We start from the raw sequence: 48,559 nt of genomic DNA on the forward strand, positions 1-48,559 counted from the left end.
GTATTACAGGGTAATGCACAGTCAAAAAAATATTCCCAAACAACTCCTAAAGCGAAAAAAGAAACGAATACGGACAAACTCGCTGCCGATAGTTTATTTAAAGCCGATACACTGATTACTGCCACAGCCGATTTTAGGAAATTAAACGGAAATGAATGGAACCGAGTGCTCAACAGCGCATTTGGGAGACTGGTCGGAAGCGCTGGAAATCCTACAACTATTGGTAACTATGCTTCTTTCGAGCCAGTGAATGGTTCTTTTACATTTAAAGGAACCGCAGCATTGGGTAACAAGGACAGTTTAAATATGAGTTATTTAGGAATATCTGCTTCAGGGGATTTGATTTCCAATAGCTACGCAGCTTTATTTAGTAATACCAAATTAAACTCCAATGCAGGGATCACCCTTGAATATAATTTCCGTTTTGGACACAATAAATTTGAAACCTGGACATCCCAGGAGTCTCTCTATCATTTTGATTTATGGGCGGCGAGGGATTCCATAACAAAAGCTAAAAATGCCTTTAAAGACGAGATGAATTTAATTACAGAGAAATTGAAACTGGTAAAACTTCAGATTGAAATGGCCATTAAAGAGATTAGTCGTCAAAAAGATATGATTACGGCAGCACAAAAGATGGTAGATGACTGCAAGCTGGATGAAGCAACAACATTTGATGAAAACAAAGCTGTACTTGATATCTTGGTAAAACGAAATACCGAGCTGCCACCATTGCAAAAAAATCTGATCAAATTAAATTATAAAGTGGATTCCATGCAAAATGCATATACTTTGAAAAGCGATTTGATCACGTTTTATAAAATCAAACAAGATTCCTTACTGGAAAAGAAAAAGGATAAATTTCTGGAAAAATTCGAATTAGCGGGAATGAGTTTTTCTTATTTGACAGTAGTTCTCGGTGGCGGAAATAATAGTTACTATACATTTAGTAAAGATTTACCATTTAATACCCAATTGACCAAAAAAGATTATGGTACCTATAGGCTTGGTTTGGTCTGGAACCAATATATTCAGAATAGCTCTAAGAAAACAGCTTGGTTTTTTAATCTTGCTGCTGTTTGGGAAAGGACAAATAACACCGCATTACTCAGCACAACCGAAATATCGCAAGAAGTAACTATCAAAAATACTGGTGGTGATACGGTTAGGAAAGTCACTAAAAAGTATAATGCCTATACAGAACAAATTGACAATTATAKGCAATGGTCAATTTATGGTAATGCTTATTATTTATTTGGCTCCCGCACAAACGGTTTGCATGTTTTTCCATCTTATTACATGCCTGATCAAAAGAAAGGTTATATGAATGCAGGGTTAGGCTACTTGGTTTCCTTTATTAATACAAAAAAAGACCAGCCAGTGATCAATTTTGAAGGATACATTCAGTTTAATGATGTATTTAACTCCACTCAATTACCTGCCAAATTCTTTGATCGAAATGAAATAGGCATTCGGTTTACTGTACCATTTACATCTTTATTAAAGTAAAAAACCATGAATAATAAAAAATTGAAAAAAGGGAAAGGTCATCTCGCTAAAGGTTTACGGGTTAGGATGATCTTAAGCAGTTTGGATAAAACAAAAAAGTCAGTAGTGCCTCAAAAACAATTATCAGATGCGGAAAAGAGGTCGAAGGCGACCGCGACTTTTGAAATACGTGCTTTTAACGCTCTGCGTTTTGATATGGATCTTTATATAGCCGTGTGCCGTGATGAACATTTTAGAGAACTTAATTCAACATGGGTATCAAAAAATATTGCGGAAGCCACAAGGGACCAACATGAAATCCAAACGGGTCATACGGTTGATCTAAAACACCTTCATTAATCATCGCAATTTATAGCACGGGGCCTGCTACAACCGGTATGTAAGCGCAGATTTCAAAAGTATTATGTAATTGGGTACCCGCCGGAATAGTTAGGATGTTCCGGACTTACATAAATAGTTAGCTTATGGTCACCGCACCATTTGTGGATGATCTTTTTTTCCAAAAAGGCCTCAATAGGAGGAGGATATCAAAATTGAAGACAGTGAATCAAATCAATTGTGGCCGCATCGCATACTTTACTACGACAAGTATTATAATATGGCCATAGTCAATCTCAACAACTACGAATCAGTCAGTAAAGCCGATAAGCTAACACCTGTAAAGATCAATTTCACCCAACTTTTGCGCGATACAAGCCTAATCAGTAAATAATAACATATGGAATTTAGCGACGCCAAAGCATATGCTGACTATATCAAAGCAGAACTTTATGAGTATGGTGCGGAACCGGATGACCTGGAGATCAGGCAGGCTGCTCTCAGGGAACATTACGCGGCACAGATCGCAGCGACCGGGTTTGACGTTAACCGGGAATTTACGTCGCTGAAAACAGCGTATCATGATGCCGTGGAGCAGTTGGTAGCAGAATTTTATGCAACGCTGCCGGAGAATGTCCGCAGGGATTTCGAGGCGCGGTTTTATTTTACTACCATCGACAACCGGGTGTTGAATGCCAGTATAAAACGCTCCCCGGACGGGCGATTTTATGGGGTATTCATATACTCAGCGCTGATCACGGTGTTGCACAGGCTCGGAAAACTTGAACTGGCATTCCTTTTTCCTGACCAGGTGGCTTTCTCTTCACGGTTTCCCGGTCAAAAGGTTACCAGACGTCAAATGATTGAGGTCTATGCGGAAGTCTACACTTATTTTACGATGACCAAGTTGCCGCACGGCCCGCAGGTGCTGCTGAAGGAGCCCTTAAACAGTCAGCACCTATTGAAACTGAACATTCAGGAATTTTTGATCATGTTTCATGAACTGGCGCATTTTTTAAACGAGGATCTTAGCCCCGATTTTAAGGACCGCAAGGTCATCACTCCGTTCCCCAACCAAAGCTACCAGCGAGAACATCTGGCCGATATTGTGGGCTTTGGTTTATTGTTGCGCCAGTTTAGCTTTGCCGGGCCTGTAACCAGGGAACTCCGATATTTATTTTTGATATGCCTGATTGACCTCTCTAAGGTACAGCATCAGGTACAGGGCATTGAAACAGCCGCGTACCCGCACCCGTTGGATCGGATGTCGGTTGTCATTTCCAAATTTTATGGCGCAAAGACCGATGATTGGGTAGCAGATGCCATCCTGAATAATAAATCTAAGGACCTAACCCTGGCTAACTTCCCCGAGATTGAAAGTGATGAACAAATTATCCTCGGTTATATAGAACAACAATTGGTTGCTGCATTCCAGGATTGAACAGCAAAGAAGCAGGATATTATTGACGTCGTAAACGCAGAAATAAACAACTAACTGTACATTGCAGGGAAAACCTGATTCACATGCAAAAACTTTATAAATACAGACCCTGTTCCGAATTTCTGTTCAAAGAATTAAAATACCAGGAACTATACTTTGCCAATTACCAGGAGCTTAATGACCCTTTTGACTTAAATGTAAGGATTGATTTCTCGGTAGAGGACCCGGAATATGTAGGTGAACTGGTGAGGTATTTATTCAAAACCACGCTTTTACTCAAAGATGACGGATATACCCAGAAGGAAAACAATAATAACGCCAGGCTGATACAATTTATCAATGATGATGACCTTTGTGATCAATTCGAAAAGCTGATATTTAAAAATATACAGGAGTTCAAGGGCGAAGATCAGTATCTGTTTTTTGACATGCTGGAAGCTGCCATATCCAAATCGATAGCTGGACTCAAATTGAAGTTCAAGTTTGACCTGCTAAAGTTCAAGGACGAGATTTTACGGATCACCAACAAATTCCTGAACAATAGCTATACGACCTGTTTTTCTGAAGACCCTGCAAATTTTTTGATGTGGTCACATTACGCCAGCAAGCACACCGGGATCTGTTTGGAATTTTCATTTGATGGGCGTATTGGCTTTCGCTATGAAAATTTCGGGCCAAAAAAATATGAACATGGCAAACCTGGTGACCGCTTTGCTACCGGACATGTCCCGTTCAGGGAGTTCGAAGGAAAGGTCAGCCGTGTTAACTATCAGGATCAGCAACCCTGCATTAATTTTTTTGATTTTGCTGAAGTTTTTGCCAATGAAGGTGATGTCGATCTGGTAAATTTAAGTAAAAGCAAATGGCACGGATATGCGAGGCATCTAGAATCGCTGTTTGCCGCAAAAACAGTGGCCTGGTCCTACGAACGGGAATGGCGGGCCATTGATATTAACTTTGGCGGCCCCATACAACCCGATGAACGGATCAAACACTACACCATCGAATCATTAAGTGCGATATATTTCGGTACCCGGACGCCGAAAGAAGTAAAAATGCGGATATATCAATTGTACAAAAAGAAACACCATCAACTTAAATTCATCGACTGTAAACTGTCTGAAGGCAGGGAACTGGTTTTTGAGGAATGGGAAGCACCCGAGGATGATTACGTTTAGCTCGATGTATGACGCTTTTGTATTAAAGTAAATTCCCTTCAAAAAACTATCGGCCACCCTGAACTTGTGGGAGGGGCGAGCGGAGGGGCCTTTGCCCGCTATGGTTCGACAGGCTCACCATGACAGCCCTTTTTCAAAACGTGATTTCCCCTTCAGCGTTTCGCGAAATTTTATTCACGCTGTTCGAAGTCCTCGCTGTTCGAAGTCTCTGACTTCGAACTATTATGCCTGTAGTTTGCAACTACAGTAGCCCAGTTGGCAGGTAAGAGACACATCCACATCGGCTTTTGCAAACATTGCTAATTCTGCATTGTTGTTTCCATATGAAAAAGAGAACGATGCCCATAGAGCCGGATGAAATGCCGGTTACGCCCGAAAGACCGGAAATACGGCAACCTACTGATCCGGGTGAGCCACAGGTACCCGAAGAAGGGGCCGAAAATATACCGCAGGAGGTGCCGCCGGCAGAAAAGCCCGAAATCAGTACGCCTGATACTACACCTCCGCCAGAAAAGTAAATAGTTAGCCTGGCTTTTAGCCCCGCATGATTTATAAAACATTGGCTTGAACGCGGGCTACGACTCACCCCGGCTACGCTGTGCTGGCCGACCCTCTCTCCGGCTGCGCCGCAAAGAGGGTGAAGCTCAATTTTTGTTTTATTGCCCCTCTATGCGACGCAGTCGGAGAGAGGGCAGACGGGCGTAGCCTCGTCGGGGTGAGTCGACTATCCGCCATGCAAAAACGTCATTTCCGCTTCAGAGTCCCCGGATTTTAGATCTTATAATGACGATAATGTTTATAAACCTTACTGCCCCGCCTTTTTCAAACTATCTGCTTTTGCCTTCTTCGCCTTATCCTTAAAAAAACCTTTCAGGAAAAAGTTGTGTTGTACTGCTTCCAGGTCGTCGTTGAGTTTGATGGAGCTTTGTTGCAGGTAGTTCAGGGTGGTTTGTACCTGTACAGCGCCTTTGGGGTCGTTAAGTAATACGCCAATGGCGTTATCCGTTCTGTTCAGCTTGTCGCTGGCTTTGTTGAGGTTATTGGTTAGGGTTGATGCATTGTTAGCGGCGCTTTGCAGTTGGTTTACCGCCTGCCTTATTTTGTTGAATGTAGCGGTATCGGTAAGCAGGTTATCGGCAAGACCGCCTTTGGTATTCATTTTATTGCTGAAATGATTAAGCTGTACGGCCATTTGGGCCGCGCTTTGGGTGGCTGCCTGTAAGTTAAGCATCGAGGCGCGTAACTGGTTGGCCATGGTATTATCGGCCATTAAAGCGCCAACGGTACCTTTACCGGCCAGTATCTGGCGGCTCAGGACTTTAAAATCGGTGGTTATGGCAAGCAGGTTCTGGTTATTTTCCTGCAATGTTTTGAGCAGGTCATCGGTCGAGAGCATTTTTTCGGCTTGTAATACATCACCATCCTGCACCTCGGGCGCCTGCGGACTGCCGCCATCTATCACAATGATCTTGTTACCTATTAAACCATCCGAGCTGATTTTAGCCTGGGCATTGCGGTGGATGTATTGCTGGGAGGCCTCGTCGATATTCATAAAAACCTGTACTTCGGCGGGGCCTACAAATTTAACCGCGCTGATGGTGCCTACCTTAACGCCCGAGAACCACACGTTGTTGCCCTTTTTTAGCCCGGCAACATCGCTAAAAACCGAGCTGAGCTTTATGTTTTTTACAAAAGATTTTTGCTGGCCGCCAAGGGTGAATACGCCAAGTATAAACAGGATTAAGCCTAAGGCTAAAAATATGCCTACTATAATTGCTTTTTTATTTTCTGATGAATCCATGATAATGGTATAATGTCTTTTTTTTACTGTATAAAGTTGTAATCAAAAAAAGGTTTAACGCGGCTGTCGTCGGTATTAAATACTTCTTTGAAGGTACCGGTACGCTGAAAGCGCCCGTCTAAAAGCATAGCTATGCGGTCGCCGGTTTGTTTGGCACAGGTTAAATCGTGTGTTATGATGATGGATGATGTGTTGAAGCGTTCCTGCACCTCGTTAATCAGGTCGTTGATCTCGATGCAGGTAATAGGGTCGAGGCCGGCTGTGGGCTCATCATACAGCATAATCTCGGGGTTAAGGATCAGCGTGCGCGCTATGCCTATCCGTTTACGCTGCCCGCCCGAAAGCTCGGATGGCATCTGGTTAATGGTTTGCGACAGGCCCACAGCATCAAGCACTGTTTCAACCGCGGTATTGATTTCCTGGCGGGTAATGCCCTTGCGGTTTCGTACCAGCGGAAACTCCAGGTTTTTGCGTACCGTCATACTATCATACAAGGCGCTGTTTTGAAAAGAGAAGCCTATCCTGATGCGCAGCGCCTGCAGTTCTTCTTCGCTGATGTGGGCCAGGTTATGCCCCAGCACGTTAACCTCGCCTTTATCGGGACTTAGCAAACCGGATATGATCTTGATCAAAACAGATTTTCCCGAACCCGAGCGGCCCAGCACCACCAGGTTTTCTCCCTGGTACAGGTCAAGGTCGATACCACGCAAAACGGCATAATCCTCAAAGGCTTTTTCGAGTCCCCTTACGCTGATAACCGGGTTGTTGTGGTCTGCTTTTACTATTTTCTTCTCCATATCTCCCTGTAATTAACGGAACCAGCTGGTTATCTGTACTATAATGATCTCCTCAATAAATACCAGGAACATGGCTGTTACCACGGCTCCGTTGGCGGCCTTGCCCACACCCTCGGTTCCCTTGCTGGAGTTAAAGCCCTGGTAGCAGCCCACTATGCCAATGGTAAACCCAAATACAATGGATTTTACAAGCGATGCCACAAAATCGGTATAGGTTAAGGGATCAAATACTTCCTGGATAAATGTGCTCCAGGTAGTGCCCTCGTTTTGGTTTACATTTAAAAACCCGCCAACTATAGCAATAAAGCCGGTATAGGTTGATAAAATTGGAATGGTAAGCGTAGTAGCCAGTACCCGGGTACACACCAAAAATTTAAAAGGTTTGGTGCCCGATACTTCCATGGCGTCTATTTGCTCGGTTACGCGCATGGAGCCCAGCTCGGCGCCAATGCTTGAGCCAACTTTACCCGATGCTATTAATGCAGTTACCAAAGGAGCCAGTGCCCGCATAATGGCTATAGAAACCAATGACGGCAGCCACGACTGAGCCCCAAATTGCGAAAGCGACGGCCTTGATTGCTTGGTAAATATAACCCCGACAATAAAGCCGGTTACGGTTATTAATGTAAATGAGCGTACACCTACTTCAAAACATTGTTTCATTACTTCTTTAAGCTCAAAAGGGGGCATAAACGCCTCCCTGAAAAAGCGGAGAATGAACTGGTTAATCCGGTACAGGCTGATAAAAAAATCGGTAACACTTTGCCTGAGTTTCGACCTTTTTTTTATTACCGCCGGTGTGCTTTCTGCTGTATCCATTAAATATGGGGTAGTAGTTTTTGATTCGTTTTTGTTATGGTTAATCTACAACAATTATTCACTATTTGTTTGCCTGTGAATATATTATAGGACGTAATGTTAAATTGTTATGACCAATGCTTTATGCGCCGCCTCAATACCATCAATTAAGTGCCTGCCCTTACCCCGCATAAACATGTACTTTAAGTACTGACCATTTGGGTTAAAAGTTAAAATTCTATTTGGATGCAAACCTAAATGTTACAATTTATATGAGCGTTAATTAAGTGTAAAAATTTATTGCATAAATGACTGCTTTTTATAGTTTTTTCTCGATTTTTCTATGATTTTTCTCATTTTTTTGATGTTTTATATACACATAAATTGCCTGGAAAATAGCTGCTTTTTATGGTGATTTGGCAGATAAGGTGATGAGATACACTGAGGAAAATTATTCAAAACTTATAAAAATGATGAATAGTTGATATTTGTTTGTTAAATTCGTATCAATATTTTCTTCTATTTAAACCTGTACAATTTATGCCTGCAAGTAATGTGATGCGCGAAATAACGCCGCTCACCCCCAGCGATTGCTTTACCATTTTTTCGAGAGCTAAAAAAAAGTTCGATTTCCCGCTGCATTACCATGATGAGTATGAGCTTAACCTGGTTATTAATGCCAAAGGCGCCAGACGTGTGGTAGGCGGTCATATTGAGGTGATTGATGATGTGGAGCTGGCCCTGGTGGGCCCAAATTTGTACCATGCCTGGTTTACGCACCAATGCCAGAGCGAGCAGATTACCGAGGTAACCATCCAGTTTCACAAAGATTTGTTTGATGAAAAATTCCTGAAACGTAACCAGATGAGCTTTGTAAAAAGCATGCTGGAACGCTCGCTGCGCGGGATAGTTTTTTCGCCCGAAACCATATTGGCGTTGAAAGACAGGATCATAAACCTGGATAAAAAGAGTGGCTTTGATTCGGTACTCGAGCTGATGTCTATTCTGCATGATCTGTCTATATCGCGCAATATGAGGATGTTATCAGATCCAAGTTTTACCAACGATAAGTTTTATTACAACAGCCGCCGTATCGAAAAGGTATTTGAGCACATGAACGTAAACTACAACAAACAGGTAACCCTTGCCGAAGTATCAAAAATTGCAAACATGCCCGAGGCTTCCTTCAGCCGGTTTATCAAAAAACGTACAGGTAAAACCTTTATCGATAGTTTAAACGAGATCCGCCTTGGCCATGCCTCCCGCATGCTGATAGACTCCACCGCCACCGTTGCCGAAATAGCTTATAAATGCGGGTTTAACAACATCTCTAATTTCAACAGGATCTTTAAACGCAAAAAGCTGTGTATCCCCAAGGAGTTCAGGGAAACCTACACAGGTAACCGGGTGTTTATTTAAGCAATTTGAAAATGTGGTAATTTGAAAATGCACGGATATCGCCAATAATTAAAATATTAGGTTAAAAAAGTATTATAAAATTGACGGTAATAAGCTCACTTTTGAATTGGCCGGTTTTGAGAAAAAACATACACTTTTATCGAGTTTTTGATAAGAAAAATCAAGAAAAATCGAGAAAAGGTTAAAAAAAATAACAATTTATTTAAAATAAATGAAGCTTCACTTAATTGATGTTACCATCATAGTGTTGTACCTGCTAAGCACCATTTTTATTGGTTTGTGGTACCGTAAAAAGGCCCGCGAAAATAAGGAGAGTTATATGCTTGGTGGTAAATCGCTGCCCTGGTATAAGCTGGGATTGAGTGATGCATCGGATATGTTTGACATCAGCGGCACTATGTGGATGGTGAGCCTGTGCTTTGTATACGGCATGAAGAGTATCTGGATTCCCTGGCTGTGGCCGGTATTTAACCAGGTGTTTTTAATGATGTACCTCTCGCGCTGGCTGCGCCGCTCAAACGCTGTCACAGGTGCCGAATGGCTGGCTACCCGTTTTGGCAAAATCGGCCCGGGGGTAGGCAGCTCACACAAAATAGTGATCGCATTTGCTTTATTAAGCTGCCTGGGCTTTTTGGCTTATGGGTTTATTGGCCTGGGCAAGTTCATCGAGATCTTTATCCCATGGCACCTGGTGAAGGCCTATGTTCCCTTCAATGTTGCTTCGCAGTATGTGCCTCATATTTACGGTATTATATTTACGCTGTTTGCTATGTTCTATTCCATTTTGGGCGGCATGCATAGTATTGTTTTGGGCGACATGATTAAGTACGGCATTATGTCTGTTGCCTGCATCTGGATAGGTTTTATAGCTGCCAACAAGTTAACCGGGCATAACCTCAACGTGCCCGACGGTTGGTACAGCCCATTTTTTGGTAAGCACCTGGATATGAACTGGTCGGGCATTATTGCCGAGGTTAACCAAAAAATACAGGAAGACGGTTATTCGCTGTTCGGCTTGTTTTTTATGATGATGACATTCAAAGGGTTCTTCGCGGCGCTGGCCGGACCGGCGCCGAATTATGATATGCAAAAGATCCTCTCAACCCGTTCGCCTGAGGAAGCCAGTAAAATGAGCGGATTTGTAAGCATTATTCTGCTGCCTATCCGCTACTCGCTTATTGTAAGTTTAACCATATTGGGTTTGCTGTATTACCATGGAATGAACCTGAAAGATGCTGCCGGAGGTATCGATTTTGAAAGGATTTTGCCGGCGGTTATCAATAACTTTTTACCTGTAGGGTTGGTGGGTTTGTTGCTTGCCGGTTTATTAGGGGCCTTCATGAGTACATTCAGCGGTACCATGAATGCGGCGCAGGCTTATATTGTTAACGATATTTATCTTAAATACTATAACCCTGCAGCATCTACCAAAAAAATCATTACCATGAATTACCTGGTTGGGGTAGTTGTAGTGGCCGTAGGGGTGTTCCTGGGCTTTTTTGTAAAGGATGTAAACAGTGTACTGCAATGGATCGTATCGGCGCTTTATGGCGGCTACATCGCATCTAACGTGCTCAAATGGCATTGGTGGCGCTTTAATGCCAATGGTTTCTTTTACGGGATGCTGGCCGGCATTTTATCGTCGATGATATTCTCCGGGTTATCCTTCCTGTTTCCGCAGCTATTTCCTACCGGCGCGCTGCTGTACTGGTTCCCGGTGTTGTTTTTAATCTCGATGGCAGGTTCGGTTATAGGCTCCTATGCAAGCGCACCTACCGATATGGAGGTTTTAAAAGCTTTTTACAGCAATGTACGTCCCTGGGGTTTCTGGCAGCCGGTTAAAAAACTGGTAATGGCCCATGATGCAAGCTTTGTGCCCAATAAAAACTTCAAACTGAATATGTTCAACGTGGTAATAGGTACAATAGGGCAACTATGCCTTACCATATTGCCCATGTATCTCATCCTCAACCGAAAAATGCCATTGCTGGTAACCGTAGCCTTGCTGGCTGTGATCATGCTGATCCTGAAAAGAACCTGGTGGAATAAATTAAAAGATTATTGATAGCATAGATATATATGACCCCTGAATTTAAACAAAGGCTGGCCCTGCTGCAACAGGAACAACAACAACTTATAACAAAACCCAATCAAACAGCCGGTACCGGTAATGGTGTTTTTGATCGTTATATAAACCCGGTGCTTACGGCGGCGCATACCCCCATCAACTGGCGGTATGACCTGGATGCTGCTACCAACCCATACCTCATGGAGCGTTTTGGCATCAATGCGGCTTTTAATGCCGGCGCTATAAAGTTTAATGGGAGGTATATGATGGTGGTTCGTGTGGAAGGGGCAGATCGTAAATCCTTTTTTGCAGTAGCCGAAAGCCCCGATGGCGTGAGCAACTTCACTTTCGGGGAATATCCTATCGATCTGCCGCAAACGGATGAGCCTGATACCAATGTATACGATATGCGATTAACGCAGCACGAGGATGGCTGGATTTATGGCCTGTTCTGCACCGAAAGGAGAGACCCTGCTGCCCCGGCGCACGATCAATCAATGGCTGTTGCCGCCTGTGGAATTGCCCGCACAAAGGACCTGGTGCAATGGGAACGCCTGCCCGATCTGAAAACCAATTCGCCGCAACAACGGAACGTAGTATTGCATCCCGAGTTTGTGGATGGTAAATATGCCATGTACACCCGTCCGCAGGATGGTTTTATCAGCGCGGGTACGGGTGGGGGTATTGGTTTTGGTTTAACCGATTACATGGAAAATGCGGTTATTGACCAGGAAACTATCATCGATAATAAAATTTACCATACCGTTTACGAAGCTAAAAACGGCCAGGGTCCGGCGCCTATAAAAACCGGCAAAGGATGGCTGCACCTGGCGCATGGCGTACGTAACACCGCAGCCGGATTACGTTATGTGTTGTACATGTTCATGACCGACCTGCATAACCTCACCAAAGTTTTATATAAACCCGGCGGTTACTTTTTAGCGCCCGAGGGAGGAGAACGGGTGGGCGATGTATCAAACGTAGTTTTTTGTAATGGCTGGATAGCCGATGAGGATGGCAAAGTATTTGTTTATTACGCGTCATCAGATTCACGCATGCATGTAGCTACCACCACAGTTGATAAACTGGTTGATTATGTGGTGAATACCCCTGCGGATGGATTTAGATCATCAACTTCGGTTGATACGGTTTATGAGATTATTAACAGGAATAAAAATTTGCAGGATGCTGTTTGAAATTTTGTAGGAAAACAGCCCTGATATCATTTCATCATAATGACTTTTTAGCTTTGTAGCGGGTTTTTATCTATAAAAAATGCATATACATACAGATGGTCCCGGAGATATGTTGGCAAACTACAAAACCGAACTTACTGCCGAGTTAAGCAACATCATCGCCTATTGGCAAAAACATGCGCCAGACGAGATAAACGGTGGTTTTTTTGGTAAGATAGATAATGATAACAATGTTACCGCCAATGCACCCAAAGGTTCGGTTCTGAACGCGCGGATCTTGTGGAGCTTTTCGGCGGCTTATAATTTAAAGCCGGACGCCGAAAGCTTGCAAATGGCGCATCGCGCTTACAATTATATAAGCAGGTATTTTATTGATGCCGAATTTGGCGGTGTATACTGGTCGGTTGATTATGAAGGCAATAAACTGGATACTAAAAAGCAGGTTTATGCCAGTGCATTCACCATTTATGCCCTGAGCGAATATTATAAGGCCTCTGGTTTAGCTGTGGCGAAAGAGCAGGCAATAGCCCTGTATCATTTACTAGTTGCTAAAAGCTATGATAAGCATCAAACCGGCTACTTGGAAGCCTTCACCCGCGACTGGCAACCTATTGGCGACCTGCGCCTGAGCGCGAAAGACGCCAACGAAAAGAAGACCATGAACACCCATCTGCATGTACTGGAGGCGTACACCAACCTATACCGTATCTGGCCCGATAAAGGACTCCGGAAGCAGATAAAAACGCTGATAGGGAATTTTTTCGATCATTTTTTCGATGTAAAAACCCATCACCTCGTGTTGTTCTTTGATGAAGACTGGAACCGAAAATCGGACACGGTATCATACGGGCACGATATTGAGGCAACCTGGCTTTTGCTGGAAGCTGCCGAGGTAATAAATGACATATTGTTGGAAGAGGATGTTGAGGAAATGTGCCCTTTGATAGCCGATGTTGTTTTGAAAGGCCTGGATAACGACGGCGGTTTATGGTACGAGTACGAGCCTGCCAAACATCACCTCATTAAGGAGAAACACTGGTGGGTACAGGCCGAGGCGATGGTGGGCTTTTTTAACGCCTGGCAAATCAGCCGGGATCAAAAATACCTTGATCTATCTGTAAAAAACTGGGCTTTTGTAAAGGCTAAAATACTGGATCAGCAAAACGGTGAATGGTTTTGGGGGATAAAGGAAGACGGCAGCATTATGCCTGGTGAAGATAAGGTTGGCCTTTGGAAATGCCCTTATCACAACTGCAGGGCTTGTATTGAAATTATAAAACGGATAAAATAAAAAATTACCCATATTTTGATAAAGACAAGAAGATTAATACCGACCATAAGCTAAACCACTGTGGTCAAAATTCTGTAAATTCTATAATTCGTTTAATTCCGGTTCAGATAAAATCCCGGTTCAAACAATCATCAAGATTTCTTCAACACAATCACCCCCAAAATTCCCGCCAATAGCGATGCCAGCAAGATCCCATACTTAGCCTGGTCAACCATTTCGGGATGGGTAAATGCCAGACCAGAGATAAAAAGCGACATGGTGAAACCAACCCCGGCTAACAGAGCTACGCCTGTAATTTGTTTCCAGCTGGCTTTTGCGGGTAGCTGCGCGCCAAATTTAACCATTAGCCAGGTTGCCAGTAAAACGCCTGCAAATTTACCTGCAAGCAAACCAATGGCTACGCCCATACTTACCGGGTTAAGCAACGATGTAAAGAAACCGGCGCCAATAATGATCCCGGCATTTGCAAGCGCAAACAGCGGCATTACTATAAAAGCTACCCAGGGATGCAGGGCGTGCTCTACTTTTTGCAGCGGTGTTTCGGCATCCATGCTTAGTTCTTTTATTTTTTCGATGGTATGGTGTTGCTCGGATGTGGTAAGGGTGCTGTTGTTGGGGATCTGTTTTTCAAAATCGAATAACAATTTCTTCAGGCTTTCGGCATAGCTTTTCTCGTTGATGCGTGTACGCGCGGGGATAGTAAAGGCTACCAGTACACCGGCTATGGTAGCGTGCACGCCCGAGAGTAGAAATGCTACCCAAACCGCGAAGCCTATCACCAAATAAAAAACAATACTGCGGATGCCCAGTTTATTGCCAATGAGTAATATCACCAATAGCCAAACCCCAATAGTTAATGGCACAAGCGCAATATGCGAGCTATAAAATATGGCAATCACCAATACGGCACCCAAATCGTCGGCCACGGCCAAAGCCGATAAAAACACTTTTACCGAGGATGGGACCTGCTTGCCCGCTATAGATAGAAGTGCAAGAGCGAAGGCAATATCTGTAGCCATAGGGATACCCCAGCCATGTTCGGCATTTGTACCTTTGTTAATGAAAAAGTAAATGAGGGCAGGCACCAGCATCCCGCCCAAAGCGGCTACCATGGGCAGCGAGGCTTTTTTTAAGGTAGATAGCTCGCCGGCCATAAATTCCCGTTTCAGCTCCAGGCCTATCACAAAGAAAAATACCGCCATCAGGCCGTCGTTTATCCAAAGGTGCAATGGATGATCGAGCACATAGCCCCCAAAGCCCAGTGAAATTTTAATATCCCAAACCTGATGGTATGAATGCGCGAACGGGGAATTTACCCAAATAATAGCCGCCAAAACACTGATAAAAAGCACTATCCCGCTGGTATGCTCCTGGTGTATGAACTTACTTACCGGCTCGGTGAATTTATCAATTGGTAGTTTTTGCCTCATTATTTTTTTTAGTATCAAGTAGTTAGTATCAAGTATCAAGACAGAGGGACTGTTACTTCCTGATTCTATTTTACCTGTCCTTTATCTTTACTCACAAAATCCTTGCTCCAACCTCAGGGTTTCCAAATATTATTCTTTTTATCTGCATCAGCATCATAAGTGGTGCCCAGCAAGATTTGTTTTATTGCCCCTTTTGCAATGAAACTCAGCGTGGTTGTTTTGTTGCCTTTTGCCCACGCTGCAATGCTTTTGCCCACCAATTGCTTGCTGCCATCTGTATAAAAAACGGTGAGATGTATGGGTACTGCCTTGTTGCCTATGCTGGCAATGGTAACGGTATACTTTGATGCCGCATGGGTTACTTTGCTAATGGCAAGGTCGGGTATTCCATTATCAAAAAACCAGTTTTTCCAGAACCAGTTCATGTTGATGCCCGCTCCGGCGTTCATACAATTAAAAAAGTCGTGCGGCATGGGGTGTTTGCCATGCCACAGGCCGATGTAGTTGTGCAGGGCTTTGGTAAACAGTTTATCGCCCAGCATTTCTTTTACGTACAGGTATCCCAGGCCGGGTTTAGGGTAATTATCGGTGAATTTGCCAACGCCTGTTAACGCGGGGGTAAGTGTCATGATCGGTAAATCCTGCTCAGATCCTGCAGAAACATTTACCGCGCCCATGCCATAAAGATCTACAATTGTAGGGTCAATCTCCGGGCTAATAAGCCATTCGCCAATAGTTGCCCAGCCCTCGTCCATAAAGCCATACTTGGTTTCGTTAATTCCCATATAAAAGGGGAACATGGTATGGAAGATCTCATGGTCGGTTAATTCTATGGCATCCTCGGTTTGATCCAGCGGGTTGTCATTTACCATCATGGGGTACTCCATCTGGTCCAGGCCGTCAAAAACGGTTTCATGCGGGTATGGGTAAGGCCATTTAGGGAATTTATAGCTCATGGTTTCTACCGTTTTGCGGGCATAATTTACTACCGCAAAGTAATCCTTATGGGTAGGGTTAAATACCGCATCTACACGGGTACGCCTGCCGGTTTTTTGATCAACAACCAGGCTGCTTGCCTTCCAGATGTAATGATTACTGGTGGCAAAGGCCAGATCGGTAACACTATCGGCCTCAAATTTCCAGGTATTGGTAAGGTTCTTTTTAGTTATATCCCCTGCCGCCAAATCCGCTTCGGTAATAATATCAGTTACCTTATCATCCTTGCCCGCTGCGGTTATCAGTTTTACGTATTTGGGATTGTAAACCTCATCGGGGTTTTTAAGATCACCGGTTGCCCAAACCTGGTAATCGCCGGGAACAGTGATCTCGGCACTGAAATGGCAAAAATCATTGTAAAACTCCTGCGAACCTACATAAGGGTATTCGTTCCAGCCATCAATATCATCATAAACAGCAACCCGCGGAAAAAAGTAGGCTATAAAGAAAGCGCCATCATCTATCTGCCCGGTGCGGATATGTGATGTTTTGTTAAGTGTGTAGGAGTAGGAAATATCTAAATGAACTTTTTGTTTAGGACTGACAGGCTGCACCTTTACCTCCATGTTGGTGCCGCTGATGTGGCGTTTTGCACTATCCAATACCTTATTATCCATGCTCATCGATCTGATCTGTACGCCATCCGTAAGGTCGTTTGGCGATACCGCCATATCCCGTATTGCACCCTTTTGATAAATATTGGGATAAAGCTTAAACTGGATTTTTTTAAGTGTATCGGGACTGTTATTGATATAATCGATACCAACTGTGCCGCTAAGCAAGCGGGTTTTAGGGTCGAAATTTACTTTTATAGTATAGTTTGCCGTGTTTTGCCAGTAATTTATACCAGGCGCACCACCTTTGGTACGTGTGCCTTTGGTATAGGTTTTTTGCAGGGTAGTGGTTATAGGTAAAGTTATTTGTGCCGATGCTATGGTAGTGCCCAATAGTAAAACTACAGGGAGTAATTTTTTAAGGTTGATCATGAAGCCAGATTATCAGTTATATTTGAGGTAAATATAATAAACAGGAAAATAAAGCGGTTGTATTTAGCTGTTAGTACGTTATTATTACATCCGGCTAAACCATTATCAGCCTGTTTAAGTATTTCCAATTATAAATTGAATTACAATGACTGCAGAAAAAATGATCATCATTACAGGCAGGCAATACCTCGAACTTAAAGAAAGTTTAGAGAGTGGCCAGGGCCTTACCTATAATATAGGCACCGATAAGCACCCCGAAATGGTTAAAATAACCAATATGTATATGGATACCGATGCCGATTTTACCCGTAACTCGGGCCAGTTTGCCAAAATGAACGAAAGTTTAAATGTGCAGGTGAAGCTGGAGTATGTGTCGGAATAGAATTTTAAATTAAGTGAATAGATCGTGATTGCGAGAACTAAAGTCCGGGAACTCTGAAGTGGAAATGCGTTTTAAAAGGTTGTCATCCTGAACGGAGTGAAGGATCTATCCGGAGACTGTACAGGGCGAAGAAGCATGGCGTATAATAGATGCTTCACTCCGTTCAGCATGACAAAAGGCTTTTTTGCAAATATGTCATGGGTATAATCTCTACCATCCCCCCTTAAAACCCTCAGTTAAAGCATTGCTATAATTCTTCAGATCGAAGGAGTATAAATACGGGGCCTTATGTGCTCCTCCCTTACGGGGTTGCTCGGCACGGTTCAGGATGCCAAAGCCTAATATGCGGCGCTGAAAATTGCGCCGGTCAAGTTTTTTATCCAGTATGGTTTCGTACAGTTTTTGCAGCTCGGGCATGGTAAATTCCTTTGGCATCAGGTTATAGCCAATAGGCTGATAGTTTAGCTGCAGGCGCAGGGTATCCAAAGCGGTTTTAAATATCAGGGAATGATCCAGCTGTAGTTCGGGCATATCATCCAGGTCGCGCCAGCCGCATAGCTCCGAGAAACGGTCGGCTTTTGGTGTTACTTCAAAAAAGTCGACCAAGGCATAATAGCCTATAGTTAAAAACCTGTTCGAGAACCAGTTTTGCTCGGGCGGCAGCATATCGGCATACATCTCATTATGCACCTTTGACCTATCCGGATCACCAAAAACATGAAATTGCTGCAAAAAGATCTCATCAAGGCCCGTGCGTTCACGTAGTATGCGGTTGGCCGCCATTTCAATAGGTTCGCGCTTAAGCACAAAGCCGCCGGGCAGGTACCATTTTTCCTCGTTATGGTTTTTTAACAGCAGCACTTTCATTTGCCCTTCGTGAAAACCAAAAACCACGCAGTCAATAGAAATATGCTCAAGGTAGGTTTTACGGGCCTCGTTACAGTACTCAATTAGTTCTTGTTTGCTTAACATTTGCGCTATTCTACAAAAATAGTTTGATTATTTAATTATAATAATTACTATTGTGTACTTTATACACAATAAGTTTGTTGCTGTATTATAGCCAATTATAAACGATAATTTTTAATTAAGTAGTTATACAAGGGGCATATTGCGCTTTTACCTATCAAATTCTGTTAATTAATCTTCCTACAACGTAAATTAAAAAAATGAACAAAAATTTTTCAACTCAACTTATAGCCAGAGTTATTCCGCTTTGTGTGGTGTTGCTACCTTTTAATAAGGTATCGGCCCAAACCCAAACCGTGGACACGAAAATGAATGTTTTTGTGAGTGGCTTGATGAAGAAAATGACACCCGACGAAAAAATTGGTCAGCTTAACCTGGTAACCAGCGGTGCAGCAACAACAGGTTCAGTGGTAAATAAGGGAGTTGAAGACAAAATTAAAAATGGCGCCATTGGTGGTGTATTTGGCATTTGGGGCGCCGACAAGGTGAGAGAAGTACAGGACGTGGCCGTTAAAAAATCAAGGCTGCACATTCCCCTTATATTTGGTTTGGATGTTATACACGGGCACCGTACCATTTTCCCTATCCCTTTAGGGATGTCGGCTACCTGGGATATGGGTTTGATTAAACAATCGGCCCAGATAGCTGCTAAAGAAGCCACGGCCGAAGGGCTAAACTGGGTGTTTTCGCCAATGGTTGATATTGCAAGGGATGCCCGCTGGGGGCGGATCTCCGAAGGATCGGGCGAAGATCCCTGGTACGGAGGGGAGGTGGCCAAAGCGATGGTACAGGGTTACCAGGGCAGCAGCATGAAAAATGCCGATGCAGTTATGGCCTGCGTAAAACACTTCGCATTATATGGCGGGGCCGAAGCCGGGAGAGAATACAATACGGTTGATATGAGCCGCATTAAAATGTACCAGGATTACCTGCCTCCTTATAAGGCTGCTGTTGATGCAGGCGCGGGCAGTTTCATGAGCTCATTTAATACTATTGATGGTATACCTGCCACAGGCAACCAATGGTTATTAACCGATTTACTGCGTAAGCAATGGGGGTTTAAAGGTTTTGTAGTATCAGATTATACGGCTGTTAACGAAATGGAAGCCCATGGTCTTGGCGATTTGCAAACGGTATCGGCACTTGCATTAAAAGCCGGACTGGATATGGATATGGTTGGCGAAGGCTTTTTAACAACGCTTAAAAAATCGTTAAAAGAAGGTAAAATAAGCCAGGCGGATATTGATCTGGCCTGCCGCCGTGTGCTTGAAGCGAAATACAAATTGGGCCTGTTTGATAATGCCTATAAATCTATTAACACGGCAAGGGAAGCCACCGATGTGTTAACGCCCGGAAACCGCGGTATTGCCCGTAATGTTTCTAAACATTCATTTGTATTATTAAAGAATGATGCGCAAACCCTGCCGCTTAAAAAAGGCGGAAGTATTGCATTGGTTGGTCCGCTGGCCGATAACCAGCGCGATATGCTGGGCACCTGGGTAGTGGCCGGCGAATGGGAAAAATCAATTAGTGTGATGCAGGGTATTAAAAACGTGGCTGGCAATAACGTGACAATCAACTACGCAAAAGGATCAAACATTACCGATGACCTTAGCTTTATAAACAGGCTTAATTTTTTTGGCCAGCAAATGGTAACCCTGGATAAAAAGCCTGTTGATGAAATGATTGCCGACGCTGTTGAAGCCGCTAAAAAATCGGATGTAATTGTGGCGGTAGTAGGCGAGTCGCAAAGCATGTCGGGCGAATCATCAAGCCGGGCTGATATTGATATTCCCGAAAGCCAGAAGAACCTGTTGAAAGCCCTGGCCAAAACAGGAAAACCGCTTGTTATTGTTTTGTTTAACGGTCGCCCGCTTACCTTAACCTGGGAAAACGACCATGCCAGCGCCATACTTGATGTTTGGGCGCCAGGCACCGAAGCCGGCAATGCAATAGCCGATGTTTTATTTGGCGATTATAATCCCGCCGGTAAAATTACCGCTACCTTCCCGCGCAGCGTAGGGCAGATCCCTATTTATTATAACCACAAAAATACCGGTAGGCCTTATGATGGTAAGGGGCCATCTAAATTTAAATCAAACTATCTGGATATCTCAAATGATCCGCTTTATCCGTTTGGTTATGGTTTAAGTTACACCACATTTGGTTACAGTGATGTTAAACTAAGTAAAACCAAATTAAAAGGAAATGACACCTTAACCGCCACCGTAACGGTCACCAATACCGGTAAATACGCAGGCGAGGAAGTAGTTCAATTATACATCAGTGATCCTGCAGCTTCTGTTAGCCGTTCGGTAAAAGAATTGAAGAATTTTAAAAAGATAAGCCTGCAGCCAGGTGAGGCTAAAGAGGTATCATTTGCAATAACTCCCGGGCAATTAAAATTTTACAACAGCCAGTTAAAATATGATTGGGAACCGGGCGAATTTGTTGTACAAATTGGCACCAATTCAAGTGATACTCATATAGCATCTGTGTGGTGGAGTAAGTAGGATATGGAAATTATTGTTGAAATATTTTTTAATAATAATATATAATGTCTTATATGGTCCCTTGACTTATAAGGGTGAATATATTTAACTAAAAAGCGCTATACATTTAAAATGCATAGCGCTTTTTAGTGGAAAGGCATTTTTTGACAAATATCCGTGTTATGTTTGCCTGTAAATAAATGTAGCAGGAACATTTATTATTTTATTTATAAATGTTCCTGCTACATTTATAAATCCGTAAAATAATAAATGTTGCAATGACATTACTGTTTAATTATGATGATATTTTAACATTTAGCAGCAGTAAATTGTGTAACATTTTTATAACATCAACAGGGGGGAAATTCCAAAGGATAAAACCACTTTGTACCAATATAAATGCTTAACGCATGATTTTGATGATGCATTATCCGTAACAGCAGAATTTTCACTTTATAAAAATTTTAAATAAGTGGTCTTTTTATTAATGATTTGTTAATAAAATATTCACAATTTGTGATTTTAACGCCTTAAAGGTTGTATAGATAATTAATTTGTAAATCTGCACTTTTCACTTGTGTAAACAATACACTCTCATTACATTAGTTGCATAGCCAATATAAATTTCTGGAACGCCAGAAACAATGCAAATTCTGATATTATTATAACATTTAGTAGTGTATACCTTAGTATTTAAGGAACATGAAAAAGGGTAACGGGGACAGGTTAAATTTGTTACAGGAAGTTCATTTATGATTAGACTTTTACATTCCAACACTTTGAAATCTTCATTTTTTGCCTGGCGCCTTTTTGTGAGCCAGCCTCCCGGTTTTTTTGTTCTCACCAAAAAAATCATTGCGAGGCATGTTATAGTTCAATTGCAAACTTAAAAAACACCAAATAGAACACAAGATCTTAAATCAAATATATTAATCAACTAAATCTCAATCTCATGTTTAAAAGTTTACTCCTAAAAGGAAGATTCCTATGCGTGCTACTATGCTGCTTAGTTTCTTCATTGGTAGTTACAGCCCAAACAAAGTACAAGGGTAAAGTTATCGGCAGCGATGACAAATTACCAATCATTGGAGCGTCGGTACGTATCCAGGGATCTACTACGGGCGCTGTAACAGATGTTAACGGTGAATTCACCCTTACATTAAGCCCCGGCCAAACGCTGGTAGTATCGTACATTGGTTACCAAACCAGCGAAGTTAAAGTTGGCGCCAGTACAACAATTGCAGTTACCTTAGTTGCAGGCAGCAATGCACTGAACGAGGTAGTGGTAACAGGTTACGGTACGCAACGAAAAAAAGACATCACCGGTTCGGTTGCTGTTGTAAACGTTGCCAACTTAAAAACTGTACCGGGCGGCCAGGCAGCTGCGTTATTGCAAGGCCAGGCTTCGGGTGTTACAGTAGTTAACAATGGCGCACCAGGTGGTGGTAGTGCTGTACGTGTGCGCGGTATTACATCAATTGGTAACTCAAGTCCGCTTTATGTAATTGACGGAGTTCAGGGTAACTTTAATGATGTTAACGCTAACGACATCGAATCTATCCAGGTATTGAAAGATGCGGGTTCTGCAGCTATCTATGGTGTACAAGGTTCAAACGGTGTGGTTGTAATTACTACTAAAAAAGGGAAATCCGGTAAGGCTACTATCACATATGATGCTTACTATGGCAGCCAAAAGCCACTTAGCGATGGTTTTCACCTTGCGGGTAGCCAGGAATATGCTGATGCAATGTTAAGATCAGTTGGTAGCGCTCAGTTTGTTGGTACAAATGGCAGAGCTGTACTTCCTGATTACATTATACCAACCAAAGCAGCTTCAGGTGCTCCCAAAACGAATATCTCCACCTATAACATTCCAGACAACCAGATTACTAAAACAAATAAAACCGGTACCGATTGGTTTCATGAAGTATTCAAATCGGCTCCACGAACTTTCCATAACATTACGGCAAGCGGTGGTAGCGATAAATCAAACTACTTAATGTCGGCAAATTATTTAAATGAACAAGGTACTTTGCTAAACACTTATTTAAAACGTTATGCCCTGCGTATAAATACCAATTTTGCAATTGGTGATCATATTCGTATTGGCGAAAATGCCTATATGTTCTATAAAGATAATCCAGGCGTTGGTAATCAAAATGAAGGTAATGCGATATCTCATACTTATCGCGAACCTCCGGTTATCCCGATTTATGACGAGGCCGGAAACTTTGCAGGTACAAGGGCCGAAGGTTTAGGTAATGCATCAAACCCATTTGCAATACAAACACGTCAGAAAAGTAATCGTGGGAATGATTGGCAAATGACCGGTAATGTTTTTGCAGAAGTTGACATCATGAAACATTTTATGGTACGTACAAGCTTTGGCGGTACTTTTGATAATTCTTACTATTATTTCTTTACCCCAACACCGATCGAGAACGCGGAAGGTAATGCGAACCCTAATACTTTTACCGAAGGATCAGTTTATAAGAGCCAATATCTTTGGACAAATACGCTTAACTACGGCCAGAAATTTGGCAAACACGATGTTAAAGTTTTGATAGGTATTGAGGCAAATAAAATAAATAACCGTGGCTTGCGGGCTGGCAGGGCAAACTATAGCGTTGGGGTTGATCCGGGGTATACTATCATAGATACAGGAGATCCTAAAACTCAAAGCAACTCAAATAACGACAATAATAACAATGCTGCTATTTACTACAGGTCTCTTTATTCGCAATTTGGCAAGTTAGACTATGCTTACAATGACAGATACCTGTTAAGTGCAACTGTACGTCGTGACGGAGCGTCAGTGTTCGCTTCCGGACGTCGCTTTGGTGTATTCCCATCTGTAACCGGTGGTTGGAGAATCTCTCAGGAATCGTTTATGAAAGATGTCAGCTGGCTAAACGATTTGAAAATACGTGGCGGTTGGGGTAAATTAGGTTCGATCAGTAATATTGGTATTACTAATGCAACAAACTTATTTGATGCCGGACCTCAAAATGGTTACTATGATATAGCCGGAACGGGCAGTAGTGCAGTTTTAGGTATTTATCGGAGCCAGATTGGTAATGCTTTAACTACCTGGGAGCAGGATGTTGTTACAAACGTAGGTTTTGATGCAACGTTGCTTAATAATAAATTGGAGTTGGGTTTTGAACTTTACAAAAAAGATATTAAAGGCTTACTGTTCAGACCTCAAAATGCTGCCCCTCAAGGTGGTGCAACTCCTGCGTTTATTAATGGTGGAAACATCAGTAATAAAGGTTTTGATTTTAACATCACTTATCATGGTAGTGTAGGCGATTTCAAATATGATATTACTGGTAACATTACCCACTACAAAAGTCTTGTAGTTAGTTTGCCAGATGGTAAAAAATACTACGATCAACTAAGTAGTGGCTCAACGCGTATTGCTGCTTTTACCAGGATGCAACCTGGCCAGCCATTGGGTGAGTTTTTTGGTTACAAAGTAGTTGGATTGTTCAGGGATGCAGCTGATGTAAGTAGCTCTGCTACCCAGGAAAGTGCTGCACCAGGTCTATTTAAATATGCCGATATCGACGGAGATCATAAGATCACATCAGCTGACAGAACTTTCTTCGGTAATCCAAACCCTGATTTTACCTACGGTTTTACATTCAATACTAATTATAAAAACTTTGATTTGAACGCATTCTTTTACGGTTCAAAGGGTAATAAAAACATTAATTATATTAAATACTGGACAGATTTTCCACAGGTATTTAAAGGAAACGTTTCAAGAGGCATCGTTGCTAATTCATGGACACCTACTAATCAAAACGCTTCGATTCCTGTGTTAACTGCAGCTGCAAACTTTAGTAACACTGCTGTTTTCAATTCATATTATATGGAAAGCGGTTCATACCTGAGATTGAAAACCTTAACTGTGGGTTACAGCATTCCAAATGCACAGCTCAAACAAGTTGGTATATCAAGGTTCAGAGTATATGTACAGGCACTTAACCTGTTTACCATAACTAAATATAAAGGTATGGATCCAGAGCTTCAGCCGTCTGATTTGAACAATAACACCAACTTCGGTATTGATTTTGGTAACTATCCTGCAAACCAAAAAACTTATTTATTAGGTGTACAGGCTACGTTTTAAAAATATTTTAATAAGATTAAGATCATGAAAAAATTTCAATTAAAATTAATTATCCCGCTGTGTGCGCTGTTAATATGTACAGTTTATGCATGTAAGAAAAGCTTTCTGGATAAGCAACCAATTGGCAAAATTGACCCATCGTTATTATCGAATAAAGCTGGTGTTGAAAGTTTATTAATAGGTGCGTATTCTGAGCTCGATGGTTATGGTGGAGCCGGTACTGGCCAATCCGCAGCCCCATCAAACTGGATGTTTGGCAGTATCACCGGTGGTGATGCCTATAAGGGATCTGACCCATCAGATGGTGCTAACGATCAAACCCCGGTTGCATCATTTAACCTGCCGGCCACCAATGCCTTTATTAATGGTAAGTATTTATCTTTATATGATGGCGTTCAACGTGCAAATGACGTTTTACGTGGTATACCAAACGCTAAAGACCTTACTGCTGATGATATCAAAGAAATTACAGCAGAGGCAAGGTTTTTAAGAGGTTATTTCTTTTTTGAACTACGTCGTAACTTTTTTATGGTTCCATATGTAGATGAAACCATTGAATTAAAGAATGCAGGGAGCGTTCCTAACGATAAGGATATTTATCCAATGATTGAAGCTGATTTTAAAGCAGCTATGGATAATCTTCCCGAGGCTCAAGCTCAAAGAGGCCGTGCCAATAAATATGCTGCAATGGCTTATTTGGCAAAGGTTTATATGGCCCAGGCTAAATATACCGATGCAAAACCTTACTTAGCCACATTGATGCTTTCTGGTCAAACAGCTGGCGGGCAAAAATATGCGTTGAATGATCATTTTCAGCAGAACTTTAGCCCCCAGGCCGGTCAGAAAAACAGTGCTGAATCTGTATTCGCTGTTCAGGCATCGGTAAATGACGGTTCACTGGGTAATAACGGTAACCAGGCCGATAACCTTAATTTCCCTTATGGTGGTGGTGGTCCTGGTGGCTGCTGCGGTTTCTTTAATCCATCGCAATGGTTAGCAAACTCTTATAAAACTGATCCTACAACAGGTTTGCCATTGCTTGATGATTTTAACTCAGGGCCTGTTGTAACCGATGTAACTTACACTGGTACACTTGATCCGCGTATTGATATTACCATGGGCCGTAAAGGGATTCCTTACCTTGACTGGGGGCCGCACCCAGGTGATGCATGGATTCGTAACCCGGGATCTGATGGTCATTTCAGCCCTAGAAAGAATGTATACTCAAAAAGCGAAGTAGGTACCAATACCAGTACAGAAAATACCTGGACTGCCGCTTTAACCACATCAAACAACGTTAACCTCATCCGTTATGCTGATATTATTTTATGGGCAGCAGAATGCGAAGTTGAAACAGGTAGTATTGCAACCGCAATGTCACTGGTTAACCAAGTACGTTCCCGCGCGGCTATCCCATCTGGCTGGGTTTATTTAAACTCCCCTTATGATGCTTCTAAATCAATTTATACTGTTCAAACTACAAAGGCAGCTAACTACAAAGTTGGTCTTTACACTTCATTCCCAACCCAGGAGTATGCACGTAAAGCTGTACGTTTTGAACGTAAAATTGAGTTAGCCATGGAAGGCCACCGTTTCTTTGACTTACAACGTTGGGGTAGCGCTTACCAGGCAGCTGAGATCAATGCATTCTTTGCAAGCGATAAGAGTATTGATATTACATTGAAAGATGCTCATTTTACGCAAAATCAGGATGAATATCGTCCTATTCCTCAGAATGAGATTGACATTTCAAACTCAAAAGGCCCAATTGTGTTAAAACAAAATCCTGGTTATTAATTTTTGATAACCGGTTCAATTATTCTAATTTAGGTGGAGATAATTATCTCCACCTTTTTTTATAGCCTACTGCTCAAAATTCATGAAGTATATATTCCTTTTAAGTTGCCTGTTTATATGTTTGCTAACAGGCTGCGAAAAACCAACATTGTTTAAATTGATTCCATCATCACAATCGGGTATTACTTTTAGCAATACCATAGTTGAGGATGATAAAATAAACCCCCTTACCAAGCTTAACCTCTATAACGGCGGCGGCGTAGGCATAGGTGATTTTAACAATGATGGCTTGCAGGATATATATTTTGTAGGTAACACCGTATCAAACAGGTTATATCTAAACAAAGGAGATATGAAGTTTGAGGATATAACAGCCAAAGCAGGCGTAGGCGGCAAAGGCGGCTGGGGCAGGGGAGTGGCTGTTGTTGATATTAATAATGATGGCCTTGCCGATATTTATGTATGTAATACTTTATTGGATGACTCTGTTAAAAGGATCAACCTGCTTTATGTGAACCAGGGCACAGGTAAGGATGGTATACCTGTTTTTAAAGAAATGGCTAAGGAATATGGCCTGGATATTAACGTACATTCCACCATGGCCTCGTTTTTTGATTATGATAACGATGGCGACCTGGACATGTACCTTACCGTTAATGAAGCTATAGCCAGCGATAATCAAAGCGTTTTCAGGCCGGTAATTAAGGATGGCAGCCACCGCAGTACAGGCAGGCTTTACCGTAACGATTGGAACGCCGCGTTAAAACACCCCGTATTTACCAATGTATCTAAACAGGCCGGAATAACCATTGAAGGTTATGGCCATGCCAGCAGTATTGTTGATATAAACAAGGATGGATGGAAAGATATTTATGTAACCAATGATTTTTTACCCGATAACATCCTGTATGTTAATAACGGCGACGGCACTTTTACCGATAGATCAAAAGAATATTTTAAGCACACAGCCTTTAGTGCTATGGGGCAGGATATTGAGGATGTAAATAACGATGGCCTTGCCGATGTTTTTGAGGTTGATATGAACCCCGAGGATAACTATCGTAAAAAGATGTTCATGCCCGCCAATAATTACCAGATTTTTCAAAACTTTGATCATTATGGTCAGCAATATCAATATACACGTAATACTTTACAAATTAACAGAGGCCCGCGCCTGGGCCAGAATGATTCAATAGGTGCGCCGATATTTAGCGAAACTGCTTTTTTAAGCGGCGTAGGCCAAACAGACTGGAGCTGGGGACCCATGCTCACCGATTTTGATAACGACGGCTTGCGCGATTTAATTATAACCAACGGTTATCCCCGCGACGTTACCGATCATGATTTTATTACATTCAGGGACAGGGCTTATGCAATTGCTTCAAGCAAACAGATCCTCGACCAGATCCCGATTGTGAAAATACCCAACTATGCATTTAAAAATACCGATGGGCTGCAGTTTACAGATGTAACCAAAAGCTGGGGGCTTGATGCGCCTTCGTTTTCAAACGGTGCGGCTTATGCCGACCTGGACAATGATGGAACTATGGATATGATCATCAATAATATTGATGACGAAGCTTTCATCTACAAAAACACAGCCCGCGAAAAAAATAAAACTGAAAACAACTATTTACACATACAATTTCACGGCGGTCTGCAAAACCTGGGCGGCATTGGCGCTTTCGCCAATATTTATTATGACCATGGCAAACAACAGGTATATGAAAATACACCTTACCGTGGCTATTTATCAACCATTCAAAATATTGCACATTTTGGTTTAGGCAAAACAACCCGGCTCGATTCGGTAGTGATACGATGGGATAACGGTAAAAAACAGGTTTTGAAGGATGTTAAGACCAATCAAACCATTAAAGTAAATATGGCTGATGCCAGGGAGCCTTATACCTTTAAAGTACCCGTGCTAAATACCAATTCCTTGTTCCGCGAGGTAACAAAATTGGCAGGTATTACCTATAAACATAAGGAAAAGGATTATATCGATTTTAACGTACAAAAATTAATTCCGCATAAATTATCACAGTACACCCCTGCCGTAGCAGTCGGCGATGTAGATGGTAACGGTTTTGATGATATGATAGTTGGCGGTACTACGTTAAACCCAGCACAGTTATTGTTGCAGCAGGCCGATGGGAAATTTAAACAGCGCGATCTTTTGCCGCAGTCAAAGGTAAAAGTGCCGGCCATCAACCCTATGGATATGGGGGCCTACCTGGCACAGGTAGCTGGTGCAAAGGACGAAGGTTTGCTATTATTTGATGCCAATGGCGATGGCAAGCTGGATTTGTATATAGCCAGTGGTGGTTTTGAAACCCAGCCGGGATCTGCCAATTACCAGGACAGGTTTTACTTAAACGATGGAAAAGGTAATTTTACGCTGCAGCCAGATGCCTTACCAAAAAATCTTACCAGTAAGCTATGTGTAAAGGCGGCCGACTTTAACCACGATGGCAAGCTCGATCTGTTTGTATCCGGCCGTGTGGATCCATGGAACTACCCTAAACCGGTATCAAGCTTTGTATTGCGTAACGATAGTAAGAGTGGTGTTATAAAATTTACTGATGTATCATCATCGGCGGCACCGGGATTAAAAAATATCGGCCTGGTATGTGATGCCACCTTTACCGATTTTAATAATGATGGTTGGCCCGACCTTATACTTACCGGTGAATGGATGCCGATAACTTTCCTTGAAAACGATAAGGGCGTATATAAAAATATAACAGCAAATACTGGCGTGCAGGATAAATTAGGCTGGTGGAACACCATTGCCGCAGGCGATTTTGATCATGACGGAGATATTGATTATATAGTTGGCAATACCGGGCTTAACACATTCTACAAGGCTTCAGATCAATACCCGATTTATATAACCGCTAAAGATTTTGATAACAATGGCAGCTATGACGCTTTTCCATCTGTTTTCCTGAACGATCAGCAAGGGGTGAAGCAGGAGTTTCCGGCTTTTGGACGCGATGATATTGTGAAACAGATGATTAGCATGAGGATAAAATACCAAAATTATAAGTCGTTCGCTGTAGCTACCATGGATACCGTAATTACCCCGAAAATGCGTGAAGGCGCCATCAGGCTAAAAGTGAATTACCTGCAATCATGTTATTTACGTAATGATGGTGGCGGTAAATTTACAGCTTTACCTTTGCCAATAGACGCTCAGATGTCGGCACTTTGCGGTATAACCGTTGATGATTTTGATGGCGATGGTAACCTGGATGTGGCTTTAAACGGAAACGATTATGGTACCGAAGTTGCAACCGGACGCTATGATGCTTTTAACGGGTTGATACTTAAGGGTGATGGCAAAGGCAATTTTAAACCGCTTAGCATTTTACAAAGCGGGTTGTGCATCCCCGGCGATGGCAAAGCCCTGGTTAAGTTAAGGGGAGCTAAGGGTAATTATCTTTTAGCTGCCACCCAAAACCGCGACATGATGAAATTATTTGAACTTAAACGCCCCGTAAAAACGGTGAGTTTACAACCTTTGGATGCTTTTGCTACCATAAAATACAAAAATGGTAAAATCACCAGGCAGGAGTTTTATAATGGCAGTTCTTTCTTGTCGCAATCGGGCAGATTTTTTAATATTGAAGGTAATATGGCATCAGTAACCATCACTGATAGCTATGGCCATCAACGAACCGTTCAGCTTAATTAATTACTTGTATATGAGATATTTTAAAATATGTATAGCCGTTGCCTGCTTATTCCTGGTGTATGGCTGTACGCAAAAAAAGAAAACGGGTTTAATGAAAGATGCCGATGTACTGCATAATAATGTTGATCAGCTAACGCAGGTGATTATATACGATGTGTTTTCGCCACCGGTAGCCAGTCGTATTTACGGCTATACCACATTGGCGGCTTATGAGGCTGTACGCTATGCAAACCCCGATTACAATTCAATAGCAGCCCAGTTAAAAGGCTTTGGCAAACCGCCCGAACCAAAAAAGGATTTAAAGTACAATTTCACATTGGCCGCTACCAAAGCCTTTTTTACGGTAGCCCATAAAATCACCTTTTCGGTTGATACCCTTCAGAAATATGAGGATAAGGTGTACGCTATGTATAAGGATAACCTTGACGATTCTACCTACGCGCGTTCAATAGCATTTGGTACGCAAATAGGAAAGTTCATGCTGAAACGTTCTGCCGTTGATAATTATCCGCAAACCCGTGGCAAACCCCGCTTTTTGGGTAACGAAGAGCCGGGCCAATGGCGTCCTACCGCGCCAGACTATCTTGATGGTGTTGAGTTTTGCTGGGGCACTATGCACACTTTTGCGGTTGATACCTCAACACAGTTTAAGTTACCGCCGCCAACTCCTTTTAGCGAAGACAAAAACAGCGTTTTCTTTAAGCAAAATATGGAGGTTTACCAGTTGAGTAAAAATATTACCGAAGAGCAAAAAACAATTGCCCGCTTTTGGGATGATAACCCATTTGTAATTCAGCATAACGGGCACATGATGTTTGCCAATAAAAAAATAACCCCCGGCGGCCACTGGATAGGTATTGCAGCTATTGCCTGTAAACAAACACATGCCGATGTAGTAAAAACGGCGCAGGTTTACGCGCTTACATCCATCGCTTTGTTTGATGCCTTTATTTGTGGCTGGCAGGTTAAATATGAAACTAATTACATAAGGCCGGTAACAGTTATCAATGAAAAAATTGATCACGATTGGCTGCCTATGCTTCAAACTCCACCATTCCCCGAGTATCCAAGCGGGCATAGTGATATCAGCGCAGCTTCGGCGGTAATGCTTACGCACCTGTTTGGCGATAACTTTGCCTACCAGGATACCAGCGATTTAAAATATATAGGTATGCAGCGCCATTTCGATTCGTTTTTAAAAGCTTCGGAAGAGACGTCTATAAGTCGTTTTTATGGCGGCATACATTATCTTAACAGCGTAAATCAGGGTGCCGCGCAAGGCAGGCAGGTAGGCGAATATATTTGGCAAAAACTAAAACTAAAAAAATAATAGCATATAGGTTTTTATGAATTTTAAAAAGAGTTACCTGGTTACTGCCTACCTGCTTTTATTTACTGTTTTATTATCACTTGTTACGTTAATGTATGGCTGTAAATCAAAACCACAACCATATAAATTAACCGGAGATGTTAAGGTGGATGGGGAAAACCTGGTACAGTTAAAGTGTACAAGGTGTCATGCGTTAACGCCTGTTAATGCTTTACCCAAAAATGTTTGGTTAAACCATGTATTGGTTAGTATGGCGCCCATGCTTAATGTATCAACTTATGGAAGCTCTTTTTTCAAAAAGGATCCAAGGGATACAACTGGAGCAAGCATTGCAGAATGGTTGACTATAGTTGATTATTATAAAAAGTTTGCACCTGATACCTTATTACCTGCCAAAAAGCCTGTCCCATTAGTTGAGGATTGGGCTGGTTTTACATTAAAAAAGCCGGCACCGTTAAATTCTACCAGTTTTACTACTGCCGTTGCATTTAATAAAGCAACTAAAAAGTTGTACAGTGCTGATGCCGTAAACGATAAATTATATACCTGGGATGCCAATTTAAAGGTCGACTCATTAGCATCTTTGCCCTCTGCCGGAGTAGGCATTAGTTTTGATAAAGATGAAGCAGGAAATAACATCGGCTTTGTTTCGGCCATTGGCCGTATGGCCCCCGTTGATTTTCCGAATGGGAAAATAGTGAAACTTAACCTGGATGCTAAAGACGCGAATGCTACGCAAACTTACATAGCGTCTGATCTGCCCCGACCGGTTCAAACCATAATCGGCGATTTTAATAAAGATGGACTTAGTGATGTGGTAGTTTGTGGCCAGGGCGATAAAAAAGGAGGCGTTTATTTATTAAAACAAAACAAGGATAAAACCTATATGCAACAAACCATCCTGGATAAGGCAGGATCGGTACAGGCTGTAAAAGGTGATTTTAATAAAGATGGTTGGCCCGATGTAATGGTGTTAACTGGTACAGGTGATGAAGGACTATGGCTTTTAACAAACGACCAAAAAGGTGGTTTCACAACAAGGAAGCTGCTAACTTTTCCACCAACAAACAGTTCAACCAGTTTCCAGTTAGCCGATATGGATCATGACGGGAACCCTGACCTGGTTTATACCTGTGGTTATAATTATCATGATTCGCGTATTTTAAAACCCTACCATGGTTTGTATATTTTTACCAATACGGGCAACTGGAATTTTAAGCAAAAGTACTTTTATCCAATAAACGGCTGTACAAAAGCTATAGCTGCCGATTTTGATGGCGATGGCGACATTGACATTGCAACAATTGCTTTTTTTGCAGATATGCAAAATACGCCTGCCGAGGAGTTTATTTACTTTGAACAAACCAAAGGATTTGATTTTAAACCACATGCGGTACCAGTAAGCAAATATGGCCGTTGGATGTGTATGGATGCAGCCGATTTGAACAATGACAGTAAGCCCGATATCATCCTCGGTAATTATGCCGATGGCTTTATGTTTATTCATGGTTTACAACCGCAATGGGATCGCAAGCTGCCACTCATCGTGCTCGAAAATCACTTGAAAAAATAGGGGTTGGTTAGTGTTATATTTTAGCTTTTAATTCATCAACGGCGAAAGACTTACAAAGTTTAACCCGATAATAATGTTTTCGGCCTCGTTGAGGGCTTCGCCGTTTTAAACTTCATAAGTCTGGAATTCTACAACTTGTCATAGGATAGGGTAGGTACGAAGCATAAGTGCCCATGATAAAAAAACAACGGCTGTCGGCAAATAAGATCTGTTTAATTATTTTTTCGGTATTTATTATCATTATGGCTTTTAATAGCTGTGGTGATGATGGTTTATCATCACCTGAAGAAAAATACCTTGCCGAAGGTAAAAAGCTTGCCCAAATACGTTGTTCTGGCTGTCACCAGGCACCAGATCCGTCGCTTTTGGATAAAATAACCTGGGAAAAGAGCATACTACCGGGCATGGCACCCAAATTTGGTTTACGGCCCTTTATGGATGATTACCTTGTTTCTTCAACTTCAACCATATCTGCAGCCGACTGGCACAAGATCCTGGTTTATTATAAGTATTCGGCTCCTGCCAAGCTGATCATACCAAAACCCACGGCAATAAAGGATTGGGCTATTTTCGCCCTGAAACGGCCAAAAAATGCAGATACGGCTAACGGGCCTGCCATGACCACCATGGTTACCTATAATGAAAACGATAAGCATCTTTACACAGGCGACGCGGGCGGTAACCTTTATAAATGGGATAGCGATCTTCAATCAACCCTCGTAAAAAAATTTAATTCGGGAGTAGTTGATGCCAATTTTTTTAAAACAGCTGCAGAGCCAAACGGAGCTATTATAACCTGCATAGGCATACTGCCGCCAAACGATCAGCTGAAAGGGAAAATGATAAGCATCAACCTTAATAGCCGGTCGGCAAATAGAGATTCACTGTTAATTACTGATAGCCTGCCGCGCCCGGTAAAAAGCGCTTATGCCGATTTTAACAAGGATGGTTTAGTAGATTATGTATCCTGTGGTTTTGGACATAACCAGGGCGGGTTGTATCTGGTTCAGCAACGGGCAAATCATACATTTATAAAAAAAACTGTCAGGGCGATACCGGGTCCATCCCAGGTTTTTATCAGTGATTATAATAACGATGGCTGGCCTGATATTGTGTGCCTGTTTGCCCAGGCTGATGAAGGTATCTGGTTGTTTTTGAATGACAAAAAAGGTGGATTCACCAGTCATAATCTTATACATTTTCCGCCGGTATATGGTTCAAGCAGTTTTGAAATGGTTGATTTTAACCACGATGGTAAGCTTGATATTTTGTACACCTGTGGCGATAATAATGATTACTCACCTATATTTAAACCTTATCATGGGGTTTACATTTTCACCAACCAGGGCAACTGGAAATTTAAACAAACCTATTTTTACCACATCAATGGCTGCTCAAAAGCCATGGCTGCCGATTTTGATAAAGACGGCGACCTTGACCTGGCCGTGACCGCGTTCTTCCCCGATTTTAAATACCATCCCACCGAGGGTTTTACTTACCATGAACAAACCAGCCCGGATAAATTCAAAGTGCACGAGATTCCTGTTAATGGGTATGGCAGGTGGATAGCGATGGATGTGAACGACATCGATCAGGATGGTGATATGGATATTGTTTTAGGCAATTTTTCGGCAGGAGGCTCCGGACTTATCAACCAAAAAGACTACAAACCCAGCTGGGACAGGTACCATCCGGTAATCATGTTGCAAAATACGCTCAGAAAGTAAGTATAAAAATGCAAATTGTATCATTTGTATTGGAAAATGATAAATAAGTACGCTATCATGTTGCCATGTGTTAATTAGTTTTACCGTTGTTATTTATTGCCAGTGATGTTTCCTTATCCATTTATTAAATGGAGACCCCGCATCCCTGTTAAAAAAGCATTATGATGAAAAAAACTATTTATACTGCCTTCGGTGTTTTAGCTGCATGCGTTTTGCCTGCCTTTTTGCTGGCTCAATCTGCGCCTGTAAAACAGGTTAAGTTATCCGATTTTGATTTGCAGTCTTCGGCATTGGTGAATGCTACCGGTACCGAATTATCAAGTGTTAAATACCATTCGCCTGTGTATTGGTTCCCGGTTAAAGTACCGTCAACGGTATTGACGGGGCTGGTTGCCAATAAAATTTACCCCGATCCGTATCAAGGTTTAAACAATATGCTCATTCCTGATGCATCAGATCAGTTTAATAAAGAATACAACCTGGAGCAGTATAGTCATTTACCCAACGATCCCAATCCATGGAAAAAGCCTTACTGGTATCGCACAACCTTTAAAGTGCCGGCCGGTGATAAAGGCCGGCAGTTTCAGCTGATATTTAAAGGCATCAACTACCGTGCGGCTGTATGGCTTAACGGAAAACAAATTACCGATAGCACCCAGATGGCTGGTATGTTTGCCGAGCATAACCTGGACGTGAGCAATGCCATTAATGCCGGTGGCGATAATGCATTAGCAGTAAAAATATATCCTTTGGATTATGCCGGTTATCCCGCAAAAGAACAGCTGAAGGCTTTAGGTCCATTCTATGAAAACGGTGGGCCAACCGGGGATATTGGTAAAAATGTAACCATGCTATGCTCCGCAGGCTGGGACTGGATTCCCCCGGTGCGCGATCGTAATATGGGGATCTGGCAACCGGTTTTTCTGCGGACCACGGGAGCCGTAACTATTGGCAGGCCAAAACTGGTAACCGACCTGCCAAACCTGCCCGATACCAGCGTAGCTAAACTTTCCCTGAATTTAACATTGTCAAACAACACCAGCATTGCTAATAATGGCAAGCTTACCATCAGCATAAAACCCGAGAATTTTGCGGGGTTACCCGTTCAGTTTACACAAGCGGTTTCCGTTGCTGCAAATTCAGGTAAAATGGTGGAGTTAAATGCAGACAATATAAGCCAGCTCATCATTCGTCAGCCAAAATTATGGTGGCCAAACGGTTATGGCAAAGCAAATTTATACCGCATCCGCTTGCAATATGCCGATGTAAAGGGCGTCAGTGATGATACTACCTTTGTTTTTGGCGTGCGTGAGGTATCATCCAAAGCCAGCATGGTGAATGGTTTTGTGCGTCGCCAATTTTACGTGAATGGTAAGTTAGTGCATTTGGTAGGTGGTGCCTGGGTACCCGATATGATGGTGAACCGCGATTCGGCCCGGTATGATTATGAAATGCACTTGTGCCGCAATGCTAATGTAAACTTAGTGCGTATTTGGGGCGGAGGAGTTACTCCACCCGATGCTTTCTGGAACGCCGCCGATAAATATGGACAAATGGTATGGTCGGATTTTTGGATCACCGGAGATACCCAGGGAGAATTTAAAGGCTCGCCTGATTGGCCATTGGAAGGAAGCGTATTTATAAAAAATGTGGAGAGCACTATTTACCGTGTGCGTAATCACCCAAGTTTACTGGTTTGGACTGGCGGTAACGAAGGTCATGCCCGCAAAGAACTTTATGATAAAATGCGCAATGATATCATCGAACTGGATGGTACAAGGCCATTTATCCCAAGTTCATCAGGCTTTGCCAAACTGCCCGAAGGATGGAAAGGCTCATGGCCGGATGATATGCCATCAGGCGTGTACAGCGGCGGGCCGTATGCATGGAAAGATCCTAAGGATTACTACAAACTGGCCGATGCCGGTAAAGATTGGGTATTTAAGGATGAAACCGGCCTGCCATCGCAACCGCCTTATACCACGCTGCCTAAAATTATCCCTAACCTTACCTGGGATAAAACCCTGCCTTTCCCGCTAAACAATACCTGGGGATATCATGATGCTGCAACGGGTGCAGGCCAGTATGATAAGTATTATGAGGAGATGGCCAAAAGGTATGGCGCGCCAACTGATATCGTAAATTTCTCTGATAAGATGCAGTTTATGAACTATATAGGCTACCAGGGTATTTTTGAAGCCGATGGCCATAAACTGAACGAAACCGGTGGCGTAATGCTCTGGAAACTAAATGCCGCCCTTCCAAGCGTGGTCTGGCAGATTTATGATTGGTACCTGGAGCCAAATGCAGGTTATTATTCTATGCAAAACGCCTGCGAACCGGTGCATATTCAGTATAATTATGATAACTCAAGTGTGGCAATCATTAACCGTACCCACCATTCAACCGGCGATCTTATTGCCACTGCCGATATTTTTGACATTAACAGCAAGCTCATTAAATCATCAAAAGTGGAGCATGTGAGTTTAGCTACAAATGGCGTACAGGAGATTATTCAGCTGAAGGATATCCTGGCCGGCACGCAGGGTGTAAGCTTTGTAGTGCTTAACCTGAAAAATTCTGTTGGCAAAACGGTATCGCACAACGCTTATTGGCTATCTGCAACAGATGAATTCAAAACGCTTAACAATATGAAACATGCCCGGGTAAGCGCCAAAATTATCAAAACCGAAAAAGGTACTGTAGAAAGTAAGTGGACTGTTCAATTCACCAACACATCAAATAAACTGGCATTTTTTGTACGCCCGCAACTCATGAAAAACGGTGAAGAAATTATGCCAAGCTACTGGACAGGAAATTATTTCACTTTGGCGCCATACGAAAGCATAACTGTATCTGTAACCGCCCCGGCTGCCAAATTAGGTAACGTAACCCCAACCATATTGCTGGAAGGCTGGAACCTGGATAAGCAAGTAATCGCATTAGCTTCGAAGCAATAATAAATATTGCTAAAACAAAAACGCCTGGCTCAAAAAGTCAGGCGTTTTGTTTTTATATCATTTGCACATCTGCAATCTGCACATCAAAAACTCCCCCTTTTAGGGGGCTGGGGGGCTTGGTTCCTGCTGACTCAAACAATGGAAACTTCCAAGTCCCCAGATGATATCTGTAGAATCAATACCCACAACCTCGCGATTGGGGAAGCATTGCTGAATGATTTGTAATGCTTTATCGTCATTTACAGAACGATAGGTAGGTACTACAACAGCCGAGTTGGCTATATAAAAATTAGCGTACGATGCCGGCAAGCGGGTATCATCATGGACCACCTCATCGGGCATGGGAAGTTCCACAACGTTTAATTGTTTGCCATTGAGCAGGCGCATGGTTTTTAAAGCTTCCAGGTTTTCCTGCAGCAGGTGATAGTTGTCGTCGTTTTTGTTCTCTTCAACAACAGTAACTACGGTATCCTCGTTCACAAAACGGGTAATATCATCAATGTGGCCGTCGGTATCGTCACCAACAATGCCATCGCCCAACCATAAAATTTGTTCGGCGCCGTAATAGTTGCGCAGGTAGCCTTCAATCTGGTCCTGGTTTAAATGCGGGTTGCGGTTTTTGTTGAGCAGGCAGGCAGTGGTGGTTAAAATAGTGCCCTTGCCATTAAAATCAACAGAGCCACCTTCCATTACAATACCCGGATTAAATACCGGCAAACTAAAATGTCTCCCAATTTTTGTCGGGATTACATCATCCAGGTCAAACGGGGGATATTTGCCACCCCAGGCATTATAGCCCCAATCAACAATAGCTTTTTGTTTAGTATCCGGGTTGATCAAAAACGCGGGTCCGTGGTCGCGGCACCAGGCATCATTTGTTGCAAATTCAAACAACTCCACCCGGCTCATATCAACACCGGCATGTTGCAGCTGAAAAGCCACAGATGCTTTCATGTTTTCATCAACCACGTTGATGCGCACTAATTCACCTTTGGTTAATACTTTGATGAATTCGATGTATGCCGGGTAAATGGTATCTATTTTCCCCGGCCATGAAGCCTCTTTATGCGGCCATGAAAGCCATGTTGCTGTGTGGCGTGCCCACTCAGCGGGAAAAGAAAATCCTTGCGAAGCAGGGGTTTGTATAGTTGAAGTATTTTGGCTCATAATTGGTAAGCAAATGTGTATACCCCACCCGTCATTGCGAGGTACGAAGCAATCCTTAACTGTACGGAGTGGCTCTGTAGGTCGGGGATTGCTTCGTACCTCGCAATGACGATGGGTGAGGAAGTAATTTAATCTTCGTCTAAAAGTCTTTTGGTGATAGGCTGATAACTGTCAATTCGCCTATCCCTCAAAAACGGCCAGTGGCTACGGTAATAATCAGATTTATCCAGATCTAACTCCTGTACAACAACCTCTTCCTCATCATGTGATGTTTGCTGGATAATTGCACCAAACGGATTGGCAAAGAATGACCCGCCCCAGAATTTAACGCCAGCTTCTTCGCCAACACGGTTAACGCTTACCACGTGTATGCCGTTGGCTACCGCGTGCGAACGTTGTATGGTTTGCCATGCATTGTATTGCTCCACATTGGTAGCTTCATCCTGTGTAGTGGCCCAGCCAATGGCAGTTGGATAAAACAATATGTCGGCGCCCATTAACGCGGTGATACGGGCAGCTTCGGGGTACCATTGATCCCAGCAGATGAGCACACCTAATTTGCCGTATTTGGTTTTAAATACCTTATAACCCAGGTCGCCGGGGGTGAAGTAGAATTTTTCGTAAAAGCCCGGATCATCGGGAATGTGCATTTTGCGGTATTTGCCTAAGTAGCTGCCATCGGCATCCAAAACAGCAGTGGTATTATGGTAAAGGCCCTGCGCACGTTTCTCAAACAATGAAGCAATAATTACCACGTTAAGCTCGGCAGCAACTTTTGATAACTCATCTGTTGATGGGCCAGGTATGGCTTCGGCCAGTTTAAAATTGTCGTAATCCTCAACGTCACAAAAATAAAGCGAGGTAAACAGCTCCTGTAAACAAACTATTTGGGCGCCTTTGGCTGCTGCCTCCCTTACTTTAATAATGGCCTTTTGCAGGTTCTGCTGTTTCTCTGCAGTACAGCTCATTTGCACTATGCCAACCTTTACTTTATTCATACTGATAAAAATTTGCGCAAAAATAACAATTGAATTTAGGATTGCATCGATTTATATTATTGATTACACTGATTTGAATATTACCATTTCATTATGATTACACCGATGTAGTTGATTACACCAATTAATTTGTATTGGTTTTAATTTTTTCAAAACATAATTGCTAAATTTTGTTAAATCATTGTCCTCTTATAGCTAAATAAAAAAATAACATAGCTTTGCACCCAAAATGGCAAGTGCCATTAATTTGCTTCACAATGATAGATAAGGATTATTACGAAATTTTAGGCATCGACCCCAGTGCTACATTAAATGATATTGACGAAGCATATCGCAAAATCAGTAATAGTAAGGCTCCCAATGATTTAGTTGTTGAAGCTTACCAGGTGTTGAGCGATGCTGAAAAACGCAAACAATACGACGAAGATTATATTGGGCCCTTTAACCCGGCTGAGACCTTTCCATTGGAGGATCTGAAAACTATTACTTCCGAAAAAAAGCCTAAAACATTTAAAAGTACCCTGTGGCATATTACCAAGCTGATTTTAAAGATCTGCGTTACAGGTGCCTTGCTTTATTATGTTTTTAGTAAAATAAAAATTGACCAGGTTAAAGAGTTACTTAGCCAATCAAATCCATGGTGGGCGCTGGCTGCTGTGGTATGTTTTTTTCTTTCAACTATTGTATCGGCTTCAAGGTTATTAAGTTTTTTCAGATCTATAGATTTACACATCGGCTGGAGATTTAATTTACGCTTATATATGCTTGGTATGTTTTATAACTTGTTTTTACCAGGTGGTATAGGCGGCGATGGTTACAAAATATACCTGCTGAACAAGAGTTACAAAATGCCTGCTAAAAAAGTTTTCTGGGCAATTTTGTTCGATAGATTGAGCGGTTTTTGGGCAATTGGTTTAATTACTGCCGTACTTGTTATTTTTCTTCCGCAATTAAATATCAGTCCATTACTAACAGGGGCCGTATTTTTAACTGCAACGGCGGTGTATTATTTTGTGGCACACAAATTTTTTAAAGAATATACCAAGTACTTTTTTGAGGCTCATTTAAAGGCAGTGGCCTTACAATCATTACAGTTAACTACAATTTTGTGTGTAATGATAGGCTTACATCACATCGGGAAATTCGCCCCTTACTTATCGGCTTTCCTGATGTCGTCTATGGCGGCAGTTATACCATTTAGCGTTGGTGGGCTTGGCTTTCGGGAGTTTATATTTAAGTGGGTAATTGTCGAAAAATTCCAAATGAACGGCGAACTTGCCGTAGTTTTAAGTTTATCTTTTTATGTAGTATCGGCCCTTATTTCTTTAATGGGTGTTTACTATGTATTTCGTACAGATAGATTAGAAAAGGATCTTCCTTCTGATTAATGTTATAAAAAACCATAAATTACTATCAACCTGTTTCAGTAAAGGCAATCTTATTTCCTAAATTTACGTTCTGTTTATAAACCGTACCAAACGTAAATGAGCCATTTTAATGATTTTCACAATCCGCAGGTTGCTGCGTTGCCCGGTCATTTAAAACAATTTATAGTCGACCAACATTACGAGCATTACACGCCCATTGATCACGCTGTTTGGCGCTATGTAATGCGGCAAAATTATAGTTACTTAAAGGATGTTGCCTATTACCCATACATTCCCGGTTTAACCAAAGCCGGCTTAACTATAGAAAGAATCCCCAACCTGCAGGAAATGAACGATGCCCTGGCCAAAATTGGCTGGGGAGCAGTTACTGTTGATGGTTTTATACCACCAGCCGCCTTTATGGAATACCAGGCTTACAAGGTGCTGGTTATTGCAGCGGATATCCGCCAGTCGCGGCATATTGAATATACACCAGCGCCCGATATCATTCACGAATCGGCGGGGCACGCGCCAATTATTGCTGATAAGGATTACCACGAATATTTGAGCTATTTTGGCTCGATAGGGGCAAAAGCCATGTTTTCGGCACAGGATTTTGAACTTTACGAAGCGATAAGGGCTTTATCGATACTAAAAGAAATGCCCGACGCCGACCCGGAAGAGGTGAAGAAGGCCGATGAACTGGTAGCTTACCGGCAACAGCATATAGGCGAACCATCAGAAATGGCCCTGCTAAGCCGCCTGCATTGGTGGACGGTAGAGTACGGTTTGATTGGTACATTAGAAAATCCAAAGATCTACGGCGCCGGCCTGCTCTCGTCTATTGGTGAAAGCGCCAGTTGTATGACGACGCAGGTAAAAAAACTCTGGTACACTATTGATGCGGTGAACTATAGTTATGATATCACTAAAACACAGCCACAGCTTTTTGTAACACCAACTTTCCAAAACCTGGTAGATGTGCTGGAGGAATTTGCTAATACCATGTCGTTCCGCAGAGGTGGGGCCTACGGATTAGGTAAGGCTTTTGAAAGCAAAAATACCTGTACAGCGGTTTACAGTTCGGGCCTGCAGGTTTCGGGTACGGTGACCGATTTTAAAATCGATAAAAATGGCGATCCATATTTTTTAAAGATCAACGGGCCTGCTGCTTTATCAGTTAATAATAAACAACTGAAAGGCCATGGGAAAAATTATCATAAAGATGGCTTTAGCTCGCCGGTTGGTAAACTTAAAAATATGCAGCCTTTAGAAAACAAGGGGGTGGCAGAACTTGAAAATGCGGGTATCGCCATTAATAAAGATGCAACACTCCAATTTGAAAGTGGTATTACCGTTGAAGGCAAAGTTAAAAGCATCCTGGTATCTGGCGGAAAAACGCAGCTGATCACTTTTACAGATTGTATGGTAACTGATGAAAAAGGCGCGGTATTGTTTGATCCGTCGTGGGGTGTTTATGATATGGCTGTGGGCGAAAAGATTACGTCGGTATTTTGTGGTGCGGCAGATAAGGAAGCATTTGACGAGTTAATTTATAAATCAAAAACCGCTACTCATCATGTAGAGCATAGCTTTAAAAATAAGGAATTACACAAGCTGTATCAGCAGGTGCGGGATTGTCGCCAAAAGCAAGGTGATTATGGCTTTTTAGGCAACGTTTGGCTTAAACTGCAAAAAAATCATCATGACGACTGGCTTTGCGCCCTTGAAATACTGGAACTACTGGAGCATGAGGGGATTGAGCCATTTCTGGCAGTTGAGATCCGTGGTTTTCTGGAACAAAAAATAAAAGATCAGCCCGAATTAAAAAAACTTATCACTGATGGTTTTTACCTGATCGGGCATCCGGTTGAGCAAAAATTGGTATTTTAACAAAAAAACATGTAATTTAGAGTATGACAACGCTGATAATAAAAGTTGATGACGACAGCACGGAATTATTCAAAAAAATCCTGAAAGAAATTCCGTATGTAAGAGATATTGCCGTTGAAAAGCCTACGCTAAGTGAACCTTCTGTTCAATATGAAAGAATTAAAAAAATTTTAGATAAAGCAAAAGGCAAAGATCTTTTCGAAGATATTAAAGATCCCGTGGAGTGGCAACGGGAAATAAGAAAGGAATGGGATCGTGATATTTGATACCAATGTTCTGATCTACTTGTCTAAATTTGTTCTCGATCCCGAAAAAATACTCAAAGAAAAATCCGCCATTTCTGTCATAACTAAAATAGAAGCTTTAGGTTACTCATTTGCAAAAGTAGATGAGCATGAATTGCTAAAAGCAATTTGCAATGAATTGGACGTTATTCCATTGACTGATACAATTTCAGAAGAAACAATTAAATTAAGAACTAATTATCGGGTTAAATTGCCCGATGCTATCATTTATGCTACTGCATTAGTACAGCAAATCCCTTTGCTTACTAATAATATAGCCGATTTTAAATCCCTCGGCAATAAGGTAGAATTGATAAATCCATTTACTTTATGAATGTTATAATAACAGGCGCCAGCAGCGGCGTAGGATTTGAGGCTGTAATTGAACTTATACTATCCGGAAACCATAAGGTTATAGCGCTTGCACGCTCGCAGGACAAACTGGAACGTTTGCTGGAGATTGCCCACGGCCTTAACCCCGATTGCCAGTTATACGCCCTTACCTTTGATATTGTACATGATGATTACGAAGGCTTAAAACAATTTATCGAGGTTAACTTTGATAACCAGGTTGATGTTTTAATAAATAATGCAGGGGTGCTTATAAATAAACCATTTATGCAATTGCTGGAAACCGATTTTGTAGAAATGCTGCAAAGTAACTTTATAGGTCATGTACGTATTATACAAGCCCTTTTGTCATTAATACCTGCCGGAGGGCACATACTCAATATTGGCAGTATGGGCGGTTACCAGGGTAGTGCAAAGTTTCCGGGTTTATCTGCATATTCGGCCAGCAAGTCGGCATTGCATACATTAACTGAATGCCTGGCGCAGGAACTTGCCGATCAGGATATAAAAGTAAACTGCCTGGCACTGGGATCGGCACAAACCGAAATGCTGGAAAAGGCTTTTCCGGGCTATCAATCTCCGGTATTAGCGTTTGAAATGGGTAAGTATATAGCCGACTTTGCGCTTACAGGTCATAAATTTTTTAACGGTAAAATTTTGCCAGTTGCAGTAAGTACGCCATAAAATAATATTTTATTATAAATATTTTATAACTTACACAAAGAAAACAGCGTAATAACCTCATATGGATAATAGATTCACATCCCTATTTACTCGTTCAAAAGATGTATTTTTTGTGATGGATATGAATGGTGTGATTTTGCATTCAAACCCTTCATTTCAAAGTTTATTTAACTATAATGAGGCCGAACTGACGGGCGTTAATATTGCCGAAATATGCCACCCGGAGGATGAAAAAAGCAGGGAAGAATCACAAGGCAGCCTGCTGTTAAGTAAGAAACCGGTTGATTATCAAAGCAGGGTTAAGGCAAAAGGTGGGGGCTATTACAATGTTTCCTGGTCGGCTATTTTAAATGATGATAACCTTATCTATTCAACCGGTACTCCCCGGATGAACGTGCCTGTTATTTCTGAACCGCCGGATAATGATATAGTGCAGCATACCATCCAAAACCTGAACGAGGGTTTTATTGTGCTTGATACCGACTGGAATATAATAGCTTTTAACCCGGCTTTTCAGGCCATGACCAGTTTAAACGCCGAAGAAATTAAACAATCGGGTTTTATTAATATAAAAAGCCTCGGCATAATACCCGAGGTTATCAGCGAATGTCAACGATCACTAAACGATAATACCCCGGTACAGGTTCAGTATTTAAATACATACTCCAACTCCTGGCTTCGCATTAATATATATGCTTATCATAATCAACTTGCGTTATTTATAAGAGATATTACCGAAATAAAAATACAGGAATGGGTATTGGGATTGGAGAAAAGGGTGTTGGAGTTAAATGCAGCTACACAACATACCCTTGCCCAAACAACCGGCGAATTACTTAGGGGGATCGAAGCAATATTCCCCGATATGATCTGCTCGGTTTTGGAAGTTGATGACGCGCAGCAAAAGCTGTATACCCTTGCTGCACCACGGCTGCCAAAAGCTTATAGCGATCAGTTGGAAGGCCTTCCGGTTGGCCCGGGTGTGGGCTCATGCGGCAATGCGGTATATCATCGGGAGCAAACTATTGTAAGCGATGTAGAAAATGATCCGCTTTGGGTCGACTATGCCGATATGATAAAACCATTTGGTTTAAAAGCTTGCTGGTCTACACCGGTAATAAGTTCAAATGGGGCAAAGGTTTTGGCTGTGTTTGGTATTTATTATACCACCGTTCGCGAACCAGACAATGACGAGCTGCACCTGATAGGGCGAACGGTAAACATTTTGCGGGTTTTAATTGAAAGCAAAAAAAACGAGCAGGATATTAAAGAACAAAACAACAGGCTTCAATCAATTGCTGCTATAAGCTCCCATGAACTAAGACGCCCGGTTGCCACGATTTTGGGCCTGGTAAATTTGTTCGACAAGTTTAACACGGCGAACCCGCTGAACAGCGAAATAATTGACTACTTATATATCACCACCAAAGAGCTTGATAAAGTTATTCATGATATTATTGAAAAAACTTTATACGTAAAAGCGAGCGAAAAGCAAATTTCATAAAGGCGACTTTTTTGTAATCCTGAACAATAGTGAAGGACCTACCCACCACCTTCGCCCTGTACAATCTGCGAATAGATCCTTCGTTCCTATCAATCACGTGTTTGTTGTAACCGTATATTTCTTTCAAAAAAAGGCCGGTCATCCTGAGTAAGTTTTATTTGCTTGCAAATAATCGCATTGAAAATGACATTTTTTCAATATTGATAATCAGTAAGTTACAGACTTGTCAATGGCAGCCTGTCGAAGGCGCGCGCGGAGAGGCCTTTGCCCGCTATGCATCGGCAGACTGCCCATGACGTGTTTGCAAAAAAAAGCCATTTGTCATGCTGAACGTAGTGAAGCATCTATTATTCGCCATGCTTTTTCGCCCTGCACAGTCTGCGAATAGATCCTTCACTGCGTTCAGGATGACAAACATTTAAATCGTCATCTAACCTTGTTGACAAGGAATTTACAACTCCTCGATTGGAGGCGATACCGCGAAGCGATCTTCTACCGAGCCAACTATCCAGCGCGAACCTTTTGGTTGTTCACCGGTCTTTGCTCTTCAGCCTTTTGCGCCAACCTTTAAAAATTCATTTACTACAATTTCAGATACGTAGCGTTTAACTCCTTCTTTATCGGTATAGCTGCGGTTGGCCAGCTTGCCTTCAATGGCTACTTCATCGCCCTTTTTTAAAAAATCTTCGGCAAGCTTGGCTTGTGTGCCCCACAAAACCAGGTTATGCCATGTGGTATCGGTTATCTTTTCGCCTTTGTCATTTTTATAACTCTCGTTGGTAGCTATGGAGATCCGCGCCATTTTTTTGTTGCTGTCAAAAACTTTTACTTCCGGGTCCATACCTAAGTTGCCTACAAGGCGTACACTGTTTCTTAATGAGTTCATCGTTTTATTTTTTAATGTTTGATATATGTTTTGATAACGATACAAAGGTGCAGCTACCCAGAAAACTTAACCGGATAATAACCGTTTATAGTCGATAGTTTCCGTTTGTAAGCGTTTGCAAATGGATAAGCAATCGTGTATCTTTATATCATGAACCAGGAAAGAAACTGTTTGGATTGTGGTTTGCCCTTACATGGCCGGGCCGATAAAAAGTTTTGTAACGACCTATGCCGCAATAATTACAATAACCAGCTCAACAGCAATAGCTATAACCTGGTGCGTAATATCAACAACATCCTGCGCCGCAACCGCCGTGTACTGGAAGAGTTAAACCCAACCGGCAAAACAAAAACCAGCCGCAAAAAAATGGCAGCAAAAGGATTCGACTTTGACCACATCACCAGTATCTATCAAACCAAAACGGGTTCCACTTATATGTTTTGCTACGAATATGGGTACTTGTTATTGGACGGGGATGAGGTGTTGTTGGTGAAAAGGGAAGGGGAGAGCGGTTAGTTATATGAAATTAACAATCAAAAGTATACAGGTAGTTTTAATTATTTTATTAGGCTTTTGTGTTTTTATGTGGATGGTTTACCATGGTAGCGGACATAATATCCCTTTAGAAACAGATAGAGATTTTGAATACACCATCGGTATATTGATTAGTTTATTGATATTACTTTATGGAATAAAGTTTACGCTGAAGAATAAAGATTAAATTTATGTTCAAAATCCAACCATGAGCTTAAGTCTTTTCTTTTGCTGCCTCAAAATAAAATTCTGTCAATTCTTTAATTCTGAAAATTCTGATTCAGACAACGTGTTAGGGCTGGCAGCGGTACCGGCCAATGAGTGTAATGCCTGCAGGCGTATTAGCGAACAGGTACTGTCTTAGAAAACAAATAAATTTTCATAAAAATTAGATTAATTTTGTTGTTTAATGAGAGCTTCTTTTAGATGTTCATCAAGTGTAGCCCCAGGCATTGCCGGGGCTATTATTTTTTTAGTGTGATCGAATTTGGCGTCGTATTTTTCGTTTTTCTTCCACAAGTAATACATCATTACCAATAGTTTTTTTTGTACTGCTACATACCCTTTCATCTTAATCCTTGTCCGGTCATAAACG

The 48,559-nt window shown here is 42.1% G+C and carries 34 protein-coding genes and 1 pseudogene; 25 read left to right on the forward strand and 10 right to left on the reverse strand.

Going from position 1 to position 48,559, the window contains the following annotated elements:
• From AC1DQW_RS22660 to AC1DQW_RS22680, 5 genes are all read left to right on the forward strand, one after another.
• The coding region (locus AC1DQW_RS22660) for a hypothetical protein (protein WP_477456141.1) at positions 1-1,509 on the forward strand (1,509 nt) is incomplete at its 5' end.
• Positions 1,510-1,515: 6 nt separating this feature from the next.
• Positions 1,516-1,848 carry a hypothetical protein gene (locus AC1DQW_RS22665; RefSeq protein ID WP_477456142.1) on the forward strand — a complete coding sequence of 111 codons (333 nt, stop codon included), beginning with the start codon at positions 1,516-1,518 and terminating at the stop codon, positions 1,846-1,848.
• Between the two features lie 379 nt (positions 1,849-2,227).
• Complete coding sequence (locus AC1DQW_RS22670) at positions 2,228-3,268, forward strand: hypothetical protein (RefSeq protein ID WP_477456143.1); 1,041 nt, start codon at positions 2,228-2,230, stop codon at positions 3,266-3,268.
• Positions 3,269-3,351: 83 nt separating this feature from the next.
• On the forward strand, positions 3,352-4,446 hold the full coding sequence (locus tag AC1DQW_RS22675; protein ID WP_477456144.1) for a DUF2971 domain-containing protein: 1,095 nt from the start codon (positions 3,352-3,354) through the stop codon (positions 4,444-4,446).
• Between the two features lie 323 nt (positions 4,447-4,769).
• Entirely contained in the window at positions 4,770-4,964 is a 195-nt protein-coding gene (locus AC1DQW_RS22680; protein WP_477456145.1) for a hypothetical protein, read from the forward strand.
• 287 nt (positions 4,965-5,251) lie between these two features.
• Here AC1DQW_RS22680 and AC1DQW_RS22685 read toward each other — a convergent pair whose 3' ends face one another.
• The 3 genes from AC1DQW_RS22685 to AC1DQW_RS22695 are packed head-to-tail and all read right to left on the reverse strand — an operon-like array spanning position 5,252 to position 7,863.
• Complete coding sequence (locus AC1DQW_RS22685; protein WP_477456146.1) at positions 5,252-6,247, reverse strand: MlaD family protein; 996 nt, start codon at positions 6,245-6,247, stop codon at positions 5,252-5,254.
• 23 nt (positions 6,248-6,270) lie between these two features.
• Positions 6,271-7,044, reverse strand: a complete 774-nt coding sequence (locus tag AC1DQW_RS22690; protein ID WP_477456147.1) for an ABC transporter ATP-binding protein — start codon at positions 7,042-7,044, stop codon at positions 6,271-6,273.
• 12 nt (positions 7,045-7,056) lie between these two features.
• Positions 7,057-7,863: an MlaE family ABC transporter permease gene (locus AC1DQW_RS22695; protein ID WP_477404293.1), complete on the reverse strand. Its 807-nt coding sequence runs from the start codon at positions 7,861-7,863 to the stop codon at positions 7,057-7,059.
• A gap of 519 nt (positions 7,864-8,382) precedes the next feature.
• Here AC1DQW_RS22695 and AC1DQW_RS22700 point away from each other — a divergent pair.
• The 4 genes from AC1DQW_RS22700 to AC1DQW_RS22715 all read left to right on the forward strand — a co-directional run bounded on the left by AC1DQW_RS22700 (position 8,383) and on the right by AC1DQW_RS22715 (position 13,816).
• A complete protein-coding gene (locus AC1DQW_RS22700; RefSeq protein WP_477456148.1) occupies positions 8,383-9,261 on the forward strand; it encodes an AraC family transcriptional regulator in 879 nt (292 codons plus the stop codon).
• Positions 9,262-9,472: 211 nt separating this feature from the next.
• Positions 9,473-11,326 (forward strand): sodium:solute symporter family protein, encoded by a 1,854-nt coding sequence (locus tag AC1DQW_RS22705; RefSeq protein WP_477456149.1) that lies wholly within the window; start codon positions 9,473-9,475, stop codon positions 11,324-11,326.
• A 14-nt stretch (positions 11,327-11,340) separates the two neighbouring features.
• Positions 11,341-12,525 carry a glycoside hydrolase family 130 protein gene (locus AC1DQW_RS22710; protein ID WP_477456150.1) on the forward strand — a complete coding sequence of 395 codons (1,185 nt, stop codon included), beginning with the start codon at positions 11,341-11,343 and terminating at the stop codon, positions 12,523-12,525.
• Between the two features lie 79 nt (positions 12,526-12,604).
• A complete protein-coding gene (locus AC1DQW_RS22715) occupies positions 12,605-13,816 on the forward strand; it encodes an AGE family epimerase/isomerase (RefSeq protein ID WP_477456151.1) in 1,212 nt (403 codons plus the stop codon).
• A 131-nt stretch (positions 13,817-13,947) separates the two neighbouring features.
• On the opposite strand, the gene nhaA is transcribed toward AC1DQW_RS22715, so the two are convergent.
• Both nhaA and AC1DQW_RS22725 read right to left on the reverse strand, forming a co-directional pair.
• Positions 13,948-15,246 carry a Na+/H+ antiporter NhaA gene (gene nhaA / locus AC1DQW_RS22720; RefSeq protein WP_477456152.1) on the reverse strand — a complete coding sequence of 433 codons (1,299 nt, stop codon included), beginning with the start codon at positions 15,244-15,246 and terminating at the stop codon, positions 13,948-13,950.
• A gap of 113 nt (positions 15,247-15,359) precedes the next feature.
• Entirely contained in the window at positions 15,360-17,228 is a 1,869-nt protein-coding gene (locus AC1DQW_RS22725; RefSeq protein ID WP_477456153.1) for a M1 family metallopeptidase, read from the reverse strand.
• Between the two features lie 145 nt (positions 17,229-17,373).
• Here AC1DQW_RS22725 and AC1DQW_RS22730 point away from each other — a divergent pair, with 145 nt between their 5' ends.
• Entirely contained in the window at positions 17,374-17,610 is a 237-nt protein-coding gene (locus tag AC1DQW_RS22730) for a hypothetical protein (protein WP_477456154.1), read from the forward strand.
• Positions 17,611-17,820: 210 nt separating this feature from the next.
• On the opposite strand, the gene AC1DQW_RS22735 is transcribed toward AC1DQW_RS22730, so the two are convergent.
• Positions 17,821-18,582, reverse strand: coding sequence for an NUDIX hydrolase (locus AC1DQW_RS22735; protein WP_477456155.1), 762 nt, complete (start codon positions 18,580-18,582; stop codon positions 17,821-17,823).
• A gap of 197 nt (positions 18,583-18,779) precedes the next feature.
• On the opposite strand from AC1DQW_RS22735, the gene bglX reads away from it, so the two are divergent.
• The 8 genes from bglX to AC1DQW_RS22775 all read left to right on the forward strand — a co-directional run bounded on the left by bglX (position 18,780) and on the right by AC1DQW_RS22775 (position 38,296).
• A complete protein-coding gene (gene bglX, locus AC1DQW_RS22740; protein WP_477456156.1) occupies positions 18,780-21,092 on the forward strand; it encodes a beta-glucosidase BglX in 2,313 nt (770 codons plus the stop codon).
• A 931-nt stretch (positions 21,093-22,023) separates the two neighbouring features.
• Positions 22,024-25,209, forward strand: coding sequence for a SusC/RagA family TonB-linked outer membrane protein (locus tag AC1DQW_RS22745; protein WP_477456157.1), 3,186 nt, complete (start codon positions 22,024-22,026; stop codon positions 25,207-25,209).
• Positions 25,210-25,233: 24 nt separating this feature from the next.
• Positions 25,234-27,006, forward strand: coding sequence for a RagB/SusD family nutrient uptake outer membrane protein (locus AC1DQW_RS22750; RefSeq protein ID WP_477456158.1), 1,773 nt, complete (start codon positions 25,234-25,236; stop codon positions 27,004-27,006).
• Between the two features lie 82 nt (positions 27,007-27,088).
• Positions 27,089-30,706, forward strand: coding sequence for a VCBS repeat-containing protein (locus AC1DQW_RS22755; protein ID WP_477456159.1), 3,618 nt, complete (start codon positions 27,089-27,091; stop codon positions 30,704-30,706).
• Positions 30,707-30,716: 10 nt separating this feature from the next.
• Positions 30,717-32,036, forward strand: a complete 1,320-nt coding sequence (locus AC1DQW_RS22760; RefSeq protein WP_477456160.1) for a vanadium-dependent haloperoxidase — start codon at positions 30,717-30,719, stop codon at positions 32,034-32,036.
• 16 nt (positions 32,037-32,052) lie between these two features.
• Complete coding sequence (locus AC1DQW_RS22765; protein ID WP_477456161.1) at positions 32,053-33,609, forward strand: FG-GAP repeat domain-containing protein; 1,557 nt, start codon at positions 32,053-32,055, stop codon at positions 33,607-33,609.
• 173 nt (positions 33,610-33,782) lie between these two features.
• Complete coding sequence (locus tag AC1DQW_RS22770) at positions 33,783-35,336, forward strand: FG-GAP repeat domain-containing protein (RefSeq protein WP_477456162.1); 1,554 nt, start codon at positions 33,783-33,785, stop codon at positions 35,334-35,336.
• Between the two features lie 161 nt (positions 35,337-35,497).
• Complete coding sequence (locus AC1DQW_RS22775) at positions 35,498-38,296, forward strand: glycoside hydrolase family 2 protein (protein ID WP_477456163.1); 2,799 nt, start codon at positions 35,498-35,500, stop codon at positions 38,294-38,296.
• A 99-nt stretch (positions 38,297-38,395) separates the two neighbouring features.
• Here the strand turns inward: AC1DQW_RS22775 and AC1DQW_RS22780 are convergent, their stop codons facing one another.
• A complete protein-coding gene (locus tag AC1DQW_RS22780) occupies positions 38,396-39,463 on the reverse strand; it encodes an agmatine deiminase family protein (RefSeq protein WP_477456164.1) in 1,068 nt (355 codons plus the stop codon).
• A 128-nt stretch (positions 39,464-39,591) separates the two neighbouring features.
• Positions 39,592-40,461, reverse strand: a complete 870-nt coding sequence (locus tag AC1DQW_RS22785; RefSeq protein ID WP_477456165.1) for a carbon-nitrogen hydrolase — start codon at positions 40,459-40,461, stop codon at positions 39,592-39,594.
• 257 nt (positions 40,462-40,718) lie between these two features.
• On the opposite strand from AC1DQW_RS22785, the gene AC1DQW_RS22790 reads away from it, so the two are divergent.
• From AC1DQW_RS22790 to AC1DQW_RS22815, 6 genes are all read left to right on the forward strand, one after another.
• Positions 40,719-41,849, forward strand: a complete 1,131-nt coding sequence (locus AC1DQW_RS22790) for a flippase-like domain-containing protein (RefSeq protein WP_477456166.1) — start codon at positions 40,719-40,721, stop codon at positions 41,847-41,849.
• A 96-nt stretch (positions 41,850-41,945) separates the two neighbouring features.
• Positions 41,946-43,721 carry an aromatic amino acid hydroxylase gene (locus tag AC1DQW_RS22795; RefSeq protein WP_477456167.1) on the forward strand — a complete coding sequence of 592 codons (1,776 nt, stop codon included), beginning with the start codon at positions 41,946-41,948 and terminating at the stop codon, positions 43,719-43,721.
• Between the two features lie 23 nt (positions 43,722-43,744).
• The gene (locus AC1DQW_RS22800; protein ID WP_477456168.1) at positions 43,745-43,987 is read left to right on the forward strand and encodes a hypothetical protein; all 243 of its coding nucleotides are present in this window, start codon (positions 43,745-43,747) and stop codon (positions 43,985-43,987) included.
• A 19-nt stretch (positions 43,988-44,006) separates the two neighbouring features.
• Positions 44,007-44,339 carry a type II toxin-antitoxin system VapC family toxin gene (locus AC1DQW_RS22805; protein WP_477456169.1) on the forward strand — a complete coding sequence of 111 codons (333 nt, stop codon included), beginning with the start codon at positions 44,007-44,009 and terminating at the stop codon, positions 44,337-44,339.
• Complete coding sequence (locus AC1DQW_RS22810; RefSeq protein WP_477456170.1) at positions 44,336-45,040, forward strand: SDR family NAD(P)-dependent oxidoreductase; 705 nt, start codon at positions 44,336-44,338, stop codon at positions 45,038-45,040. Before AC1DQW_RS22805 ends, AC1DQW_RS22810 begins: the two co-directional genes overlap by 4 nt.
• Positions 45,041-45,101: 61 nt before the next feature.
• The gene (locus AC1DQW_RS22815) at positions 45,102-46,544 is read left to right on the forward strand and encodes a PAS domain S-box protein (RefSeq protein WP_477456171.1); all 1,443 of its coding nucleotides are present in this window, start codon (positions 45,102-45,104) and stop codon (positions 46,542-46,544) included.
• A 547-nt stretch (positions 46,545-47,091) separates the two neighbouring features.
• Here the strand turns inward: AC1DQW_RS22815 and AC1DQW_RS22820 are convergent.
• Positions 47,092-47,430, reverse strand: a complete 339-nt coding sequence (locus tag AC1DQW_RS22820) for a single-stranded DNA-binding protein (RefSeq protein ID WP_477412187.1) — start codon at positions 47,428-47,430, stop codon at positions 47,092-47,094.
• A 150-nt stretch (positions 47,431-47,580) separates the two neighbouring features.
• Between AC1DQW_RS22820 and AC1DQW_RS22825 the strand changes: the two genes are divergently transcribed.
• Entirely contained in the window at positions 47,581-47,946 is a 366-nt protein-coding gene (locus AC1DQW_RS22825) for a hypothetical protein (RefSeq protein ID WP_477456172.1), read from the forward strand.
• A gap of 411 nt (positions 47,947-48,357) precedes the next feature.
• On the opposite strand, the pseudogene AC1DQW_RS22830 reads toward AC1DQW_RS22825, so the two are convergent.
• A pseudogene (locus AC1DQW_RS22830) lies at positions 48,358-48,559 on the reverse strand (hypothetical protein); the annotation flags it as partial.

The organism is Mucilaginibacter sp. P5_A4, assembly GCF_056400605.1.

Bases quoted from the DNA above. Each gene is read 5' to 3' on its own strand.
- AC1DQW_RS22745 (WP_477456157.1), top strand. From the start codon at position 22,024: ATGTTTAAAAGTTTACTCCTAAAAGGAAGATTCCTATGCGTGCTACTA.
- AC1DQW_RS22825 (WP_477456172.1), top strand. From the start codon at position 47,581: ATGAACCAGGAAAGAAACTGTTTGGATTGTGGTTTGCCCTTACATGGC.
- AC1DQW_RS22810 (WP_477456170.1), top strand. From the start codon at position 44,336: ATGAATGTTATAATAACAGGCGCCAGCAGCGGCGTAGGATTTGAGGCT.
- AC1DQW_RS22785 (WP_477456165.1), bottom strand. From the start codon at position 40,461: ATGAATAAAGTAAAGGTTGGCATAGTGCAAATGAGCTGTACTGCAGAG.
- AC1DQW_RS22715 (WP_477456151.1), top strand. From the start codon at position 12,605: ATGCATATACATACAGATGGTCCCGGAGATATGTTGGCAAACTACAAA.
- AC1DQW_RS22775 (WP_477456163.1), top strand. From the start codon at position 35,498: ATGATGAAAAAAACTATTTATACTGCCTTCGGTGTTTTAGCTGCATGC.
- AC1DQW_RS22815 (WP_477456171.1), top strand. From the start codon at position 45,102: ATGGATAATAGATTCACATCCCTATTTACTCGTTCAAAAGATGTATTT.
- AC1DQW_RS22820 (WP_477412187.1), bottom strand. From the start codon at position 47,430: ATGAACTCATTAAGAAACAGTGTACGCCTTGTAGGCAACTTAGGTATG.
- AC1DQW_RS22710 (WP_477456150.1), top strand. From the start codon at position 11,341: ATGACCCCTGAATTTAAACAAAGGCTGGCCCTGCTGCAACAGGAACAA.
- AC1DQW_RS22755 (WP_477456159.1), top strand. From the start codon at position 27,089: ATGAAGTATATATTCCTTTTAAGTTGCCTGTTTATATGTTTGCTAACA.
- AC1DQW_RS22725 (WP_477456153.1), bottom strand. From the start codon at position 17,228: ATGATCAACCTTAAAAAATTACTCCCTGTAGTTTTACTATTGGGCACT.
- AC1DQW_RS22670 (WP_477456143.1), top strand. From the start codon at position 2,228: ATGGAATTTAGCGACGCCAAAGCATATGCTGACTATATCAAAGCAGAA.
- bglX (WP_477456156.1), top strand. From the start codon at position 18,780: ATGAACAAAAATTTTTCAACTCAACTTATAGCCAGAGTTATTCCGCTT.
- AC1DQW_RS22685 (WP_477456146.1), bottom strand. From the start codon at position 6,247: ATGGATTCATCAGAAAATAAAAAAGCAATTATAGTAGGCATATTTTTA.
- AC1DQW_RS22675 (WP_477456144.1), top strand. From the start codon at position 3,352: ATGCAAAAACTTTATAAATACAGACCCTGTTCCGAATTTCTGTTCAAA.
- AC1DQW_RS22800 (WP_477456168.1), top strand. From the start codon at position 43,745: ATGACAACGCTGATAATAAAAGTTGATGACGACAGCACGGAATTATTC.
- AC1DQW_RS22705 (WP_477456149.1), top strand. From the start codon at position 9,473: ATGAAGCTTCACTTAATTGATGTTACCATCATAGTGTTGTACCTGCTA.
- AC1DQW_RS22735 (WP_477456155.1), bottom strand. From the start codon at position 18,582: ATGTTAAGCAAACAAGAACTAATTGAGTACTGTAACGAGGCCCGTAAA.
- AC1DQW_RS22690 (WP_477456147.1), bottom strand. From the start codon at position 7,044: ATGGAGAAGAAAATAGTAAAAGCAGACCACAACAACCCGGTTATCAGC.
- AC1DQW_RS22730 (WP_477456154.1), top strand. From the start codon at position 17,374: ATGACTGCAGAAAAAATGATCATCATTACAGGCAGGCAATACCTCGAA.
- AC1DQW_RS22760 (WP_477456160.1), top strand. From the start codon at position 30,717: ATGAGATATTTTAAAATATGTATAGCCGTTGCCTGCTTATTCCTGGTG.
- nhaA (WP_477456152.1), bottom strand. From the start codon at position 15,246: ATGAGGCAAAAACTACCAATTGATAAATTCACCGAGCCGGTAAGTAAG.
- AC1DQW_RS22665 (WP_477456142.1), top strand. From the start codon at position 1,516: ATGAATAATAAAAAATTGAAAAAAGGGAAAGGTCATCTCGCTAAAGGT.
- AC1DQW_RS22695 (WP_477404293.1), bottom strand. From the start codon at position 7,863: ATGGATACAGCAGAAAGCACACCGGCGGTAATAAAAAAAAGGTCGAAA.
- AC1DQW_RS22770 (WP_477456162.1), top strand. From the start codon at position 33,783: ATGATAAAAAAACAACGGCTGTCGGCAAATAAGATCTGTTTAATTATT.
- AC1DQW_RS22790 (WP_477456166.1), top strand. From the start codon at position 40,719: ATGATAGATAAGGATTATTACGAAATTTTAGGCATCGACCCCAGTGCT.
- AC1DQW_RS22700 (WP_477456148.1), top strand. From the start codon at position 8,383: ATGCCTGCAAGTAATGTGATGCGCGAAATAACGCCGCTCACCCCCAGC.
- AC1DQW_RS22780 (WP_477456164.1), bottom strand. From the start codon at position 39,463: ATGAGCCAAAATACTTCAACTATACAAACCCCTGCTTCGCAAGGATTT.
- AC1DQW_RS22680 (WP_477456145.1), top strand. From the start codon at position 4,770: ATGAAAAAGAGAACGATGCCCATAGAGCCGGATGAAATGCCGGTTACG.
- AC1DQW_RS22750 (WP_477456158.1), top strand. From the start codon at position 25,234: ATGAAAAAATTTCAATTAAAATTAATTATCCCGCTGTGTGCGCTGTTA.
- AC1DQW_RS22795 (WP_477456167.1), top strand. From the start codon at position 41,946: ATGAGCCATTTTAATGATTTTCACAATCCGCAGGTTGCTGCGTTGCCC.
- AC1DQW_RS22765 (WP_477456161.1), top strand. From the start codon at position 32,053: ATGAATTTTAAAAAGAGTTACCTGGTTACTGCCTACCTGCTTTTATTT.